The sequence below is a fragment of the Vibrio sp. Vb1980 genome (genome assembly GCF_033338615.1).
In the GTDB taxonomy this organism is placed as follows: Bacteria; Pseudomonadota; Gammaproteobacteria; order Enterobacterales; family Vibrionaceae; genus Vibrio; species Vibrio alginolyticus.
The window spans coordinates 1-56,145 of record NZ_JAWOSZ010000001.1 but is presented as its reverse complement, the minus strand read 5'-3'; the positions used below and the strand labels follow the sequence as shown (position 1 = coordinate 56,145).

The following is a 56,145-nucleotide window of genomic DNA, read 5'->3' as shown; positions in this document are numbered from 1 at the left end:
AAAAGCGACCCCAAAAAAGATCAGTAAAATGTAGGTGCCACTGAACAGCAGACCGACCTTAAACTCATTAATTAATACCAGAGTGGCGACAATAGGATATAGCCATAGCACCTTGCCTGACGGAGCGTCGTTATACAGAAGTAACAATAACCCTTCGAACATTAAGACAGCACTTAGCCATAAGTCGGCGTATTGATGGTGCCGCTGGACTTTTATTACATAACTGATTGCTAAGCATGCCAAGGCACACAAAGCATGGAAAAAGCTTAAACCCCAGTTATTCTCAAGTGATTGAGCAATGGAACCATAAGTTAAACAGGCAGCGGCGATACTGGAGCATAAAAAGACAATTTTCTTTTTTCTTGTTGAGCGGATGTCCGCCATTTCTTCTAAGCGCGCCCCAGCCAATGTCGACATTACGTATCCTTGCTTAATTAACGTGTACGCTTATTCTAGGCGGTATTTTCGCGATAAATAGAACAACAAAGTTTCCAAATGTGATATCAGTCATTTTTAGTGCAAAGCCATCAGTGTGATTTGGTGCGAGTGTTCAAAGAGGAATGGTGGCGCATGCAGGTTTTCATGACGCTTCTTCATGGCTCTATATGGTTGGACTGATAACTCAAAGTAATGTATCTAGTTGGAGATATTTCTATTGATTATCCTGATTCTGTTCGGTGCTCGTTGATTGAGAGTATTGTTCACCAATCTCTGCTCTACGTATCGTCAAGGCATATGTCGTTTCGAAAATGCATTAGAAATATTTTTCCGAAACAGGGCGAAATATTGTTGTCGTTATGACCAATATGCGACTAGAATCCGCGCTAAATCACAACCTCATATCGAGCTTCGTTCGAGTCACTATTTTTAAACTGCTTCACAAATATTGTGAGGCAGTTTTTAGTTGTAGGAAAGGTTACAAGCATGCCTAAAAGCCAAAACATCAACCAACGAATGTCCATCGTGGCATTAGCTTGGCCAATTCTTGTCGAAATTTTGCTACGGACGGCTTTAGGAACCAGTGACGTGTTCATGCTGAGTGGCTACTCAGACAAAGCCGTATCCGCTGTTGGTGTGATCACGCAGATTACCTTCTTTTTAATCATCGTTTCGACCTTTGTCAGTAGCGGTACGGGGATTTTGATTGCCCAATACAATGGCGCTGGACGCGAGCAAGAGTCAGTGAGCGTTGGTGTTGCGAGTATTGCGTTGTCTGTGCTCGTCGGTGTGCTATTGAGTGTGATTGCCGTGCTTGGTGCGATATATCTACTCCCGTATTACGGCTTGGAAGCGCAAGTCGAGCAGTACGCTCATGAATATCTGCTGATAAGCGGTGCGATGACGTTTAACGTTACGATTGGCGTTGTTTTTACAACTATTCTGCGTAGTCATGGTTATTCACGTTCCCCAATGGTGGTGAATTTGATCTCGGGTGTGTTCAACATCATTGGTAACTATATTGCGCTTTACCAGCCATTTGGTTTACCTGTGTATGGCGTGCAAGGCGTGGCAATAGCAACCGTCGTCAGCCAAGTCATCGGTACGTTAATGTTATGGTTTATTCTCGCGCGCAGCAGCATTGAGCTACCAATGTCGACCATGAAACAAGTGCCCGTAGAGATTTACAAAAAGATCTTAAAAATCGGCGGCATGAACGCGGGTGAGGTGCTGTCTTACAACGTGGCGCAAATCTGCATTGTGTATTTTGTGGTGCAAATGGGGACGGCATCGTTAGCGGCTTTCACTTATGCGCAAAACATTGCCCGTTTCTCGTTTGCTTTCGCGCTGGCAATTGGTCAGGCAGCGCAAATTCAGACTGGTTACTACATCGGTAAAGGTTGGGTGAGCAGCATTTTAAAACGCGTACAAATCTACTTCTTAGTAGGATTTGTGGCATCAACGGCGGCAACCACACTGATTTACCTGTTTAGAGAAGAGATTCTGCGCGTATTTACCGATCAACCAGAGATACTCGCATTGGCAGGTTCGTTAGTCATGGGCTCAATTTTGCTCGAGGCCGGACGTGTGTTTAACCTGATTTTTATCGCGGGGCTCAAAGGCGCGGGTGACATCAAGTTCCCAGTGCAAATGGGGATTTTGAGTATGTGGGGACTAGGCGTGCTTTTCTCTTACATCTTTGGCATCCACTTGGGTTATGGCGTTTTAGGGGCTTGGATGGCAATCGCTCTCGATGAATGGGTACGTGGTATCATCATGGCAAGACGTTGGCGCTCTCAGGTGTGGACCAAGTTTAAGGTGAGCTAACGGTTTTCGGTATCGCGCATCACGCTTATTCTGTTGTTAGAAAACAAAAAAAGGCACTGATAGTCAGTGCCTTTTTGTTATTTAAAATCGGGAAGACGTTAGAATTCGCACTCAGCTTGGAACACCATACGCTCTTTGCTGTATGGATGATCCAGCTCTAGCATCTCAGCATGCAGGTGTAAGCGATTCGATTTTTCGCCGTATAAACCATCACCAACCATCGGCATGTTTAACCCCATGTGATGAGCACTGTGTACACGTAGTTGGTGAGTTCGCCCGGTTTTCGGATACATATATACCTTGCTGCGTCCATCTTTGACGTCAATCAGTTGCCAGTAGGTTTCTGCATGTTTCCCGTGTTCAAAACACACCAGTTGACGTGGGCGGTCGTCGGGGTCACCACGCATTGGCAGTGAGATTTCCCCTTCAGGCTCGTTTAATACGCCTTCGAGCAGTGCCATATAACGTTTTTGTACGTCGCGAGCCATAAACTGTTTTTGCAGACTTTTGTTCGCGCGCTTGGTTAAGGCAAACACCAAAATGCCAGAGGTCGCCATGTCGAGGCGATGAATCACAAACGGCCCTTCCACATCAGGGTACATCGCTTGTAGGCGCGTATAAGCAGAGTCCTTGATAGTTTTACCAGGCACTGAAAGTAAGCCCGAGGGCTTGTTGACGACGACCATAGCGTCGTCTTGGTAGATTATCTCCAGCTCTTTGTCTTCTGCCCAATTCTCCGCTAATGGGTTGGGTTCGACGTCCAGCCCTTGCATCATATGGCCTAAAATCGGCTGACATTTGCTATTACACGATGGGTAGAACTTTTTGTGTTGGCGAACTTCAGACTTTGGCGACACACCCCACCAAAATTCTGCCAACGCCAGCGGTTTGAATCCGTATTTAAACGCGTATTGAAGCAGTTTTGGCGCAGCACATTCCCCTGCACCTGCTGGTGGTACTGGGTTTGTGGTGTCCGCAAAAATGTCCACCAAGTCGCGTGTTTCGCCATGGCTGTTTAGAAAGCGGTACTGTTTATGCAGTTTGTGCTGTAAAGCGTTGGAGAGTGTTTTGCGCTGCTCTTTCAGATGAGCAAGTTGCTGCTCTAACTCGGCCAAGCGCGCTTCTTTGATTGCAAGCTTTTCATCCCACGCTTGCTTTAAGTATTTGAGAACGTTTTTCTCGGTGACACTTTGCTTACCCAACTCATCCAACAAGATTTTGAGATCATCGGCATTGAGCGTTTGCTCGCCCTGTTGGCGCTGTCGTTTGCGAGCGGCGCGGCCGTCAATCATCACTTGGCGCTGTGTTTGCTCTTCTTGTTGATAAGCGGCTCGGTCGGCTTGTATTTGCGCTTTAAGATCCGCCAATTCCGGATTCGCGGCACAGGTTTTGTACTCCGCATTGGCGGCGTTGATGGCATCCGTTTCTGCGCGGAAGAAGCCTTCATCGGTCAGCATGTCGTACACAGGAGGGACAAATCCTGGAATCAAGTTTTGGTCAGCAATTTTGCCAGAAAACGCACTTAAAAAGCCGAGCTCGCCTTGAGGGCTTTTTACCAGCAATACGCCAAACATTTTGCCTCGCCCCGTTTCTTCATTAACCAAACCAAAATCGTGTTCGAAGTCGGTTTGCGCTAATAAGTGCTGTTGCAATTGCTTTGAGGCCACAACGCAAAGAGGATGCGGCGTGTAGTAGAACGGAAACGTAAACTGCGTTGGTAATTCATAATCAGAAGTATCAGCAGTAAAACGAGTAAAACAATGTTCAGGCGAGTGCATGGTGGGTATCCGCGCGAGTAAAAAATCGAGCGAGGATTGTACCTGTTTGAGTCAGGATTGCCATGTCGGTGTTGGCACTCGCTCTTGGATTAAGAACAAGAGCGAGTGGGGAAGAGCTTATTGCAGTTTTTGTAATGCAAGCTTCCACTGTGCCGGTTTGTCGTAGTAGGCCGAGTGCGGCAAGGTCAAGTACTCGCCAGTTACTTCTGCAATCAGGGTTGGATAACCACCAACGTGCAACTGGCGCATCAATTGTCGGCTAGTGCGAATTCTCTCACCTAGTTCGGCTTCGCTTAACGTCATGTTTTGCTCCCACGCATCACTTGCTAAACCTAGCGATTCTGCAATGGCTTTGAGCGTCGATGCTTCATTCACTTTTAACCCGAGCTGATAATGCGCAGATTGGATGGCCTTTAGCATGTGCCATGGATTCAGCCCCATTTTTTCCGCACTCAAGATCGCTTGTGTTGGTAGATAAGAATCAAGAACAAACGCATCTTCGCTTTTCACGCGTTGCAGATATGCTTTACCAAACGTCGCTCCGGTTTCGGTTGCAATACGAGCGTCACTGTTGATGATGTGCTGACGAAATTCAGGTTCAATCGCGCGTTTCTCAATCATACCGCCGGGATGAAGCTCTACCTTAAATTGAGAGGTGTCCATCAAGGCTTCGATGAGTGGTGATGCCCCGTAGCACCAACCACACATGGGATCGAAGAAGTAATGCACGGTTACCATGACATTTCACCAGTATGCACTTTCGCACCGATTTCTAGCGCGATTGGCAATTGAGCTCCTGGGTATTTAGCTGACATGGTGTCAATGAGTTGAACGCTGTTATTGCTGTGTTTTTTCGCTTGCTGAAAATCCTGCAAGTATTGTTGCGAGTAGCGAATGGTGTCTGCGTTCAGCTTTGTGCCTGCTTTCATGTGACCAGGAATGACCACTTGAGGTTTAAGCGCAAGCATCTCGCTAAGTTGCTGCTCCCAAGCATTGATGGCGGTTTGGTCAGCGGCATCTGCCATCCACAAATGTACGTTTGAGTACACGGCTACGTTACCTAGAATCGCTTTGTTATCTGGAATCCATAGGTAAGGGCGGTGTGCTGATGTGCCATGGTTACCACGAATTTCAATCTTATGACCTTCTAGGTCCAATGATGCTTTATCGTACGCGACAGGGATCACTGGTTTTACCGGTGCGTTTGCGCCAAGCTTTGGTCCCCAGTACGCTAGCTTTCCAGCCAATTTCTCTTTAATAATTTTTTGAACCGCAGGCGTTGTGATGATCTGCGCATCAGGGAACTGTTGGTGTAAGGCCTCTGCGCCAAAGTAGTAATCTGGGTCCGCTTGACTGATAAAAATGGTTTTAAGTGTTTTGCCTGAGTCCAGCACTTTAGCGGCAATGCGCATCGCGTCAGCTTTGGTGAAGCCAGTGTCGATAACCATGGCGTCAGTCTCACCGTATACCAAGGTTGAGTTTACGTGGAAGCTGTTACCGTCGGCGTTGTAAACCTCAAGAGTAAGGGGAGAGTGGTTTGCCGCTAGGACAGGGCTTGCCATTAAAACGGATGCAGCAATCAAAGTGAATTTTTTCATAATAAGCTCCTAAAGAATTTGGGGCCAAGCGACGATGGCTTGGGAACGGGAGCTATATTAGGAAATTGATACGCTCGGAAAAATACACAATAATGTGCATCACTATTTCTTATTTCGAGCAAATCTATGGATAGAGTAACGGCAGCAAAAGTATTTGTGGATGTGGTGTATTCTGGCAGTTTTACCGCGACCGCCGAGCGGTTAGACATGTCTCGGCCAATGGTAACTCGTTATGTAGAGGCGATGGAGAACTGGCTGCAAACTCGTTTGTTACACCGCACCACGCGCAAGGTGTCCCTCACCACCGCAGGGGAGCGCAGCTTGCCTCAGATTGAGCGCTGGTTAAAACAGGCCGATACATTGACGTCGAACATTGCCGTTGATGGTGAGCTGTCCGGAAAAGTCCGTCTCGCGTCTAGCACTTCATTTGGATTCTCACAGTTGATCCCAGCAGTAAACAGTTTTATGCAAAAGCACCCCAAAGTGCATATCGACATAGATCTGCAAGATTCAGTGAGTGATCTAACCGAGCAACGTATCGATCTGGCAATCCGAATTGCGTCAGATCCCGATCCTTCTTTGATTGGTAAGCCGATTGCTGTGTGCGAATCGGTGTTGGTGGCATCGCCGCAATACTTGCAAACTCACCACGCGATCACGCATCCGCGAGATTTATCTTCACACGACTGTTTGGGATACAAAAACTTTGAGCGTCACGTGTGGCATTTGTCTCAGGGCGACCAGTTCGAATCGGTGGGAATTGAGTGTCGCCTAACCAGCAATGAGGCCACGGCGTTATTGCATGGCGCTTTACAAGGCATGGGTGTTTCGATGTTGCCAACTTACTTGAGCAATATCTATCTCAAATCGGGTCAGCTTGAGTCGGTGTTGCCGGACTGGAAGCCCAATGATCTCAACATTTACGCGCTGTATTCATCACGTAAACACTTGTCTCCTGCGGTGAGAGCTTTCATCGATCACAGTGAAGATTACTTTAAGCAGCACCCTTGGTGAATGCGAAAAGCGTCGTCATCCCGACTTGAGATTCATACAAGATCCTGTACCTTACATGGATATATTTTCGCAGCATCATTTAGAGTTTTCGTTAATGTCACAAGTTTGCATCAAATTTATTGCTACCGATATGGATGGCACATTGCTTGACCAGTACGGTCGTTTGGATCCAGAGTTTTTCGATCTGTTTTTGCAACTGGAAGAGCAAGGCATTTTGTTCTCCGCTGCGTCTGGTCGTCAGTATTACAGCCTGCGAGACACGTTCGCGCCAATCAAAGACAGACTGTTGTATGTGGCTGAAAACGGCACCTTGGTGATGTACCAAGACAAAGAGCTCTACAGTTGTACCATTCCTAAAGCGGAAGTGTTGGAGATTGTGAAAGCGGCTCGTGAGATTGACGGGGCGAACATCGTATTGTGTGGCAAGCGCTCGGCGTACATCGAAACGCATGATCAGCAATCGCTGGAAGAATTTCAAAAGTACTACCACCGCTGTGAATATGTGCCGGATTTGCTTGAGGTCGAAGACGAGTTTATTAAGGTAGCAATTTGTCACTTTGACGGTTCGGAAGAGCTCCTGTTTCCGACCATGAACGCGAAGTTTGGCGCAACGCATAAAGTCGTGGTGAGTGCAAAAATCTGGCTGGATGTGATGAATGCCGAGGCCTCTAAAGGTGCGGCCATTCAGCATCTTCAAGAGACGATGAATTTTACTCCGGCAGAAACCATGACGTTTGGTGATTACCTCAATGACCTCGAAATGCTGCAAGTCAGTGAGCATTCGTACGCGGTTGCCAACGCGCACGAAGAGATTAAGAAAATTGCTCGTTATTCTGCGCCAAGCAACCAAGAGGCTGGGGTACTCAAAGTGATTAAAGAGAAAGTGTTAGCGAAGTAACGCTCATTTATTCGATGTTATTTTCTTCTTCACGTAAAAAGCCCCGCAGTGTATGCGGGGCTTTGTTTTTTTGTGTGTGTGGTGGGAGGGGGTAGTAATGTTCCCGTTTTAGCGTACGTACTTGGCGGTTGCGCTGACTAAAAAGTGTTGCAATTTCCCGTCTGATTTTGGCACCCACAAGTCGTTATGATAATGGTAAATACGACCATTGATGGTCACAGACAAGGTATTATCACCCGTTTGCTCCATGCGAATAAACTGATCCGAAGTGACCAAAAACGGCTCTTGCTCTTCAATGCTCTGGCCCGTTGCCAATACGAAGTAGCCGAATCGGTTGCCAGCATCCGGATCGGTTGAGTAGATTCGATGTCCAACGAGGCTGTAGTCGTCGTTGAGTGCCTGCTCAACCGTTTTTTGCCCGATGGTTTCGTGCGATGGAATAAATACCCAAGCCAGCACACCTGCCGCAATGACTGCCAGTAGAAGCAGTACTTGCATGAACTTTCTCATCATATATACCGTTTAACGTTGAAATTTCATTTTGTACATGCGCTTATCCGCTATGCTGATAAGAAAGTCAACATTGTCACTGTCTTTAGGGTATTGCGCTAAGCCCATGCTTGTTGAAAGTGTTGAGACTTTATCGGAGTTTAATATTTGTGCATCAAAGACGGTATTTATCTGCTCACGTACGTTCTCTTCATTGAGATGTTCACCTTCAAGGATAACCGCGAACTCATCTCCTCCCATGCGATAAACAGTAAAATCATTGAGTGCCATAGAATTAAGCCGCCTAGCGATTTCCCGCAGTACAGTGTCGCCAACTTGGTGTCCGTGTGTGTCGTTGACTTCTTTAAAACCATTTAAATCTAGAATCCAGAGAGAAAAGGGCCTTTTTTCTTGAGTAAATTTGTTTAGGGTTATGAATAGTGCATTGCGGTTCCCTAGGTTCGTCAAAGGGTCGCTGAGCGCCAATTTTCTATGAAAATGGGATTCACGATAAAAGAAATAAGTTAGAGAGATAATCGACAAAACGAACGTCGCAAACAACATATATTGTGCTTGCATTAAGCGCTGGGTTTGACCTTTTTGTGCTTCATAAGCTTTACTGCTTAGGCGGAAGTTTTGATTAACGAAGTCTATTAAGCCTAAATATAGTGTTTGAGTTGAACGATAAAATGCAGCAGCAGCTTGGCTGTCACCTGTTCTAGCTTCTACTAGTTGTTTTTCTAGCTCTTTGAACTCTTCAAAAAGATTAATGAAGTAAAGGTGCATGTTGTTCCGAGAAAAGAACTTATTGGCTTTCGTGCTACTGGTCAATAAGTCAAAGCGACTCCACGCTAACTCGTATTGAAGCTCTGCACCATCAATATTCAATACGTTTTCATCTAACCGTCTGGCCTCGCCGACAAGTTCTGATAGTTCTTTGGAGAGTTGGAATAAAAACCAAGTCGCTTGTTTTTGTTCGTTATTAAAATTTTGTGAGAGTGAACGTGTTTGCTGTAAAAGCACGACATTCGCGAGAAGCAAAGAAACGGCAAACACCACCAGCAGCATTTTGCTGGTGGTAGAATATTGCAATATTCTTTGTTTCTTAGAATAGGGTTCTGATAACTTCATTCTTATTATTTTTCTTTTATTTCATTTACTTGCCATACCATTTGCGCATGATATTTATTGTAGTTTAGCTCTGGATAGAGATTGAGTGGATATATCACCCAGAAAGGGCCTTTATTCCTGACTTTTATGTAATTCTGATCTTGTTGATAAGCCAGTATTGGTTGATATCGAAGAATATCTTGTCGGGACAATGTCGAGTGATAGTCGTTTAAGCTGCTGATATCAACCTGCTCTGGTACCTTTCCATAGACGTGTGTAAGAAGCGTGCTGAGTTTAACGCCTAAAAACTCTGACGAGGCAGGAAGCCAAGGCAATGTCATCGTGTAGCTAGTGGTAGGTAAAGCTTGGATCTCTTCCAGTTCCAGTATGACACTAGGCTGCTGGCTACTACTAAATACGATCGTATTTGCAGACAAGAATGGCGCAACAAAAAACAGACCTAGCGCGACTATCTTTTTCATCATATGCCCTTTTGAGTTTTATTCTTTTTTCTTAGCTAGGACAAAGGTGCTAGCGGTAATTTATTTATAATTATAGAGCCAACCGGATGAGATTTTATAATACGTTATGTTTCAAAAATAACTGTCGGTTTACGTCACGTCAAGGTTATTAAGTTGCTTCTTAATTAAAAGCTCAGAGTATTGGGATGATAGTAGAGTTTCGTAATGATTTCGCGGTATTTAATTGGTTTTTAGTGCAACTTTGTGTCATTTTTAATAAAGATACTGTGTCGGAAATGAGAATTTAATAAGGCGAGAAATGGATGTCGAATTTGTTCTTAAGTTACATTATTTTACATATTTAAATCATCGATATTCAGATATGTATTTGTTAGTACGTAAAGAAAATAAAGTCACCTAGTTTTGGTGACTTTATTTTTTATTTCATGAGCTTACTTAAATTAACTATGCAAACAAATATTTTGCATGGAAGTTGAGGTGCTCTTCAATAAAGCTTGAGATGAAGTAATAGCTATGGTCATAGCCTGGTTGCATTCTCAAGGTTAGGTTTGAATCGTGTATTTTTGCCGCAGCAATCAGCGCTTCCGGTCTAAGCTGCTCATTTAAGAAGCCATCAGCATCACCTTGATCAACCAAAATTGGTAATGGTGATTGTTGTTGTTTTAGAAGTTCACTTGCATCGTATTGCTTCCAGCTTTCAAGCTCCTTGCCTAAGTAAGCAGTAAAGGCTTTTTGTCCCCAAGGGCATTGCATTGGGTTACTGATTGGACTGAACGCTGAAATAGAACGGTACTGTTCTGAATTTTTCAGACCAATGGTGAGCGCTCCGTGGCCGCCCATACTGTGACCGGAAATTGACTTCACGTCAGAGACTGGGAAGTTACTTTCGATGATCGCAGGCAACTCCTCAGTCACATAGTCGTACATACAGTAATGCAGTGACCAAGGTGCTTGCGTCGCATTAAGGTAAAAGCCAGCTCCTTTTCCTAGGTCATAGCTTTCGTCGTCAGCGATACCTTCGCCTCTCGGACTTGTGTCTGGTGCAATGATCGCAATGCCAAGCTCGGCCGCCATACGAAATGCGCCCGCTTTCTGCATAAAGTTCTCATCGGTACACGTTAAACCAGAGAGCCAGTATAGCGCGGGTACGGGATTTGATTTCGTTGCGTTAGGTGGCAAGAATATCGCGAAGCGCATGGTGCAGTTTAGGGCATTGGATTCGTGTGTATATTGCTTGTGCCAACCGCCAAACACTTTGGCTTGGCTTACATTTTCAATGGTCATGAATAAACTCTCTAATTAGCAGAAGGAATTCAGGCTCCCCAAAAGGAGAGCCTGAGGCAGCATTATTGATCCATATGGATAACTGTTCGGATGCTCTTACCTTCATGCATCAGATCAAACGCTTTGTTGACGTTGGCTAATCCCATTGTGTGGGTAATGAACTCCTGTAAGCCGAATTCACCAGCCATGTAACGGTTTACGATTTCTGGAAGCTCAGAGCGACCTTTAACGCCACCGAAAGCGCTGCCACGCCATACACGACCAGTTACCAGTTGGAATGGACGAGTTGAGATCTCTTGACCTGCACCAGCAACACCAATGATGACTGACTCACCCCAACCTTTGTGACAGCACTCAAGTGCTTGGCGCATCACGTTTACGTTACCGATACATTCGAATGAGTAGTCAACACCACCGTCTGTCATTTCAACAATCACTTCTTGAATTGGCTTGTCGAATTTTTGTGGGTTTATGCAATCAGTTGCACCAAGTTGTTTCGCTAGGTCGAATTTGCTTTCGTTGATGTCTACACCGATGATGCGGCTGGCACCAGCCATGCGAGCACCGATGATTGCAGAAAGACCGATACCGCCGAGACCAAAGATTGCCACTGTGTCGCCTTTTTCAACTTTAGCTGTGTTTAATACCGCACCCATACCAGTGGTTACGCCACAACCTAGAAGACAAACTTCTTCAAGTGGTGCTTCTTTGTTTACTTTCGCTAGTGAGATTTCTGGAAGAACCGTGTACTCAGAGAAAGTAGAACAACCCATGTAGTGGAAGATAGTTTCGCCGTTGATAGAGAATCGGCTTGTGCCATCTGGCATTAGGCCTTTACCTTGCGTTTCACGAACGGCCTGACATAGGTTCGTTTTGCCAGATTTACAGAACTTACACTCACCACATTCAGCAGTGTAAAGTGGGATAACGTGGTCGCCAACTTCAACGCTTGTTACGCCTTCGCCAACCATTTCAACGATACCGCCACCTTCGTGACCAAGGATTGAAGGGAAGATACCTTCTGGATCGTCACCTGATAGTGTGAATGCGTCAGTGTGACAAACACCAGTTGCTACGATGCGTACTAGCACTTCGCCGGCTTTTGGAAGTTGTACATCAACTTCTTCCATTTTAAGCGGCTCCCCTGCAGCCCAAGCGACCATTGCTTTTGATTTTATGTGAGTTTGACCAGGTTTGATTTCAAGCGACATTGGATGTTTCCTTTATATTTTCAGTATATGGAGTGACGTAATAAGCGTAGTTAAGGTTTGCTTACCGCGCTTCGTCGTTTTGTTGGTGCTCATTTTAGGTGTTTCAGTAAAAATGATAATCCGTCCATTTTGAAAATGATTTTTACATATGCGTAATAATGATAAGGTGAGCGTGTAAAAAGAGTGCGATGCCTCCTTAAAGCGGAAGGGAAATGGAAAAGGTGATTGACCTGAAGTTAGATAGAGGGGCTAAAGTAGCAAACAGTCAAACCATCAGCTAAGTAAGAGTCATTATGAATAAGACGGATCTGAGTGCCTATTTAACCAAGCTAGGCTTGCCTAGTGAATTGCCCGCCGATTTGGAGTCATTGCACAGAATTCACGTGGCGCAGCATCGTTGCCTGCCGTTTGAGAATTTTGACATCGCATTGCAGCGAGGCGTCTCTGTTGAGATTGAAGATATTATTCAAAAAACCGTGTACCACTCTCGCGGTGGTTACTGCTTTGAATTAAATGGTTTAATGCTTGATGTGCTCAACACTCTTGGGTTTGAAGCGCGAAGTTTGCTAGGGCGTGTACATGTGTCTGGTACACCAACAGGTCGTAGTCATCAAATCACGTTAGTGACGTTAGAGGAACAAACATGGATTGTCGATGTGGGTTTTGGCTCCAATACCCCTCGAGCGCCATTGCCATTTATCCTTGACCAAGTGATTCAGACGGATTTACAAACCTTCCGTTTTGTCAAAGATGCTCAGTTTGGTTATTTCCTCCAAGTGCTTTCAACCGATGGAACGGACACGTGGAACAATCTATACAGCTTTGACCTAGAGTTTGTGTTTGCTGGTGACATTGCATGTAGCAACTTCTTTACCTCGACTTCGCCTAATTCACGTTTTACTAGCGCAAGAGTCGCTGCTAGAGCGACAGAAAGTGGGTTGGTGACGCTGCTTAACTACACACTCAGATGCACCAATCATGAAGAGCTAACAGAAATAGAGCTAGAGCCAGGTCAAACCTACCTGGATGCGTTGAAAGAATATTTTGGCATTGAGCTTGATGCGCAATACGACGATCTTCGTCCGTTACCTGACGCGTAAAGTTTTCCAGTTTTCAAAGCGTAGCGCGACGAGAACAATGTAATCACTATTTGTCTAGAAGAGGTCGACAGGAATACAGCATGGCGAATTGGGAAGGAGTCAGCGAGTTTGTTGCCGTAGCGGAAACTAACAGCTTTACAGCTGCCGCGGCTAAACTGAAAACGTCAGTGGCACAAATCAGTCGCCGCGTATCGGCACTTGAAGAGCGTCTTGCGGTTAAGTTACTGCATCGCACGACGCGAAAAGTTTCTCTGTCTGAAGCTGGACAGCTTTATTATCAGCAGTGCAAACACTTGGTCGAAGGGCTAGAACTAGCTGAGCTTGCTGTAACGCAAATGCAAACCGAACCGCGAGGTTTGCTGCGTGTGACAGCGCCTGTGACCTATGGGGAAATGAACCTCGCACCGCTCTTGCATCAGTTTTTGGAGAAGTACCCGCGTGTGGATCTCGATTTAGTTCTGACCAATCAAAAACTGGATTTGATAGAGCAAGGGGTAGACGTGGCGATTCGTCTTGGCCGCCTGCAAGATTCCAGCATGATCGCAAAGCGTCTTTCGTCGCGTCAAAATTACGTGTGTGCTAGCCCTATGTATTTGGAGCGATTTGGCGAGCCTCACACATTATCCGAACTGGCTCGACATCAGTGCCTAGTTGGTTCGGTCGATTATTGGCATTTTAAGGAAAATAAACGCGATAAGTCTTTGCGCGTATCGGGGAGAATTAAATGCAATAGTGGTTTTGCGCTAATGGGCGCCGCCAAACGTGGTTTGGGTTTAGTGCAGTTGCCGGACTATTACGTTCAAGAAGCTCTAGATAACGGTGAGCTAGTCGAGGTGCTGACCGATTACCGAGACGACCGTGAAGGCATTTGGGCACTGTATCCACAAAGCCGAAATTTATCGCCCAAAGTGAGGTTGTTGATCGACTTTTTAGCGCAGGAACTAGCGGATTAGAGTTTTCAATAACTTTAATACAACTGAAATCGCTAAAACGCCCGGTGATGCCGGGCGTTTTTATTAGGATGAGAGCTGGAATCGAAAAGACATGAACCACTATTGGTTGGATTCCGCGTCTTCACGTTTAATCACTTTGTGCCCATCTTCAGACACGCCTTGCTTCCAATAGCTGCTGATGTAGATATTCTCGCGATCGACTTCTTTCTCATTGCGGAAATATTGGCGCAGCGCACGCATTGAATCGAACTCACACGCACACCATACCGAAGCGTTACCATCTAACCACTCGAGTTCGCGAACGCTATCAGCCAAGGTTTGCTGTTCGGTTAGCCAAATCAACTCCATACCGGCTGGCGTGTTTAGGGGTTGAATGTCGGCTGGAGACATCACGCTGATCACAGCGTAGCCTTTGGCCTCTTCTGGCAGCGTACGAATTTTCGCAGAAAGTGCTGGAAGTGCTGTCATATCGGCAGCCATGAAGAACCAATCCGCCTCAGTATTTAAGTTGGAGATGCTACCTGGCCCAACAATGCTGATCGTGTCGCCTTTTTGCGCGGCCATTGCCCAACGTGCGGCAAATCCGCATTGCAGATCTTGCGTTACGTGTCGGACGAAATCCACTTCGATTGAACTGGTTTCTGGATGAAAGCGTCGAATTGTATAGGTGCGCATGATTGGTCGGTCGTCTTCTGACAGGATGCTCAGATCCGCGCCGCCCATATCGTTAAACAGTAATTTGATGTAACTGCCTTCGCAGTCACGAGGAAAGTGGCTCAGCGCCTCACCTTGCAAGGTAATGCGCTGCATGTTTGGAGTGATGGTTTCTGTGTCTGTGACAACAAGCGTTTTAGGTTGAGGCTTCTTTTTCATTGTTACTTTACTCGATAATTATTCTCTTTCTCATTTAAAGATTATCAAGTTCCCTAACAAGAGGGTAGCGTCTTTAAACAAATTTACACTGTGAATTAACGCCAAAGCCTCAAGCAAAATGCAGTATATGTCCTTTCCCAATTACGTAAAGTGAGTCGTTTTTTAACCCAAAATAGACTTATATCATTGGAATCGTAGACAAAAGCAACAGCGCAGCCATGCTGTAGTTGAACCCCTTAACGCGTTTATCGGTGGTCAACCAACGCTGCAATTGCATACCTGCCGCCGTCCAAAATGTTACCGATGGCAAGTTAGCTAAGCAGAAGATACCGGCGATAAAAGTCAGTTCGAGCCAAGAACCGCCACTGCTGTATACCGTAATGGCCGTCAACGCCATCGACCAACCTTTTGGGTTCACCCATTGGAATGCGACAGCCCCTAAAAAAGACATTGGGCGAAAATCGTGTTTTGCTTCGGTTTTGTCGCTGGTGGCGATTTTGTACGTCAAGTACAGCAAATAACTCAAGCTCAACACTTTCAAAATGGAGTGTGTAATTGGATATGCGTGGAACAGGCTCATCAAGCCAATACCCACCAAAATTAGCATGGCACCAAAGCCGAAGGTAATGCCCAACATGTGTGGGATAGTGCGTTTAAAGCCGACATTTGCCCCTGAGGTCATCAACATAATGTTATTGGGACCCGGCGTAAAAGTGGAGACAAAAGCGAACAACGCCAAAGCGCCCAGTTGATGATATTCCATAGATTGTTCCTTGAATCAGTTCTCGATAAGTTGAGAACAACTATAAGTAGAACTGAGGTCAATATTGTGCTTTTATTTGATGATTAGAAACTAAATAAGCAATGAAACATCATCATGGATAGATTTGACGAAAGAATATTGCAAGTGCTCAAACGAGATGGAAGAATCTCCAATGTGGAGCTGTCGGAACGCGTTGGTTTATCTCCGTCTGCAACCTTACGCCGAGTGCAAGATTTAGAGCGTAAAGGCGTGATCAAAGGCTACCGAGCAGTACTGGATAATCAGCAACTTGGCGTGGGCTTTGTCGCTTATGTGTCGATTGGTTTGGCCTCGCACTCTAAGCAGGCACAGCTGGGTTTCGAAGAGCATGTGCGTTTTGTAAACGAGGTGGTGGAATGTCACAACATTACGGGATCTAACGAATATCTCATACGCGTAGAGACGCAAAATCTCGCCGCTTATAAAGCGTTCCATGCTGATGTGTTGGGTGAGTGCGAACACGTCAAGTCGATCACAACGATGGTGGTGATGGACACACCAAAAGACGAGCGATAGCCAAACGAGAGTGACAGTTTTTGTGGCACATGAATTTGAAGTGACTCGAAAGAGTCAGTCGAGTATGAGAATGGTTCACAACAAATGCTGGAAAGCAGATGGCACTCTTACAATTTCCATATTTATTCTCACCTTCTAAATAATCCCATCCTGCTAGTTTTGCTTAAACCGCTTGTGTTTCAGAGCGGCGAGTCAGCAAAATTAAGGATGAACGATGAAATCACATGTAACACTTCCTCTTTTGAGCTTAAGCGCTGTTGCCGCATTGAGCTCATTTAACGTCAACGCCCACGGCTGGGTAGAGTTTCCAAGTGCTCGTCAAAATACGTGTTATTTAGACGGTGGCTTTTGGACCAACGAGATCCCTAACCAAGCGTGTAAAGCGGCTTTTGATGAATCTGGCGCGTATCCGTTTGTGCAGCGTAGCGAAATTGCAGCAAACGTACCAAATTACCGAGATATGGAGCATGTGAAAGCCGTGGTTCGCGACGGTGAGCTATGTTCTGCTGGCGATACAGCTAAGAAAGGCTTGAACATTCCTTCTCCAAACTGGCAGCGCACCAATGTTACGCCAGATGCAAATAACCAGATTGAATTGGTGTTTTACGGCAAAGCGCCGCACAACCCATCGTACTGGGAATTCTATCTCACCAAGCCAACTTATGATGATTCAAAACCTCTTACTTGGAGTGATTTAGAGCTGATCGACACCGCAGGTGATGTGTATGTTGATGCGGAAAAACGCTACCGTATTCAGGTGACTTTCCCTGCTGATCGTTCGGGCGATGCGGTACTTTACACTCGTTGGCAGCGTATTGATGTCGCTGGGGAAGGTTTCTACAACTGTAGTGACATTACGTTAAACGGAACAGGCACGACGCCACCGACTGACCCTGTTGATCCAACCGAACCGGGCAATAATCTGACATCTCTAGGCTACTTTGTTCAGCAAGGTTTCGGACCAGTAGAAGCGGGTGACACCATCCGTTTTCGTACGTTTAATGCGACAGGCAATGAAATTGTCGATATTTCACTACCAATCAGTGCGAACAATACGGCGACTTGGGCGGCAGAAATAGCAGATCAATTTAACGCGCAGCAAACGGGCGATTGGTATGTGGGCATTTGGCATCAAGAGATGAGCCACTACATGTTCGATAGTAACAACGTGAATGCGAACCAAGTATTAGCGCCAAGCGCAGACTTCAGTTATGCGTTGTCACTGATCAAAGCGGATGTACCGCCACCAGTTGAACCAACCAACTTGTGGGACAAGACGGCTGTTTACGACCAAGGTGATGTGGTGACGCACAACGGTAAAGAATGGACCGCTCAGTGGTGGACGTCTGGTGAGGAACCAGGCACAACGGGTCAATGGGGGGTATGGCGTTAAGCCAGTTATTCGGGCCCTGATCAATAAAACCCTTCTCATGTGAGAAGGGTTTGTTTTTTTAGCCTAAAACGATCACTTTGGTCGAGTGGTTGTCTTGAAAATCAGAGCACATATCGTTATTCGCTTGCTCTCCACTCGCTCCAGTTGAGCATCGCGTAGTCTGCCAGTTTGAGCATCGGAATGTCTTCGTGTGTATCACCGTAGGCATAAACAGACGCAAATTCGTCGAGCGAAAACGTGGCCCTAACGCGCGAGACTTTTTTTTCTAAACTACAATCACCTTGCTGGTAAAAGCCACTCAGTTTTGGCTGTTCTGAGATCAGTTCACTGCACAGCAAGTGGTAACCGTTCGCTTCACACCAAGGCTTGAGATACGCATTGAGTGATGCCGACACCACCACAATGGTATCGCCTCTGTGCTGATGCCACGCCAACCTTTCCATCGCTTCTGGCCGTAAGTACAGCGGGATCACTTCATGGGCAAACTGAGTGCCAATCGCTTCAATTTTCTGCGTTTCTTTCCCTGAAAATGCAATAAAACTGCTGAGAGGGCGCATAACACGAGCGGGTAACACTCCGAGTTTGTACAGCGCATAAAATGGCATGATAGCGACCTTTCCTATTCGTTTGCGCAGGCCATAAGCAGAATAGTGGAGGAAAAGGCTAAACATATCCTCTCGGGTGATGGTGCCATCAAAATCAAACAGTGCCAGTGACGGCTTAGTAGTATCGAGCAAATTCAGCGCCTATTTTTTGGTTTAAGATGGTTTTGTGTTTATTGATAAAACACCGCCAACCAGATGGTTTCTTGCGTTGGGTCAGTCCAGCTCACTTTGTGTTTGGTATGAGCTGGAATCGTAACGTGATCGCCTGCCTCAAGTCGTTGCACGACACCTGATTCAAAAGTCAGCTCTCCTGCTCCTTTAAGAACCAAGACCCATTCATGTTCTTCTTGATCGTACCAGCCACTTTCGGGCGAGGTTTGCCCCGTTGAGACAATGCGTTCTATACGCAGGTTTTTGTGGGTCAGCAGGTCTTCGAACACTTCCTCGTCGAGGTTATTCGGTAAGTCTTTAAACAGGTTCATGGCCTTTCCTTAGAGAATGATCAGTCCAAAAGGCGCAAGCAATTGCTCTTGTTGCCAATCACAAATTTTAACACCAAACAGAGAAACGCGGCGAACATCCAGCCCGTCTAGTTCGACATGAGTCAGATCACACTGCTCAACGTTAAAGGTTCCCCATTGTTCTGGCGAGAATTCGCAGCGAGATAAATCCGAGCCTTTGAGAGTTGCCCCTGCGAGGTTCGCACCGTTCCAACGGTTTTCAAAGAGGTCACATTTTTCTAGTAACACTCGCTCGAAGTTACAGTAGGTGAGGTTGCAGCCAGTAATAAAAGCAGAACAGAAAAACATGGTGTTACTGACGCGATTAGCAAAGTTCGCACCTTGGAAGTTTGCCCCTTTGAGATCGCACTTACGTAGCTCCAAGCCCATACAATTTGCGCCGTTAAACAGGCTCATCGCCAACATGCAGTTCGTAAAGCTAGCGTCTTTTAAGTTCGCGAAGCGAAAACTACACCCTTCTAGCGCTTTGGATTCGATAAAGCGACAGTCGATGAACTTAGCATCGCGCAGATCGGCATGGTCGAAACAGCACATATAAAAGTGGCAGTTTTTAAAGGTAGCATTCTGAAAATCGTGATGAGAAAAGTTTTCTCGTTCAAAAATGAGATCGGTTTTTAACATGTCTTCTCCTTAGCTGCGAGCAGACTAGCACTCCAAGTGACTGATTTTCCATAAAAATAACTTCTTGTATTTCAGTGCTTTACAAACCCCTCAAATCGCGATTTTAAGGGGGCAAACGAGCGTTTTAAGTGGGTTGTTTTTTGAAAATAGAAGACGTAGAGGACGAAAAAAGTTTTTGCTGGCTACGAGCCTTAACGAGAGGATTCGCATTTATGGGTATGCATGGCAACTCACACGCACAGTTTGCATTACAGAATTGTATCCTATTTGCATAATTTGTTGATCAATATGGCGTTTCTCCATACAAAAAACCTATATTTTTCACAAATTGATTTCCATCAAAATAGTAGGGTTTCTATGTGCTAGATTGCGCACAGCTCAAAAAGATATAGATACCCGTGTGCTTCAAGGCGCTGAGTTTACTTGAAATCTCAGATCAGTTAGTAGGCACCCCTTTGGGTACGACATAACGAAGCCCTACGAAAGGAAATAAAAATGAAAAAAACAATCTGCAGTCTAGCAGTGGTTGCTGCACTCGTGTCACCAAGTGTTTTCGCTCATAAACAAGGTGACTTCGTTCTTCGTGTTGGTGCGGCGTCTGTCGTTCCAAATGACAGCAGTGATAAGATTCTTGGTTCTCAAGAAGAGTTAGAAGTTGACTCAAATACGCAGCTTGGTTTGACGTTTGGCTACATGTTCACAGACAACATCAGTTTAGAGCTTCTAGCAGCAACACCATTCAGCCACGACATTTCGACAGATTTGGTTGGTAGTGATATCGCGAAAACCAAACATTTACCACCAACGCTAATGGTGCAGTACTATTTTGGCGAGTCTCAAAGTAAGTTCCGTCCATACGTTGGTGCAGGTCTGAACTACACCATATTCTTTGATGAAGATTTCAATAGTACGGGTAAAGGCGCTGACCTGTCAGATTTGAAATTAGATGATTCATTCGGTCTAGCAGCGAATATTGGTGTGGATTATATGATCAACGATCAATGGTTCCTCAACGCCGCTGCGTGGTACGCAAACATTGAGACAGAAGCAACTTATAAAGCAGGTGGAGTGAAGCAAAAAACCGACGTCAAAATTAACCCTTGGGTATTTATGATCAGCGGCGGTTACAAGTTCTAAGAAAAACCGTTAGTTACACGCACATTACTATTATTGGCATGACTTTGGGGGCGGTTACGGGGACTGCCCCTCTTTTTTATCCTCGTTTTGATTGCACATCATTTACTCCACTTAGCAACATGCAAAATTGGATCTTTACCTTGCAGATCATTTTATTGTCGGAAGATCGAAAAGTCCTACACTGATCACATAATTGAACAAGTGGACAATATAAATGAGCGACGACATCGCAAAGCATTCCTCCTCCAGATCTAATCTGGTAAAAACTCTTTTCTTTACTCTCTGTGTTATCGCATTTGGTGCGATGTATTGGTCTTGGCAGTATTCAGACAGTCACCCAAGCACGGAAGATGCCTACGTTAGGGCAAAAATTTTGTCGGTAGCGCCTCAGGTAAAAGGCCAAGTGGTTTCTGTGGATGTCAAAGACTTCCAATCTGTTAACAAAGGTGACCTACTGCTGAAGATAGATTCACGCCCATATTTGTTGGCAGTGAAGCAAGCAAAAGCGGCATACCAATTGGCGGTCCAGCAACATGACGTTGCCGATAAGCAGGTAACTGAAGCTGTTGCGGGCTTAGATGCGGCGCGCTCTAACCTGATAGAAGCGCAAGTAGAGTACAAACGTACGGATTCCCTAGTGAAACGCAAACTGGCGTCGGACCAAGATTTAGATACGGCGAAAAACAAACTCGCCAATGCCCAAGCGAGCCTAGAGCAAGCACGTGCGACGGTAGAAAAAGCCATTGCGAACCGTGGTGAAGAAGGCGCAGAGGCTGCGGTCGTTCAACAAGCGGCAGCACAGTTAGCGCAAGCGGAGCTGAACTTGAGCTACACCGACATTACGTCACCAGTGGATGGCATTGCCGGTGAAATCAATACGCACGTAGGCTCGGTCGTTAGCGTGGGTCAAACGTTGTTCCCTGTGATTTTAAAAGACAGCTATTGGGTACGCGCGAACTTTAAAGAAACCGATCTTACTCATATTAAACCTGGCATGCATGCGGATGTGGTGATTGATATGTACCCAGACGTGGTTTGGAAAGCAACGGTAGAGCAGCTGTCGCCTGCGAGTGGTACATCGTTCTCCTTGATGCCACCAGAAAACGCAACGGGTAACTGGGTTAAAATCAAACAGCGTTTCCCTGTCCGTTTGGCATTAGAAGTACCGGCCGATGCGCCGCAACTTCGCGTGGGTGCGAGCTCAGAAGTCACCATTGATTTGCAAAGTAGCGTGCAATGAGCCATCAAATTACGGCAGACAAACGGGGGATTGCCACCGTTGCCGTGATGCTTTCTGCCATCATGGTGTTAATCGATATGACCGTTGCGAACGTGTCGCTATCGCACATGATGGGCGCGTTGGGCGCAACGGCAGACCAAATTACTTGGGTGCTGACGGGTTACAGCATGGCGGAAGCGATCTTCATTCCGATGACCAGTTTCTGGGTGTCGCGCTTTGGTGAACGCAAAGTCATGCTGGTTGCCGTGGTCGGTTTTGTGATTGCCAGTGCGCTTTGTGGGCAAGCACAGTCTCTTGAAGAGATGGTGCTGTTTCGCATTATCCAAGGCGCTTTCGGCGCGTCGGTGATTCCATTGGCGCAGTCGACGTTAGTGCAGATTTATCCGTACGAACAAAAAGGCAAAGCGATGGCGATTTTCTCCATCGGCATTTTGCTTGGTCCTATTTTGGGCCCAGTCGTGGGTGGTGTGATCACCGACAACATTAACTGGCGCTGGATTTTTTACATCAACTTGCCATTCGGTTTGATCTGTACCTCTTTGATTTATCGTTATATCCACATCGACAACAAATCCAAACCTAACTTTGACTGGTGGATCATCGGTTACATGGCGTTAGGTGTGGGCGCGTTGCAGTTTGTGTTGGATAAAGGGAACGAAGAAGACTGGCTCAACTCACGCATGATCCAGACGGCGATATTGCTCGCAGTAATGGGATTGGTGATGTGGATCTATCGCAGTTGGAAAACCAAAAGTCCAATAGCGCCATTATGGCTACTGAAAGACCGAAACCTTATGGTCTCGTCATTGATGATTGCCGTGGTGTCGATGGCGATGTTTGGTCTGACGACTCAACAACCAATGCTGTTGGAAAGCTTGCTGGATTATCCGGTCTCAACCACTGGCTTATTAATGGCACCTCGTGGGTTGGCGTCAGCGGCGATGTTGATTTTGGTGATTAAGCTCAATCCGCAATTCGATCCCAGAATCAAAATAGTCTTTGGCTTGAGCTGCATCGGGATTGGTAGCTATTTGATGACGCAGTACTCACTGCAGATCGATACATTTTGGATTGTGATGCCGAGTATGATTCAGGGGATGGGGCTTGGTTTAACTTTCTCGACGCTATCCACCTTGGCGTATTTAACGATTCCGAAAGAGCAATCTGTTGCGGCGGCGAGTATTTACAATCTGTTCCGTACCATTGGTAGTTCGTTTGGTATCTCTATCGCAACCACGTTCCAATATCGTGATAGTCAGCAGCAATGGCATGCGCTGGGAGAGGGTATTAATCCTTATAATCCTAACTTGCATGACTGGGCGGCCAATCAGGGGCTTTCTATTACCGACTCGGTTGCGTTAGACCAATACCAACAGATGTTGCAGCAGCAATCGCAAATGGTCGCGTTTGTGCACACCTTCCAGCTTGTGGGAGTGATGTTCGTGATCATGATGCCGATGCTGGTTTTCATTCGGTCGCGTGAATAACATGAAGTTCCGGTGAATAGTGTAAGAGAACGCCTCTCAAGTTGTGTCAGCTTGAGAGGCGTTTTTTATTGGACAGTGCCAGTGAAAGAAGGACGTTTACTCAAATGTCACTTCGTCAAAATGCGGATTGGTTTTGAGCGCGCGCATTGCGACTAATTGTTCAGTCGGGAAGGCGGTGTGCTCACCATCCATATCTAAAAACAAGCACTCTTGTCGCTGCATGTCGTAGCCTGTGTCGAACGCGTTGCCCTGATGAGTTTCACCATTTTTTAGTGTGATCTCGATAGGGAGCTTAAACATACAGGCGATTTCAATAAAATCGTATTGGCTGCAAGTCACCATAGCTTTCTCCTTTCAAACCGACGCAGTATTCAGAAGGTTTGAGAACCGCTTCCTTAATATAGAAAACGTTTGATTGAAACTGAATCTTCATCTTACACCTCATTTTGGTCACGAAATAGACATACACGCACGTTTTAATAAACCTACTGTTGAGCGTTCGCAAGCGAGACAAAACTACGATATGTCTGAGACGATACTTAAGCGCACATACCTAACGAGTGAACAAAAGACACAAAAGCCAAGTTCACTGATTCCGCCTCAAACCTACCATGCGCAGTTGGCGCACCGTGTTCACCACTCGCCTCAATTTGAAAACGGCCGCGTTAAAAACGAGATGCCAAATGTCCCTAGTCCGCAATCATTCTGGCAGGTGTGTTGGAGTTATTTTGGTGGTAGAACGCCGTTGAGTCCTAACGAACATCTGCCACATTCCCCAATTCAACCTACGCAGTTTGCACAGCGAAGTGAATCGATGCGCGTTACTTGGCTGGGCCATTCCACCATGCTGGTGGAGGTCGATGGCATTCGAATTCTGACTGATCCGGTATTTGATTACGCTTCTCCGTTCGTCGCAAAAGCGTGGTTTGAACGCAATATTCCCAATACTTACGCCAGAGATTGTTTGCCGATTCCTGAAATTATCGTGATTTCGCACGATCATTACGACCATTTAGAAGCATCGACCATACGTTTCTACGCTGATAAATCCGTGACGTTTTATGTGCCCTTAGGGGTTGGCAAGCATCTGATAAAGTGGGGCGTTTGCGCAGACAACATCGTGGAATTCGATTGGTGGGATAGCGTGCACTATGCCGGAATCGAACTGATTTGTACGCCTGCTAACCATAATTCGGGTCGTACTTATTTCGATAAAAACGCGACCCTGTGGGCTTCTTGGGTCATCAAAGGCAAAGAAGAGACGCTCTATTTTAGTGGCGATTCAGCTTACGATTCGCACTTTTCCGAGATCGCACAGCGATGTGGACCAATCGACATTGCCTGTTTGGAAGTGGCTGCCGATGTGAAAGGCCAAGGTTATCCGGTCGAAAACTGGGGGCACATGCAGGCTCATCATACCGTGCAAGCGTTTCGCGATTTAAATGCGAAAAAACTGCTGCCAGTACATTGGGCTACATACGAGCTGTTTACTCACCGCTGGGACGAACCGATTTTAGATTTGCTTGCCCATTGTCAAAAAGAACTTATAACGCTGCTGACGCCAATGCCGGGGGAGAGTTTTTACGTTCATAAAAAACAGATAAATAAACAATGGTGGCGAGAAAAAGAAACAGGTGAGCCAGCTAGAATTTTGACTTAATAATATGTTCTTACTTCAATAATTATTTTAGAAGTTAACCTTGTTATTTTCAGAATATAACAAGGTTTTTTACTCGCTTACTCATCAATCACTTGAGGTTTTAACTCGACGACATTTCCTTCCGGATCATGAATATAGAGTGAGCGACCGAATCCTTGTGCGCCGTAGCGTTTCGCAAACTCTTCGGTTTCAATGCCGTTCGAACGCAGATATTCCAGTAATTCATCCTCGGAAAAAGGCGCCAATTGCAGGCAAAAATGGTCAATATTACGACCATTTTGAACTGGTGGCTTTCCGCCGAGTTGGCCCAATTCGCTGTCTACCGTCACTACATCAATCAATGCGTTACCTGCCCTAAGTTGAGTTAAACCAAGTTCCGTTACTTCGCGCTCGACAGGGCAGCCCAAAATGTCTCGATAGAAATGCAACATAGCATCGAGGTTACAGGTCCTTAAAACAACATGATCAAGCGCTTTGATGGCGATTGGATTTTTGGTGGGCATGCTTCACTCCTTTTTGCATTGTGTTGAGGTAAGTATAAAGTGACCTTAAAAGTGGTGAGAGAAATGATCAAATTCCAGATGTTTTTTTGCTAGAGCGAGTGCAGAAACACTGCAACTCAAAGCAAACAAAAAAGGCTAGCGTATTGCTAGCCTTTTGGGATATGGATGGGGCTATTACTCGTAATCAGAAGCGTAAGTTTCTTCGTAAGAGTGTGAGTAAAGCTCGAATAGGTTGCCGAATGGGTCTTCTAGGTAAACCATTTTCGCAGGCTTATTATCGTCTTCTGGGTGGTAACGCATGATGTCCATGCGAACTTTGCCACCTAGTGCTTCGGTGCGTTTGATAGCACCTTCAAAATCGTCTGTCTGTAAACAGAAATGGAAGATACCGATGCGAGAAAAATCCACTTCATGGCGCTCTTGACGTTCTTTCATTTCGAATAACTCAAGGCCGATGCCATCACTTGTCACAAGGTGCGCAATGTTGAAGCCTTTAAAGCCTTCCCCAAAGACCGCAATACACATTCTGCCAATTGCCGTTTCGCGTTCTTCAATCACTTTCGTGTTGCCCATAACGACTTTTAGACCTAGCGCTTGCGTGTAAAACTCAACCGCTTTGTCCATATCTCCGACCATAATACCGACATGATTCATTTTCATTTGTTTGCTCCCAACATGTGTGTTTGAACGTTGTCTTGTTTCGATGTGGGAGAGTATATGGCGTGATGTTGATTACATGAAATTATCATAAATTATAAAAATGATAATTTTATTTAATGATTTGCGCGTTGGGATTGAGTTAGTGAGCTAAGGCCTCAACAGCTTGCCTCACCGAGGTGAAATGAATCTTGATAATGCACCGTTGCGCGAGGCTGAATTCATGCGATTGGATTAATGACGTAACCTCTTCTACGGAAAGCGTTCGTTCTTTTAGATGTAAAAGAGTGGTGTTCGAACCATTGTTTTTCAATTCAAACGTGTTGCCATTTGAGTCGATAACGTAATCATCTTGCCCAAAAATGAGGGCTTCGCATTCAGAGTCTAAGTCGGACTGGGAATGCGTGTAGATCAGCTCATCGTCGCCGTCTAGTTTTAGCAAGCATGGCCAACATACTGCGTGGTCTCTCATGGTTAACTCATTATTCATTGTTATTTAGAAACTTGACCCAGGTTGTTGCAAAAACGCTAACTCTTCGGGAGTGCTCTTTCTTCCCAGTATCGCATTGCGATGAGGATAGCGCCCAAACTGGTCGATGATGGCTTTGTGTTTTAGCTCAAAATCGTAGTTATTTTCAAGCCCTGATGCGCGAAACAATTTTTCAGCTTGGACATGAATGAGGCGAGATTCGCTGTGCATAAACGGCATGTACAAAAAGCTTAGCTGCTCGGGCGCTAATTCTTTGTCGTGACCTAACCGAATTGCCTCTTGAGCCAATGCTAATGCGAGTGGGTCTTGTGCAAACGCTTTTGGGGTGTTGCGATACACATTACGTGAAAACTGGTCGAGGACGATGATTTCGGCCAATCGTCCTTGTGCGCTGTCACGCCAATTAAACAGTTCACAACGAGCCGCTTGTTCTAATACCGAGGCAAATCGCGATGTAATACGCTTGTCCAGTTCTGGGTTGTTTTCAAACCAATTTTTGGGCGATAGCTCCTCGAACCAAAATTTGATGACTTCTTGGTACATGGATCTTCCTTCCTATTGCATTAGCTAAAGAATAAAAAGCCAGAAGGCGAGCTCCTGGCTTTCTGCGTGTTATCGACCGTAAGTCTCTATGATGTAATGTTCAAAATCGTCACACATTTGTTCGTCAGAGATGGCGTTGCTTGCCAGCTCTTTACTGCCGTCGACGACTTTAATCGCGGCGTTCAGTGAAGCGACTGATGCTCGCTCTCGCGTCGCAAGTGAGTCGATTTTCTTCTGCTGCACTTCCCATGCCTGTTCTGGCGACAGGTTACACACGTCTGCAAGGTATTTGGCATTGAAGCCTTCGCCAGTCAGGCTGACAATGGTTTCGTTGTGCGACAAGTGATTGCCTGCGTGCCAGTAGTGTTTTGCCAGCAGTGGGCCAATTTCTGGGTTATCCGTCAGGTAACCAAACTTCTCAAGGAAGTATGCTCGGGTCTGATACACCGCCATGTGCGCGAGTAGATAACCTTGATACGCACAAGCTGCTTCGTCGGATAGCAAATGTGGAATCGCCATCAGTGGGCGAGGGCTGCATTCCAAACCAAGGATCTGTTTTTCACAGTCGCGAGCCAGCTTAGTGATGCGTTCTGGCGTTAACTCGTCATCGCTCAGTTGATATAACGCGCGTTCAAAGTACGGCACAACCAAGATGCTACGTTCTTCATAAGCTTTGAATGGCTGACGACTGTTGATCATCGCTTGAATGATCTCATCAGGAACCGGATTCCCTTCATCATCCAGTGCGTATTGTTTTAGCCAATCGGCATCGGTTAACAGGCTGTCACAGAACATCGACTGAGTTTCAGCATAAGCCATTGACGTCGGCGCAAACTCCTGCGAGAAACAAGGTGCGTTCATTTTTACGTTCGCAAAGTGTGCTGCGTGGCCACCTTCGTGGAACAGCGTGTTAATGCCATCGTAGCCGCTGCCCACTTGGTCTGGTTTGGCATTACTGGTGAAGTTCACCTGCGCTGCGACCCATTCGCCTTGGTTATAGAAAGAAGGGATAGGGCCGTGGCAGAACCCATTCGGGTACTTACCTTTGCGATCTAGTAAATCCAGCGTTAGCGTCGCGCCAGAGTAATCAATATTTAGGCGACCAAATGATTCTACCCAGCGTCTCAGAGATTTTGAGAACGGCACATATGGGTCAAGGTCACGCATAACGTCACCCGCGAATGAGTAAACAAAGTTGTAGCTTGCTAGTGCGCTTGCGCCTTTCTCTTTCGCCAAGTTTTCTAAGCTGTTTAGATGCGCATCTCGCGTGCGTTGTTCGAAATCTTCCAAAATTTCGAATAGCTGTTCAGAGCTCATCTTTTCCGTTTTTTGCACGGAGTAATCAAAGAAAGTCGCATAACCCAGTGAGCGAGCGAACTGGTTGCGCAGTTTGATCAGCTCTATAAAACCGTTTTGCAGTAGCCATTGTTCAAGGTTCAGCAACGCTTGATGAGCCGATTGGCGAACTTCTTCATGATTGCTGGTGCGAATGGTTGAGCTTAATACGGGCAGTGAACCTTCTACTTGCTCGTCGTTCTCATCGGTAAATGTTTGTACGTGGTTCTGTTTTTTCTCGAAGAGCTCAGCTTCAAAGGCAATGAGCTGATTTTTCAACGCTTGTGCTTTTTCGCCCTCGATAGCGTGAGATTCAAACATCGCCAGCCAACCAGATAGACCCGTAATGGTTTGTTGTTTCTCTTGTGGGTCGGTAATTGAGTCCGCGGCTTCAAGCTGTTGTTTGATGGCAGTAATTTGCTCGGCGTTGCTTAAAAAGCTTGTCCATGCCGTTTGTGCTTGCGTCGAGCCATCATGGTCATCGCTGATCCCCATGTAAGTTTCCCAAAAGAAATCTTCTTTGGTGCGGTGAATCGCAAGGTAACGTTGATTGAGGTCGTTGAGATAATCCGTTGCGGTCATTTTGATCCTTCAAATGGTTTCGTTATGTAGACAGTTGATTATTGCACGCTTGGTCGCGAGAAAGGAACGCTAATCTCATTTGTCGATTTTGCATCGCGTAAAGGTGATTTTACTATTTGTTTACATTTGGGTGGGTTAATAGGAGTTCTGAGCTTGCAGTGTTAAGACTGGTATGGAGTTTACAGTTTATTAAGTAATTAATCTGCGGTGCGCTATCGATGATCCTTATCAGGTGTAATAAGATTTCCATATCGTTGCGATACAGTTGGAAACGATATGATAAATAAGACAAAAGTTACGTTATTGGCGGTAGGTACGATTTTAGTTGGATGTTCCACAGTCGCGCCACCAAGAAATGATGCGGTTGAAAGCATTCAACAAAAGTGTTCTGTGATTTTAAGCAATGATGTTGCGGGCGACCAGCGCTGGCAGACGTACAACGGCTTGCTTGTAGAATATGCCGTGCATGGCGTTAAGAGTCAGGCGCAACTGGAACGTTTTGAAGCGTTTGTGCAGAGAGTGCAAGATGATGAGTCTGGACAGTTAGTTACAGAGTTGATTGAGGTCACCGACTGGGGATGCTCAAACGGCAATTATCTAGAAGAGATGAGCTTGTTTATTCAAGAAGTTCAGAAGTAAAAAACCGAGCGTTAAGTCGCTCGGCTTTTCTGTTTGTGGAACGCTTTTTTGCGCTGGTTCGTCAGGACGTTTACTCCTCTGGATACTCGCCCATACCTTGCGTTTTACCTTCCGCTTTCCAATGCTCTCCAGGGGCAAATGCTTCATCGCATAAATCTACGGTGTAGCCCATTTCTGTGATTTCCTTCAAAGTGAGGTTATCTGCAATTTTTGCGACTTCACCCGATTTATTCCGTAACTCCATGTTGATCTCTCCTCTGTAGGTAGACGAGTGGCATCAATGCACAGTGAAGAATGCATTGGTAACCTTTGTTCTAAGTATATAACCCGCTGCTAAAAATGAAGGTTTAATCCGCTTTTTAAACATGGTTAATTGGATAATGCTTTGAGCTGCTTCCGTTATTTAGAACCGCAGCATCGCGATAGTTTGCCATTTGTGATTTATTGAGTGATTAAACGGTCAATTTGGAAACTCGAAATGGTGATTCTCGACCACGCTTTAGCACAACAAATTGTTGATCGAACCATGTCCATCATTGGTCACAATGTGAATGTGATGAACTCAGCAGGCATCATTATTGGCAGTGGCGATCCCAAACGCGTTGGGCTAGTGCATGATGGCGCGGTATTGGCGTTGAATCATGGCGATTCACTAGAGCTGAATGAGCAGCAATGTTTGACGTTGCAGGGTGTCAAACCCGGAATCAATATGCTGTTGAAATTGCATGGTGACGTGGTCGGTATTGTTGGTGTGACAGGCGAGCCAGAGAAAATCCGAGATTTCGCCAAACTGGTCAAAATGACCGCTGAATTGACAATCGAGCAAGCTGCACTGGTGGAAAAATTTCAGTGGGACAGACGTCATCGCGAAGAGTTTATTCTGGCTTGGATCAATGGCAAATTGACCGATGAAGAGCTGAAAGATTGGGCGATGCGTCTTTCTATCGATGTGACTCAACCACGGGTGGCAACGGTGATTGAAGTCTCGACGCCGTCGGCCTCAAAAAGCATGAAGAGTGTGCGCAATATTGTTGAACTGCTTGAATACCCAGAGCGTAACAACCTAGTTGCGATTGTCTCGGTGAATGAAATTGTGGTGTTGAAACCGTGTCATTCCGCCAAGCAGTGGGATAGCCAAGTTGAAAGTGAGCGCATTGATAAGTTGATGTCGCGTTTAAGCGATCACGATTCGCATACATTTCACATTGCGCTAGGGCAGCTGTTTAATGAGCCTAAAGATGTCGCGTTGTCATACCAAAGCGCGAAGCAGGTATTAGCCATTGGCAAGCAGTTCTACCCAGAGAAACGTAAGTACCTGTTCGATGAACTTCGTTTGCCTGTTTTGTTAGCGCCGTTGGCGGATATTTGGCAAGGTGAACAAATTATTGATGGTGTGAAACGGTTGAAAGAGAAAGACAAATCTGGGCAATTATTGAAAACCCTAGATGCACTGTTTGAATGCAATGGCAATGTAACAGAATGCTCTAAAATGCTGTTTATTCACCGGAACACTCTGCGCTATCGGTTAGAGAAAATCACCGAGATAACAGGGCTACCAACTACCAATTTTGTGGGGTTAGCGGAGCTTTATATTGCGACTCGGCTCTCAAAAATGTCGTGATGTTGTGCATTTGCACAATACGCGTTATTTTTTGACCACATCATTTGTCACTCCGCCTAAAGGAATTCGAAAGCAAACGATTAATAATTCATGCGTCCCTACATGTTGAGTGAGCCAACACGGACTCGCTCAGCAAAATAAGAATAAATGGAGTTATCATGAACCTTATATTAATCCTGCTTGGGGTGATCGCATTTATTGTGCTCACGACCACCAAATTCAAATTACATCCCTTTTTAGCGCTGATCATCGCAGCGTTTCTTGCGGCATTTGCTTACGGATTACCGGCAGATAGCATTGCCAAAACCATTGCTTCTGGCTTTGGCGGTATCCTTGGTTACATTGGTTTGGTTATCGTTTTAGGTACCATCATTGGTGTTATTTTGGAAAAAAGTGGTGCGGCGATCACCATGGCCGATACGGTCATCAAAGTGTTGGGTGAGCGTTTCCCAACATTGACCATGAGCATCATCGGTTACATCGTTTCTGTTCCAGTATTTTGTGATTCAGGCTTTGTCATTCTGAACTCGCTCAAAGAATCACTCGCTAAGCGTTTAAAAACCTCAAGCGTTGCGATGAGTGTGGCGTTGGCAACTGGCCTATACGCAACGCACACGTTTGTGCCGCCAACTCCTGGCCCGATTGCCGCTGCGGGTAACTTAGGCCTGGAATCTAACCTTGGTTTAGTGATTGGTGTGGGTGTGTTTGTTGCAGCGGTTGCGGCGTTAGCGGGGATGTTGTGGGCGAACCGATTCCAACATGTTGAACCAGATGGCATTGAAGCCGCAGAAGAAATTCAGCAAGACTGGCAAGCACTCAAAGCGTCTTACGGCAAATTGCCAACGGCGAGCCAAGCATTCGCTCCTATTTTTGTTCCTATCTTATTGATCTGTTTTGGCTCTATCGCGAAATTCCCAAGCCTACCGCTGGGCGAAGGTTTTGTGTTTGATGTTCTGACTTTCTTAGGGCAGCCACTAACGGCATTGGTGATTGGCCTGTTCCTTTCTGTTCGCCTACTCAAATCAGACAACAAGATTGAAGAATTTGGCGAGCGAATCAGCCAAGGTATTACGGCTGCTGCGCCTATTCTTTTGATTACCGGTGCGGGTGGTGCATTTGGCGCGGTATTAAAAGCCACGCCGCTAGGTGAATACTTAGGTACGACGCTATCGGCGCTGGGCGTGGGTATTTTCATGCCATTTATCGTTGCGGCTGCGCTAAAGTCGGCGCAAGGATCATCAACGGTTGCATTGGTGACCACATCGGCTTTGGTTGCGCCTATGCTTACGCAATTGGGGCTCGATTCAGAAATGGGCCGCGTATTAACGGTGATGGCGATCGGTGCAGGTGCGATGACGGTTTCTCATGCAAACGACAGTTTCTTCTGGGTAGTTTCGCAGTTTAGCCGCATGTCGGTGGGCTTAGCGTACCGCGCGCAAACCATGGCTACGCTCGTTCAAGGTGTCACGGCAATGGCATTGGTGTACATTTTGAGCCTCGTTCTCTTATAAGTCTCTGGAAGTACGTATGAAAGTGGTAATTGCACCTGATTCATTTAAAGAAAGCTTAACCGCCAAACAAGTGAGCGAGGCGATCAAAACGGGTCTTGCTCGCGTATGGCATGATGCTGAGTTTGTTACGGTTCCGGTCGCAGACGGTGGCGAAGGCACGGTTCAATCTTTGATAGATGCAACTCAAGGCGAACAAGTCTTCACAACAGTGACCGCGCCATTAGGGAATGATGTTGAAGCGTTTTATGGCATCCTCGGCGACGGCGAAACCGCAGTTATTGAAATGGCGGAGGCCAGTGGGCTGCACCTTGTGCCGAGTGACGCTCGCGACCCAAAACTGACCAGCAGCATTGGTACTGGACAGCTGATCAAACACGCGCTAGATAGAGGTATTCAACGCTTAATCATTGGTTTGGGCGGCAGCGCTACCAATGATGGTGGCGTGGGCATGTTGACCGCGTTGGGGGTGGCGTTTCTTGATGAGTCTGGTCATGCAATTACCCCAAATGGAGGCGGGTTAGCGGCGCTTGCGTCCATCGATATTTCTGGTCTTGACCCTCGTTTAGCAACTTGTGAAGTGTTGGTAGCGTGCGATGTTGATAACCCACTCTGTGGTGACAAAGGCGCGTCGGCTATCTTTGGCCCGCAAAAGGGAGCGACCGTATCAGACGTCACTCTGCTCGATAACGCATTGCGCAAGTTTGGCGAGTTGACGGAACAAGCGACGGGTAAGCATGTACTGACTCGTGAAGGGGCGGGTGCTGCTGGTGGTATGGGCGCGGCCTTGCTCGGGTACACGCCAGCACGTTTGCAACCGGGAATTGAGATTGTGCTTGAAACGGTCAAACTTGCTCAGCATGTTGCGGATGCGGATATCGTATTTACAGGCGAGGGTCGAATCGATCATCAAACCGCACATGGCAAAACGCCGATGGGCGTTGCTCAGGTCGCCAAGCAGTGTAATTTACCAGTCATTGCATTAGCAGGCTGTGTGGGCGACAACTATCAGGCGGTTTATGAGTGCGGCATTGATGCGGTGTTTGCTTGTGTACCAAGGGCGATGAGCTTACCTGAGGCCATGAAAGAGGCCGACGTCAACGTTGCTAACTTAGCCGAAAACGTCGCGAGAATGTGGCAAATTAAGTCGCACTGAAGGCGATGACGATATGAAAAACTCCACCTTTGCGTGGAGTTTTTTGTTGTTACGTGTTTGCGTGTGTAGGCATAAGTTCATTTAGCAAGAGCGAGTTAACAGGCATGCTTTGCTATCAATTTTGCCAGTGTTTGCATCGCTTGACTCCAATCGGTTTCATGACCAAAGTTTGCCACGCTGAGGCGTACGCAATGCCGATATTGCCCTTGAGTGCCAAATACGGTGCCGGGAAGTAGGCTGATTCTGTGCTTATTGCATGCTTGATACAACGCATAGCTGTCCGTGTCTTCGGGCAGTCGCAACCAAAGTAAGAACGAGCCTTGTACGGCGTTGATCTGGTATCGATTTTTTAGAGGTTCGTATTCATCCAAGTATTGATGAAGCATCTGGATAAATCGTCGCATGTTGTTTTGATAAACCCGCCCCATTCGCGCAGTATGCGTTCGATACTTGCCTGACGTTAGAAACGTTGCCACGGCGGATTGCATCAGGTTCAAACTGCCCATGTTCTCACACAGTAGATATTGTTCAATTTGGTCTCGATATCGCCCCGCCAACATCCAACCAATTCTCAAACGCGAATCGAGCGTTTTGGATAACGAATTCACGTAAATTACGCGTTGCTTGTCATCGAGCAATCTCAAGCTTGGCAATGGCTTATCATAACTTAACCCGCCAAACACATCGTCTTCGATAATAGGAATATTGCCGGACGCCAATAGTAATTGTTGACGCTTTTCTAGCGGCATCATGGCACCAGTTGGATTGGTGAAGTTTGGCGTTACGATGATCGCTTTTATGTCCCATGTCGCCATTGCTTTTGCTAAGGCTTCGGGGCACATACCGTCGCGTGGGCAACTCGGAATTTCCACCACTTTGAGGCCGAGTGATTCTAGCATCAATAAGTTGCCAAAATAGCAAGGGGACTCCACCGCGACGATATCGCCTTTTTGTGTCGTTGCGCGCAGCGCTAGGCTAATGGCTTGTTGCGCGCCGTGCGTCACCATGATCTCATCCAACTTGGCTGGCGTGCCCAAATCTTGTGTGATTTTCGCTAGTTGTTTGATTAAGAGGTGATCACCGGGTGGTAATTGGTAATGGCTCGGTACATGCGTTTGCTGCCGGCTGTGGCGGCCGATCTCGGCGTACAAGCTTTTGATCGCGGGGGAGTCAATGTTTGGGTGGGCAGAACCGGTAGGCAAACGCTCTTGGTATTCAGGATAAGTAAGGATTTCTTTGCAGATCGAGAGCAAATCCACGCGAGTAGGATCCGGAATTGAGCGAGAGGTCGGCAAGGCGACTTTAACTCGATAACCCGATTTGGGAACCGAGTAAACCAAGTTTTGTGCTTCCAGCTCTTGATACGCACGAATCACGGTATTTTTACTGACGTTTAATTCTTGGCTCAACGAGCGAATGGAGGGCAGTCGATCATCCGCCTGATAAACGCCACCATTGATGGCTTGTTTGAGGTGTTTTTCCACCACGAGGTACTTATTCCCTTCACCGCTTCCCAATAAATCTGTACCCATAAAAACACTTCCATCTGTCACTTTTTGAAAACACTGTACCTAATTACATTAGCAGTATCTCAAAACATAAAACAAGCGTGAGTGAGGCGATCATGTTAATCCGAGCCATCCCTTTTGTATTTGTCATCCTTTGGGCTTCTGGATTCGTTGGTGCGCGTTTTGGTTTGCAATATGCCGAGCCAGCGACACTACTTTCTATCCGTATGGCATTCAATGTCTTACTGTTTTTGGTTCTTGTGGCGGTATTGCGTAGAAGGTTGCCGACAGGAAAAGATTTTTGGCACAGCTGTGTAGTTGGTGCGTTGATCCACGGTTTCTATCTGGGCGGTACTTATTTCGCTATCGCCTTGGGTATGCCTGCTGGGTTGAGTTCGTTGTTGGTGGGTATTCAACCGATTTTAACCGCGGCTTTGCTGGTGGCGTTTGTTCGTGAGGAGTTTAAGCCCTCGCAATGGCTGGGTTTGGCTCTTGGTTTTGTCGGTATCGCTATGGTGTTGATGGGCAAAATGGAGTGGCAATCCGAGCAGCATAAAGTGCTGGCTATTGGTTTGTGTTTATTGGCTTTGGTTGGTATCACGCTAGGGACGCTTTATCAGAAAAAACATTGCCAACAAGTGGATATGGTCGGTGGTGCGACGGTGCAATATTTGGCCGCGCTCATCATGTTTCTGCCCGTTGCGATGCAGTTTGAAACCATGCAAGTGCAGTGGGAACTGGAGTTTATTTTGACTGTGTTGTGGTTGGTCGTCGTGCTCTCTTGTGTAGCTATTCTACTGCTGTTGTACATGGTTAAGAACGGTGCAGCATCGAGCGTAGCTTCTGTATTCTACCTGGTGCCGCCAACGACGGCGATTCAGGCTTGGCTCGCGTTTGGAGAGTCATTTGATTGGATGGGGATTTCTGGTTTCGTACTGGCAGCTACGGCGGTGTATTTGGTGGTTAAAAAGCCGGATCTGACGATAAAGAAATCGATTCAAACAGAATATACCTAAATTGGGTAGGGACATTTGCGTACCAGTGGGTACAATCTGCTTCATCTTAATCCGTGGAGCAGAATGATGAAGGTAAAGCCAGATCGAATGACCGCCATGCGTAGCATCATCGAGCAAGTAAAAGCGGAACTACCAATTTATGAACCAGAAACGTTTGTATGTGGACCAGAAGGGCAGTGCATTGGCTGTCCGAAGAAATTGTTGGAAATGGTCGATTCAGAAGTCACTTATTGGGAGTCAGCCATGGAGCGCGGCATTGTTCCGCAGTTCGATGAGATTCGTCGTTTTGGCAAAATGTGCACGAATGTTCGTCGTGGTCTGGTGCGAAATAATGTGCCTTTACTCAGTAACTAGAGAGTAAAAGTCGTCTAATATCTGACACATAGCGTCGTTTTGTTACACTGCTCTTTGGCTGCTGTTCTCAAGTTTGCGTGGTGTTTGTCTCTTCTTACCCTTTGGGTCTTTAATCGTAAAAAATTGGCGATATATTGGCTCGGTCTCACATGGATGTGGGGCTATTGTCTTGGGCTAGTTGAGATAAGAAACGTGAAATCAAAGGGATTTACGCTGATGGAAATCACCATAGTGCTTACCACTTTGGCTTTCATCGCATTAGCTGCTTTACCAGTACTACTCGATATTCATCGCCAAGCATACGCTGCGATGCTGCACAGTTCTCAGTCTTCTTTGGGTACGGCTCTCAAATTCTTTCATGCTCAAGCTGTGATTGATAACGCTTACGGCCAAGAGCACGTTCACTACATTGACCGACATGTCAAAACACGCAAAGGCATGCCAGAAGCGAGTGCCGATAGTATTCGAGCTTTGTTAGAAATCGATCTACCAGCCAGAGGTTATTCGAAAATTGACGTGCCGTGCAAAGGCAGTGATTTTTGCATCATCGGTCAGCAGCACCCAAACAGTGCTCATTTTGTCGCTATTCCTGATTATCAGTTCTTAGATAAATCGGGTGTTGATCGCGTGGTGTACATTTGGCCGCAAGGTTACACACTGGCAGAAGAAGCATGCTATTTCTACTACGTGAATCAAGCCTCTAACGATTCAATTGTTCGAGGGCATGTGACGCAAGGGTGTTAACCCCGAATAAGTGTTGCGAACAACGGTTATCGTGACTCTACAAATCTGGGCTTTTCGAACGGCTTTGCGCTTTATACAATATCATTTTTTGACTCATCAAGACTTTACCATTTGGCAAGGTCACTTCCCCAAGTTCTCCCTGATGTTCAAATCCAAACCGTTCATACAAAGCAATCGCTGGTGTGTTGGTTGTGTATACGTAGAGTGCGATTTGGTCGTAACCAAATTCCCAACCACGTGCGATCGCGACTGCCAATAGTTTCCGCCCCAATCCTTTGCCTCGGTAGTTTTTGTCGATGTGAATACCAAGAATACCGACGCGAAGGCGTTGCCCTCTTTCGTAACCGCACATCTCAGCTGGGTAGATTTCAACACTACCGATAAGTTTTTGGCGGTCAAACGCGACAAACTGAGGGATGGACTCGTTTTCCACACGTTGCAGGATTCTGTGAAGCGTTGCGTTATCGGGTGCCGGAGAAATCAAAAATTCCCCTTCGGAGTACACTCGATTCCACAGCGCGGTGAAGCGCGCGATATCGCTCACCTTGATGGATCTGATTTGCATTCATCTTCCTTGATTAGTGCAGGTTAGTAACGGTTAGGGGATAAGCTCAGATAAACAACGAATTTGGTTAGGAATGGCTTCGGCTGGTGCATCAGCGCCCGTTGGGTTAAACCAAATTGTGTTTACGCCCGCTTTCATCGCAGGGTAAATATCTTTGTGAGGTAAATCGCCAACCATGGTTATTCCACTTACGTTAACCCCTAACTGTTTTGCGATGGCGAGATAAAACTCAGGTTGGTTTTTAGCGATACCGAGGTTGGCAAAACAAAAATAGCCATTTAAGTATTGGTCTAAGTCGACGCGAACAAATGCACGCTGAATCTCTTCCATGTTGGAATCAGATGCACTGGTCGCAATGTAGATGGGATGATTTTGGGAAAGTATTGCCAGTGTTTCTCTGGCTTGAGGAACTGCTTCTACGTGTTCCCAATCGCACATTTTTCCTTGTGCGTGAGGGAAATCTACCATCAAGGTGTTCCCCCAATCGAAAAGATAAATCATGTTCGAATCTCCTTATCCGCACATCATATCGTCTTTTTCTAAAATCAGGGGGTAAATTGCATCGATAAATGCGATTTAGGTGGGTTTAGTCGTGAAAAGCGCTTAATTGTCGTTATCGTTACAAATGTTTCAGCATAATGCGTGAGTTAGTTTTAAAACCTTGATTATCGTAAAAGCGCTGTGCTGGCTGATTGAATTCCATCACTTCCAATCGAACTTGTGTGGCATTGGCATCGCGCGCCCATTGCTCACAGGCTTGGAGCAGTTGGCGGCCGATTCCTTGCTGCTTTTGCGCTTCATCGACAACAATTGTTCCCACGCGACAAATTGGGTCTTTGATCAGAAAACTGATGGTGTCGTTTTGGGTGATCATCGCGGTTAAGAAGCCGAGAATTTGCTGTTCGCGTTCGGCAATCAAAAAGAGTCGCTCTTTGTTCTCTAGTGCTTGTGCAAGAAATTCACGGTCAGCTTCTGAAGGCGCAACAAAGGCTTCTGGCGCATTCGCAAAATGCAGTGAATTAATTTGAAAATTAAGCTGAAAAATTCCGTCTAAATCATCGGGAATCGCTTGTCGGATATGGACTTGCATTCTATCTGCCCCCTGCAATATCGATAAATGATCCTGTGACATAAGAGGCTTCGTCACTTAATAGCCAAGCGATCGCATTTGCCACTTCTTCTACCGTGCCACCGCGTTTAAGAGGAATTTGAGGGCTGAGTCTATCTACTCGGTTTGGTTCTCCGCCGTCGGCATGCATATCAGTGTAAATGAAACCAGGTCGAACGCCATTGACGCGAATATTGCGCTCTGCCAACTCTAGCGAGAGCCCTTTAGTTAAGGTATCCATCGCGCCTTTTGATGTGGCGTAATCGACATACTCAAATGGCGCGCCTGAGCGCGACGCTCCAGAGGAGACATTCACAATTGCACCGCCTGCACTGAATCGCTTCGCCGCTTCTCGACAGCAGAGAAAACAGCTATTCACATTGGTGTTCATTACTTTCTGAAAGCGTTCCAAGCTGATTTCTGACAAAGGCGATTGAGTAAATAGGATGCCAACGTTGTTGACCAAGTGCGTCACTGCACCAAATTCACGTTCTGTTTCATCAAACAAGGAGAGCACTTGCTTCTCATCGGCTACGTCTGCGGCGATGGCAATCGCTTTGCCACCGTTTGCTTGTATTTCTGCCACAACTTGGTCGGCGGCCTCTTGCTGAGTGCGGTAATTAACGCAAACGCGATAGCCTTGCTCGGCCAGCTTTTTCGCCGCTGCGGCTCCAATGCCTCGGCTTGCGCCGGTAATGATGACTACTTTATTCAAAATACGTCCTTATTTTTGTAGTGAGTAGATTTTATCGGCGTAGGGTTTGCCACCAATTTGGTATGCGTCTGGAATGACCTCAATGAGTTCGAAACCACATTTTATCAGGACACGCTCTGACGCAATATTGCCTTCAGTGACCGTCGCGGAAAAGTGGTTGATGTTATGTGTCGAGGTTGCCCAGTATAGAAGCGCTTGAAGAGTTTCTGTTCCAAACTGTTGGCCATGAAATTCCGGCAAAAGTAAGTAACCTACCTCTGCCTTACCGTTTTCAATAGCAAAGCCAGTGATGCCGATGGGTTGTTCTGATTGCTTATTGAGTATTACAAGGCAAAGCCAATGCTGGCTATTTGGGGTCCATGGTAATAATCGCGAAGCAAATTTTTCTCTTATTTCTGTTTCGCTGGGACGATCGAAACAGAGCGCAATAACCTCTTGTTCGGAAAGTAATCGTTGAAAGAGTTCCCAGTCACTGGCTTTGATGGGTCTTAATTGGCTTCTGTGCGTCTCGATATAAACTGACATGCGTGTCCTTACTGCATCAATGTGGAGATTCAGTCTCTCATCCTCTTATCTGTTTAATCAAATAGTTGCATTTATAAAAGTGATTTATGTGGTGAATAGTTGGCTAGGCAATGGATTATTGCCATATATTCATCTTTGAGATGTAAATAACAAAATTTCATACTTGAGGCATACAGAGCAACACGGAAATGATGTGGATCAAGAGAGGACTACCCATAAAGTAGTAATTTGCGACCTATAATTACATTTTATTTGGAAGTGTTGCTAATTATGTCAATAAAAAAACGATATGTTGCACTGCTGGTTGCTGCCGGCATTGGTGTGGGCTGGTTAACTTTGGGGGGGAGTGCGGCAGTAATGCATTACACCTCAGATACTGAATTTTGTCTCTCGTGCCACTCTATGGAAACCCCTTACAAAGAGTACCAAGGCTCAGTGCACTTCAGTAATGCGAAAGGCATTCGCGCGGAATGTTCTGACTGTCATATTCCTCAAGAACCAATGGATTACCTGATCACCAAAATTCGCGCGTCGAAAGACATCTACCATGAATTTGTGACAGGTAAGATCGACACGCCAGAGAAATATGAAGCACATCGTAAAGATATGGCTGAAACGGTATGGGCTCAGTTCCGTGAAAATGATTCAGCGACGTGTCGTTCGTGTCATGATTTCGATGCAATGGAAGAGTTTGAGCAATCACGTGATGCGGCGAAGATGCACGAGTACGCAAAAGCGAACGATCAAACGTGTATCGATTGTCACAAAGGTGTGGCGCACTTTGCACCAGAAGCAGAGCTAGACAGCAAGGCATTTGAAACGTTGATGAGCTTCACCACAAAAACATCACCTAATGCCAAGGTTGTTTACCCTGTGACTGAAATCGCAATGGGTGAGATGGGTAAAATTAACCCAACGACGAAGTTGGAAGTAATCAGCTCTGAAGGCGACAACCGCACTGTTAAGTTGAACGCATTCCAAATGAAAGGCGCAGAGCAAGTGCTTTACATGGGAGAAGGTCAACGTGCCATCGTAGCAACGCTAACCGAGCAAGGCCAACAAGCGCTTGAAACTGGTGAATTTGAGGCAGATGTTTACGGCAACGAATGGCGCGCGGTTTCTCTAACAGGTGCTATTGATTCTCCAGTTGTTGACACGCTTGAACCAGTATGGTCATACGCAGAAGAGTTGGACAACGTTTACTGTGCAACTTGTCACGCGAAAATTCCTTCAAATCACTTCACAGTGAATGCATGGGGACCGGTAGCGAAAAGTATGGGTGATCGAACTGATATTTCAGCCGAGAACCTAGAAATTCTAACCAAGTTCTTCCAGCACCACGCGAAAGATGTGGTTGGTCACTAACGATAAATAGAAGGATAAGATTATGACTAATATGACCCGTCGCGGATTTCTAAAAGGCACTGGTATGGCGGCTGGTGCAATGGCATTCACTTCATTTGCACCTATGTCTGTTGCGTCTTCTAATGCTCGCGGCAAAGGCATTCTAACGGCGGGCCGCATGGGCCCAATGTTGTGTGAAGTACAAGATGGTAAGTTGGTTTCGACCACCAATGCTCTGCCTCAAACTGTACCAAATAGCCTACAAAGCACCGGTCCTGACCAAGTGCACACTAAAGCGCGTGTTAAGTACCCAATGGTTCGTAAAGGTTACTTGGCAAACCCATCAGCTCCCGAAGGTGTTCGCGGCAGCGATGAATTTGTACGCGTGTCTTGGGATGAAGCTTACAAGCTGATCCACGAACAGCACATGCGCATTCGTAAAGAATATGGCCCGGCTTCTGTGTTTGCTGGTTCTTACGGCTGGCGTTCAAGTGGCGTGCTGCACAAAGCACAAACCTTGCTGCAACGTTACATGAGCATGGCAGGCGGCTACTCAGGCCACTTGGGTGACTACTCAACGGGTGCTGCGCAGATCATCATGCCGCACGTTGTGGGCTCTATCGAAGTGTACGAGCAACAAACCACGTACCCAGTGGTGCTAGAGCACAGTGATGTGGTTGTGCTTTGGGGCTTAAACCCAATCAACACCTTAAAAATCGCGTGGAGCTCAACAGACTGTGCTGGTCTTGAGTTCTTCCATCAATTGAAAAAATCAGGCAAGACGGTCATTGCGATTGACCCTATTCGTTCTGAAACCATCGAGTTCTTTGGTGAGAATGCGGAGTGGATTGCTCCTCACCCAATGACCGACGTGGCAATGATGATGGGCATCGCACACACCTTAGTGAAACAAGGTAAGCACGATAAAGCCTTCCTCGATAAATACACCGCAGGTTACGACAAGTTTGAAGCGTACCTGATGGGCGAAGAAGACGGCGTAGAAAAATCAGCAGAATGGGCATCAAAAATCTGTGGCGTACCTGCGAAGCAACTTGAGTTACTGGCTGATATCTTCAGTAAAAACCGCACCATGCTGATGGCGGGTTGGGGCATGCAGCGCCAACAATACGGTGAGCAGCGTCACTGGATGCTGGTTACACTGGCAACGATGTTGGGTCAAATCGGTTTACCGGGCGGTGGTTTTGGTTTCTCTTATCACTACTCAAACGGTGGTAACCCTGCTCGTGATGCTGGCGTACTTCCTGCGATTTCGGCATCACTGGGTGGTGGCTCTTCTGCGGGTAACGACTGGGCGGTGTCTGGCGCGGTGCAAAGCTTCCCTGTGGCGCGTATTGTCGAGGCGTTGGAAAACCCAGGTCAATCCTACCATCATAACGGTCATGAACTGACGTTCCCGGACATCAAGATGATTTGGTGGGCAGGTGGTGCGAACTTTACTCACCACCAAGACACCAACCGTCTGATCAAAGCGTGGCAAAAGCCTGAGCTGATCGTGATTTCAGAGCCTTACTGGACGGCGGCTGCGAAGCACGCGGACATTGTTCTGCCAATCACCACATCGTTCGAGCGTAACGACTTAACGATGACGGGTGACTACAGTAACCAACACTTGGTGCCAATGAAGCAAGTGGTTGAGCCGCAAGGTGAAGCGCGTAATGACTTCGATGTATTCGCGGACATGGCCGAGATGCTAGCTCCGGGTGGCCGTGACGTATACACCGAAGGCAAAACTGAAATGGAATGGCTGTACGGCTTCTACAAGGCGGCGCAACAAGGTGGCCGTGGCTCTCGCGTAGCAATGCCGAACTTCAGCAAGTTCTGGGAAGATAACCAACTGATCGAGATGAAGTGGAACGAGAAGAACGCACAGTTTGTTCGTTACGCAGATTTCCGTGAAGACCCGATCATGAATCCACTCGGTACACCAAGTGGTAAGATCGAAATCTTCTCGAAAACCATTGAAGGTTATCAGTTGGAAGACTGTCCTCCACACCCAACGTGGATGGCACCAACCGAGTACACTGGCAATGCAAAAGACGGCGAGTTGCAGCTAATGACCGCGCACGCAGCGCATCGTCTACACAGCCAGTTTAACTACGCGAAGATTCGCGAAGAGTACGCAATTGCAAACCGTGAACCTATTTGGATTCACCCTGAAGATGCGAAAGCGCGTGGTATTAAAATGGGCGATTTAGTTCGTGCGTTTAACAACCGTGGCCAAGTATTGGTTGGCGCAGAAGTGACTGACCGAATCAAGCAAGGTTCAGTGTGTATTCATGAAGGCGGCTGGCCGGATCTGGATCCGAAAACCGGCATTTGTAAGAACGGCGGTTGTAACGTGTTAACGTTGGATATTCCGACCTCTCGACTTGCAAACGGCTGTGCGGCGAACTCGGCACTGGTTCGTATTGAAAAATACACTGGCCCAGAATTAGAACTAACAGCGTTTGAACCACCAAGAAATGGTTAGAAAAAAGTAGCGTTTTATAGCAAGAAGCCAGCGAATCGCTGGCTTCTTTTTTATCTAGTAATCGTTCACATTAGCGCGAAGCGAGAGAAACAAATGGCATCTGTTTCTTAATCTGAAATGTCGGGAGTAAAGTAAATACAATCGCGACAAACAAGACTGAGCCTATTAAATCTTCAGGGCGATGCATCCCCAGCCATAAGCGGCTATATGCGACGCTCATTCCCCACATCCATAATGACAGTGCAGAGATATAGCACTTGTTCTGTAAGAACAACCCGCCAAAGAAAGCCAAACAAATCGAAACGAAAATCGTATGGCCGGATGGGAAAGAATAGTCTTTCTCGCCTTGCCAATGGCGCGTTCGCCAATCACTGACGTGTTCAGAAATCTGGTTAATTACGTTGGCTTGCTGCTTTGTATCCAACTGATAAAACGCTTCTGGGTGCTCAATCAATTGCTCTGCAGCAAGCAGTTCGGCGTAGGGACGCGGGCTTTCTGTCATCAGTTTTAGCCCCGTTTTGCTGGCAAAACCAATCACAAGTAACAACCCTAACATTGAGAGTCTTTGTATCCACTCAATGCGACTTGGTTTAAAGCGAAATAAAGAAAGCAGTAGCAGTGTTAACGTAATTAAAAAGCCTTTGCTGCCAGCAGAATCTGTGAGCAAAGTAAAAGTAATACCCAGACTTTCAGGCACCTGTGAAGTGAGATTGTGATAAGAGCCAAACAGCGACATTGGGATGATGCCAAGAACAAACAAGGCGAGCATCATCAATCCATATTTTTTGGTTTTCATTGAGAGCGTTTTGTTTTTATTGAGGGTTATTCAACCACGTGAAAATAAGGGGCTTATCTTACGTTATCTGGCGTGAAAAACTTATCAACGCTCTGTCAATTTGACGAGAGAATGAAGGTTGAGTGATGAATTGATGACATTTATCCGGAGGGTAAAGGCGCTCATCCTTAAGCGTTGGGGTCTTAATCCATCAGAGAAAGTAAGTACTCTGCTGCTTTGGTTGGGTTTTCTGCATGACAAATGGCAGAAACCAAAGCCAAACCATGCACACCTGTCGCACTCAGGGCAGGAATGTTGGTTTCGTTGATGCCACCAATCGCGACGATTGGTAAGGGCGTGGTGTTCAGCGCCATCTTCAAACCTTCAATACCCCAGTGTTTTTTGGTGTTGGTTTTGGTAGGTGTAGCGAATATCGCACTCAAACCGATGTAATCAATGGGCAGATAACCCGCCTCTGCAAGCTGCTCTTCATTTTCGATGGATAAGCCGAGGATTTTGTTTGGTCCAATCAACTCACGAGCGATATTTGCTGGCATGTCTGATTGCCCGAGGTGAACCCCATCTGCATCAACTGCCAGTGCGACATCAACACGGTCATTGATGATTAAAGGCACATCGGTATCTTTAAGGATGTCTTTCACGGCTTGAGCACGTTCGATAAACGCACGCACATCGCCGTGTTTTTCGCGGACTTGTACCATGGTCACGCCACCTTCCACGGCTTTTCTCACAACACGCTTTAGTGTGGCTAAATCTTGTTGGTCATCGGTGACCAAATATAAACGATAGGCGTTCATTTTGTTTCCTTTGGGCCTCTCATCTAGATGAGAGGCCGGTATTTGTTAGAGAAAAGCTTAGCTCACTTGGAGTTTTAGGCGTTTTGCCAGCGTTTCTTCGTCCAACTGGTAAAGCTCATCCAACAGGTTCATTTGCAGGCTACCTGGGCCGCGAGCTTGTTCCGCTGCAATCTCGCCAACAACGCCTAGTACCGCCGCAGCAGCAAGCCCGGTGTTATCACCAACTGCAGCAAAAGCACCCGTCAGTGCCGTTAGTGTACAGCCCATTCCGGTTACGTATGGCATCATCTCGTGACCATTGTTTAGCTGCACAGTTTGCTCTTTCGTGACGATGTAATCAGTCTCGCCAGAAATCACTACACTCGCGCCATACTCTGAGACTAAGAAGTTCGCTGCGCCAAGTGCTGCGTCGCTGCTGTCTAGTGCATCGACGCCTTTACTTTGTGCTTGCTCGCCAGCGAGAGCAATGATTTCTGAAGCGTTACCTCGGATGATGAGTTTATTTGCAAGGCGTGCGATTTCACGTGATGTCTCGGTACGCAGTGAACTTGCTCCACAACCGACGGGGTCGAGTACAACGATTTTACCGTTGGCATTGGCTTGCTCTACGGCATCGCTCATACGTGGTGTCCAAACGCTGTCTAGGGTACCGATGTTGATAACCAGTGCGCCAGCGAACGACATCATCTCTGCCATCTCTTGTTTGGAGTGCGCCATGATTGGAGAAGCGCCGATCGCTAATAGTGCGTTTGCTGTGTTATTCATCACCACGTAGTTAGTGATGTTGACGACTAACGGCTTTTGCTGGCGTACTGCGGTTAATGCTTGGGTGATTTGTTCAATTAACATGAGACTCTCCGATTAATCTTGCTGAGCGTTTAGACCTTGTTGCCAGAATGCCACTTCCATACGCGTTGCAGTTTTGAATACCTGAATCAGGTTTTGACCACGCTGACTATTGATATCGATTTCCGCCAATAACTGATTAAAGTGTTCTGCACCTTTTGCGACACCAGATTGGAATTCCTCACCACCGTAGAGGTTGATCCAACTTGCGTATGGGTTACCTTCGAGCACAGTGCTTTCGTCTTCAATCAGCATCTTACCGATTACGGCATAACCGATAGAGCATGGTGCTAGTGCCGCGTATAGATCAACAAGATCGCCCGTCATGCCAGCATCTAATACGTAACGGGTGTAAGCCACAGTGCCGAAATCTTCTGGCTCGTTTTCTAAGTCGGATTCTGTCAGTCCCCATTGCTCACAGTAAGTCACGTGGTGGGCGATTTCAGAATCGAGCAATGCGTGTACGCTTGGTAGGGCACGGCGCATGTCATCCAAAGTACGTGCTTTGTAGATCGCTAATGCGTAAGCTCGTGCGTACTGCTTTAGGAAAAGAAAATCCTGCTTTAGGTAATGCAGAAAACAAGGCTGAGCCAGAGTGCCTTGCGCCAATTGCTGCACGAAAGCATGCTCAGTGTATTCTTGCCAATCTTGGCGGCAAGCGTCGATCAAATCTTGGTATTTCATTATGAGTATCTCGTTATCAAAAGACCCTAGGCTTAGGTCCTAAGGTCAGTAGAATTAGTCAAAGCTCGGTACGTAATCTTTCGCTTTTGGCAGTGTTTCGATGATGTTTTGTGAATACATGAACTGCGCATAATCATCGTAGCGTTTCAGATCTACTGCGGATGGACGAAGAGCGAAACGAGTTAGCGTGTCGTTCCAAGCGCGTTGGTTAAGCTCGTTGTTGAGCGTGTCTGGTGAATAAGCCACGAACTCTTTCCACGACTCTTTTGGATGGTTAACGATGTAAGTGGTCGCTTGCTCTAGTGCTTTGTTGAATGCCTTGATGGCTTCTTTGTCGTAGTTTTTTGCATTGGCTACGAAGACTAACTCGTCATACGCTGGCACGCCGTGTTCTTCAGGGAAGAAGGCCTTAGCTTTATAACCTTCTAGTGCCAGTTGGTTGGTTTCGAAGTTACGTAGACCGCCCCAAATCGCATCCACCTTGCCAGACGCAAGAGACGAAGACAGCGCCCAACCTACGTTGATGATTTGTACGTCAGAAAACTTCACGTTTTCTTGCGCTAGCATGGTGCCGATTGTCGCTTCTTCGTTGCCTGCGATCGCAATACCGATCTTCTTGCCTTTCAAGTCGCCAAGGTTTTCATTCTTACCGTTATCCAGCACCATCAACGTGTTGAGTGGCGTAGCAATCAAAGTCGCAGAGCGGATTAGTGGCAAACCCGCCGCGACATCGATAGTTAGGCTTGGTTGGTAAGAAATCGCCATGTCGACTTTACCCGCCGCGACCAACTTAGGTGGCGTGCTTGGATCTGCCGGCTCTTGAATGTTGACCTTCAAACCTTGTTCTTTGAAGTAACCACGCTCTTTGGCAATCACGATAGGACCATGATTTGGGTTGACGAACCAATCCAACATCAGTGTCATCTCTTTTTCTGCTGCAAGCACATTGGTTGATACCACTGAAGCGAGTAGAGCAGCAGCGCTCATAAGTTTGTTTTTATTCACGGGGTTCTTCCTTTTCTTTCCCAATTTTCTTTGGTTATTTTCTGTAATTATTTGCTTTCCCAAGGGATGGCTTTTTTCAATAATTTATCGGTGATGAAGTAGAGTGAGATAGACAGCACGGCTAGGATAAACAGCGCCGCAAACATCTCATCAATGATCATGCGAGCGTTGGCTTGGAGCATCAGATAACCCAAGCCTTCACTTGAACCTACCCACTCACCGACCACTGCTCCAATTGGCGCAATAACGACGGCAACACGAATACCTGAGGCTAAAGTTGGTAGGGCGGCTGGCAATTGAATATGACGAAGTAGCTGCCATTTAGACGCGCCCATGGTCTTGGCAAGATCGAGGTAACCTGTTGGTGTATTGCGTAAGCCGTCATAGCAACATGTCGTGATGGGGAAAAAGATGATGATCGCTGCCATGACGACTTTCGATGCAATACCGTAACCCAGCCAAAGCATGAGCACTGGCGCGATGGCGAACACAGGGATCGCTTGGCTAGCAATCAGAATAGGCAATAACCAACGCTTCAGCGGCTCGAACATCAGCATTTGCAATGCGAACAGCAAACCCATCGATAATCCAAGCGCCAAGCCAAGTAAGATCTCTTGCGCGGTAACCCAAGTATGTTTGAGCAAGACATCGTAACGAGTGACCAATCTATCCAGCACTTCAATTGGTGAAGGTAAGATGAAGCCTGGCATGTCGAATACCACCACAACCAACTGCCACAATCCCAAGATCACCGCAGTGCTGATTACCAAGCGCAGAGCTGGATGGGTCACGGGTTCTTTTTTACCAATACGTGCCGAAACGGAGTTGTACTGAGTCATATCACTCATAGTCTTTCTCCAATTGATCCAAAATCGCTTGTTGAAGCGCGGCGCACTCTCCATCGAGAACTCGTGGTGGCTTGGAATCCGGAACAACCAAGTGCTGAGCTTGCGCAGGCGTGCCTTGCAGTACATAGAGTTGGTGAGCTAATCGCACCGCTTCTTGTGGGTCGTGGGTAATAAGAACAACGGTTTTATCTTTCAGTAACTCGGCAGACAAGGTTTGCAACTTATGGCGAGTAACCGCGTCCAACGCAGAGAAAGGCTCATCCATCAGAACCAGAGGCTTGTCTTGCATCAGAGTGCGAGCAAGGGCAACACGTTGTCTCATGCCGCCAGAGAGCTGAGCTGGCTTAGCATCCGGGTAATCGGCGAGTCCCACTTGGCTGAGTAAAGTCAGTGCACGTTGTTTATTTTGTTCTGGTGCTTGCTCTTGAGAAAATCGAGAACTGAGGCAGACGTTGTCTAACACATTCAACCACGGCAGCAACAAGTCTTGCTGCGCCATGTAGGCAATACGCTTGTGTAAGGTGATGCCATCCGTGGTCGTTAACTCGCCATGCCATTCGACTTTGTCGTCTAACAAACCCGCTAGATAACGAAGGATCGTCGTTTTTCCGCAGCCACTGCGACCAAGTAACACTGTCCATTGATTAGCAGGAATAGTCATACTCAACCCTGCTAGCGTTGGTGTTTGGCTGTCTTTGTATCGCAGACTAGCATCGGAAAGCTGAATGCCAATCGCGTTAGCGAACATAAGTATGACCCGCAAAAAAGTGGTTCACAGGGCCATGGCCTTTACCTACATCCAATTCATCAGCGTGCGCGATAGCTTGGCTGATGTACTGCTTACCCAGGTGCACCGCTTTGTGTAGGTTGTTGCCTTGGCCAAGATAAGACGCAATGGCGGAAGAAAGTGTACAGCCTGTGCCATGGGTGTTTTTGGTTGGAAATCGCTTGGCGCTAATTAACTCGGCACTGTCTTGCATGATAAGCAGATCGTTGCTGTTTTCATTTTCTTCAAGGTGACCGCCTTTGAGCAGAATAGCTTTGGCGCCAAGCGCACGAAGGTCGGTAATCATATCGTTCATTTCAGATTCTGATTGAGGCATTGGCTTACCCGTCAATGCTGCGCCTTCGGGTAGGTTAGGGGTAATGATGTCTGCGAGCGGAATCAATTCTTCTTTTAAAGTGCTGATTGCCGACTGTTCCAGTAATAGATCGCCGCTGGTGGCCACCATTACAGGGTCAATCACGAGGTGTTTTGGCTGGTATTGTTTAATTTTGTCAGCAACGACTTTGATGATGTTGGAATCGGCCAGCATGCCCACTTTTACTGCAACGATGTTGAGGTCGGTGAATACCGCATCGAGTTGACTCTCTACATGGTCGAGAGGAATTGGGAAAATCGCAGAGACGCCTTGAGTGTTTTGTGAGGTGATGGCGGTAATCACTGAGCAGGCAAAGCTACCAGTTGCGGACATCGCTTTGATGTCAGCTTGAATACCTGCACCGCCACCACTGTCTGAGCCCGCGATGGTCAATACGATAGGGGTAGGCAAGGCTGGCGTTTGATGTGAATGAGGTTGTGATTGCTGCGTCATGGTCGCTCCTACTACAAGACGTATAGGAACTGACTTTGACCATTGCAGATAGATCGATTTTTCGATCGCTATCGCTTACCTAAGAGGGGCGACGAAAGGCAAAGTGTGCATAGTTCCCTACGTCAGTGCTAACTGAATCAGGTTCAACGGGTCTCGAATTTCGATCTCAGCCAACACTTGTCGTGTGGCCCCCCGACTATTTCGTTCGGATGATAGCAGGACCATTGCGGAAGGGATACGTTTTTTGAGCGTAATTATAATGAGTATTCAATTATGCGAGGTGAGTGATAAAGTAAGCACCTAAATGGTTTGCTGGGTGGAATTTACTAGTGCAACGCTCTGGTGAATGAGCAGAACCTGGAATATTTAATAAATAATCGTGGTCTCGTTAAGCAAGGATTAGCACAAAACAAGGTTAAAAAACTGTTAAAATTTAACGTGTTGCCAATTTAACTTTGTTGAACTTTTTCACAGTTAATTAGGAAGGCTAAGACGATCATCGAGCAAGGAGACTTCATGCTTAATTCTGTAACAGCGAAGTCAGTGATCGATCATGCGCTCTTTTTGGGGGCTGATTTCGCTGAACTATTCGTTGAACATCACCAAACCAACACTGTCCAGATCGCATCTGGTGAGGTGGACAAGGTTAACTCGGGTATCGATTTTGGTATCGGTATTCGTCTCTTCTTCGGTCATAAAGTGCTTTACGGTTACACCAACAGCACAGATGAAACTGAACTTAAACGCGTAACCTCACTGCTTGCTGCAAAAGATAAGCGTGAGCAAATCGCGTCAGCAGGTTCTCTCAATCTGAACCGCTACCCAATACAACATGGTTGCCGCATGCCGCTAGGTAAGGATGCTAACCTAGATTCAAAAATCGCGTTTCTATTGAAAGTTGACCAAGCAGCACGTGCAGAGAGTGAACATATCAGCCAGTTTATTGGCAGCGTGCTTCAGCGCGAACAGCAAGTGTCTATCTTCAACTCAGAAGGCCTACACGTTGACGATACTCGCCACTACATTCGTGTTGCTGGTAACACTGTCGCGCAAAAAGGTAATGAGCAGTCTTCTGGTATGGAAGGTCCTGGCGCTCTTGCTGGTTGGGAATTCAGTGAACAGCTTGATGCCAAAGAGCTAGGTCAAACTATCGCGCAGCAAGCGTTAGTAAAACTTGGCGCGGATGCTTGTCCATCGGGTGAAATGCCGGTGGTGATTGGTAACGGCTTTGGCGGCGTTATCTTCCATGAAGCATGTGGTCACTTGCTAGAAACCACTTCAGTTGCGAAGAAAGCATCAGTCTTCCACGACAAGATGGGCGAAATGGTTGCTCACACCGCAGTGAATGCAGTCGATGATGGCACCATGACCAACGAATGGGGCTCGATTCACATTGATGATGAAGGTATGAAGACTCAGCGCACTCAACTGATCAAAGACGGTAAGCTAACCAGCTTCATGGTCGATAAAATGGGTGGCATGAAGACAGGTTATGAGCCTACGGGTTCTGGTCGTCGTCAAAACTACAAGTTCGCACCAACCTCGCGCATGCGTAACACCTTTATCGAAGAGGGCGAGCATTCACTTAATGACATGCTGGCAGGCATCGAACGTGGTATCTATGCGAAGAAGATGGGCGGTGGCTCTGTTCAACCGGGTACGGGGGAGTTTAACTTTGCTGTTCGTGAAGCCTACCTCATTGAAAATGGCAAAATCACCAAGCCTCTGAAAACAGCAACGCTGATCAGCACGGGTCCAAAAGTGTTGAAAGAAATCAGCATGGTCGGCAAAGACATGGCGCTTGCGCCGGGCATGTGTGGTTCCGTGAGTGGTTCAGTACCAACAACTGTCGGTCAGCCAACGCTGAAAGTAGATAACATTCTGGTAGGAGGCGGTAACTAATGAGCCAAGAACAACAACTTCTTAATGCGGTTGATTACGTCCTATCAGAAGCAAAATGCCAAGGTGCAGAAGCGGACGTCATTGTAAACCGTAACAGTAGCTTTTCTTTGAAAGCGAACCAAGGAAAGCTGGATGAGTACAAAGTAAGCTCAAGCCAAGTTCTGGGTGTTCGTGTTGTGAAAGATGCGCGTGTTGCAACAAGCTATTCTGAGTCGTTAGAGCAACCAAGCTTGGATTTGATGCTGACCAACGCACTGCAAAGCGCTCGCTTTTCCAAGCAAGATGAACATCAGACGATTAGTTGCGTGAACAGTCAAATCGCGACTGATGTTGCTGAGATTGCGCAAGAAGATACAACTTCTGTTGACGAAAAAATCGAACTGTCTCTCGCTCTTGAGCAAGGCGTAGTGGCTCTGCCTCACGCCTCTAGCGCACCTTACAATGGTTACAGCGATGGCGAAACACAACTGATCATTGCCAATACTCAAGGCACATTGTGTCAACACTTCGAGCGCTCGTTCACTTGTTACGCGTATACCTTGTTTGAAAAAGACGGCAAACAGTCAATGGTGGGTAGAATGTCACTGGGTCGCCGTTTTGATGAGTTGAATCCAGCTTACTGTATCGAGGGTGGCTACAACCTTGCTCGCGATCTTCTTGAAGGCGCACCGGTTGCGACGGGTAACTACCCTGCTATCTTCCACATCAATGCGCTAGCAAGTTTATTCGGTGCTTTCGGCAGTGCTTTCTCTGGCGTAAGCGCGATGAAAGGCATTACGCCACTGGGTGACAAGCTTGGTCAACGTGTTGCGAGTGATTTAATTACCTTTACTGATACGGCTTACATGCCAAATGGTATGGCAATCGCGAGTTTTGATAGTGAAGGCTTCGCTACTCAAGATAATGTCATGATTGCTAATGGTGAGTTGAAAACCTTGCTACACAACAGCCAGACCGCAAGTTACTTGGGCGCAGTCTCGACAGCAAGTGCCGCTCGCGGTGCAAAATCGAGCCTAGACGTATCAGCGAATCACAAAGTGATTGCGACGGGTAACAGCAGTGCGTCAGAAGTAAAAGCGGGTGAGTACCTAGAGTTAGTCGAACTTCAAGGTGTCCATTCTGGTGCGGATGCAGTGAGTGGTGATTTCTCATTTGGCGCGAGTGGTTTCTTGTGCCGTGATGGTAAGCGCATTCAACCAGTTCGTGGGATCACGGTAGCGGGTAACTTCTACAATATGCTGCAAGAAGTTGAGGCAGTAGGTGATACTCAGCTAATTAACGATAGCCGAACTTTCTTCTCGCCAGACGTTCGTTTTGCTCGTTTGAGCATTGGTGGTAAGTAAACTTAGCATTACTATAGAAACAAAAAGAGGACTCAATAGAGTCCTCTTTCATTATCTAGCAACGTGTGCGCGAATAACTAGAATTCGCGTATGTCCAACTCATTGTGGATCAATACTACACACTGAGAAGCGAAAAGCATCTTAGGACCTAAGCTGATCTTCTCTGTGCCAAGGCGCTTTAAGCTGTTAAAAGACTTTTTCGGCATCGGTATATGGTCAGTTAGCAAGAAACATGGATTTTCACCAATTTCTGCATCACGAACAAATTCGCCTTTCTTATCCAGCATATATAGTTGGTGATCTTCTGCCAGTTCTTGTACTAGGCGTTCAAAGCTCACTGTACGAACGGTAATACCAGGTTCGACTTCACGAAGTTGCTCTTTACCCATACCAACCGAAGCATCCAAAGCGCGAGCCACTGCTGCAATCAAGGTTGACTCATGGAAGCCGCCAATGTTGGTGATGTCGTTGGAGCGAATAGTAATGGTGCGTGAGAAATCTTTTGTGCTTTCTAAAACCAAGTGAACAACCACATCTTCACGGTGTGATTGAGCAACGAACATCGTGTTCATCATGGTATGAGCAAGAATCTCTGTATGCGCTTCATTACCAACACCTTCTAACAGTGCTTTGCTGGTGGTTGGCGCCGCGCGAGCTCGTAAAACAAAAGAGCGCATGAATTTAGCCTCTATATAGGAAGAGTGAATGCGCGGAAGTATATACCCAAGCAGGGAAGGGATGCGAGTTTAATAGCAAATGTGAACTTACTTACAAAGCTTCGATTGTGGAGCTGGGTGTGCTGGCTAGAATAGGAGGCAACCCTGTTAGGAGTGGTATATGGAAATCAAACAGATAAATAAAGACATTTATAAAAAGAAAGTAAACCTTGTGATTGGCGGTTTTGTTGCGTTGCTCGCCATCTCCTCTCTTGCCTTTAGTACCTTGTTGATTGTTTTGTTTGGCAACACTGAAGTCGTACCAGAACAATCAACGGGCAATTTCCATTGGAATTTGATTGGTGTCGTTCTCGCAGTTGCAACTTCCCTCTCTTTATTGAATCAAATTAAAACTCGACCATACATGGAAGAAGTGCTGTACGTTTGGAAACTCAAGCAGCTGCACAACAAGATCTTTCGTAAACTAAAAAGCATTAAAGCAGCCGCGAACAATGGCGATGTAAAAGCGCTGACGATCCTTAAGTTCTACTATACGACTCAAAGTCAGGTGTTTGAGCTAGACAACAACACACTGACGATGAGCAGTGTAAATAAAGAATTGGAGGCTATCGAGCAAATCGAAGCGGCGCAATCAATGAGTCTCGATATCACAGGCTTTGAAGAGTCTTGGCTAGACACATATTGATTGCCTATTTGCTACTTGAAGTTAACAACTGAGTGCTAAAAATAAGCGTTTGAGTGATATTTAATCATTCGACGCTTTTTTTTGATTTTTTTTCTGAAAAGGGGTTGCCAAGAAAAATCATCTCCCTATAATGCGCCTCCGTTGTCAGGGCAAAGCGGAAACGCAAAAGCGGTTGGCAAGAAGGCGAAAGAAAACTTCTAAAAATTAATTTAAAAAAGTGTTTGACACTGAAAATTAATTCCTTAGAATACGCCTCCGCTTCGATAGCAAAGCTTACGAAGCAAGCTCTTTAACAATATAGACCTATCAATCTGTGTGGGCACTCGTTGATGATAATCCAATTAGATATTTCTTTCTTAACGGAAAGCGGTATCAAATTAGGTTTCAATGAAACGAAGTGACCATTGAATCGAAAGATTCAGCACAGTCAATTCAAACATTACTTATGTAATGTTCAGTATTCATTGAGCCGAACAAAATCTTAAATTGAAGAGTTTGATCATGGCTCAGATTGAACGCTGGCGGC

General features: G+C 46.4%; 58 protein-coding genes, 1 pseudogene and 1 riboswitch (1 of these 60 only partly in view). Of the genes and pseudogenes, 23 read left to right on the top strand and 36 right to left on the bottom strand.

The features are described from left to right. Positions 1-417, bottom strand: the 5' end (the start) of a protein-coding gene (locus tag R7F64_RS00295; RefSeq protein ID WP_017821033.1) for a GGDEF domain-containing protein. It extends 732 nt beyond the left edge of the window; 417 of the gene's 1,149 nt are visible here — the first part of the coding sequence; it begins with the start codon at positions 415-417; its stop codon lies beyond the left edge, outside the window. A 507-nt stretch (positions 418-924) separates the two neighbouring features. Here R7F64_RS00295 and R7F64_RS00290 point away from each other — a divergent pair. Next, positions 925-2,265: an MATE family efflux transporter gene (locus R7F64_RS00290; RefSeq protein ID WP_136976766.1), complete on the top strand. Its 1,341-nt coding sequence runs from the start codon at positions 925-927 to the stop codon at positions 2,263-2,265. A gap of 98 nt (positions 2,266-2,363) precedes the next feature. Here the strand turns inward: R7F64_RS00290 and R7F64_RS00285 are convergent, their stop codons facing one another. From R7F64_RS00285 to R7F64_RS00275, 3 genes are all read right to left on the bottom strand, one after another. Beyond that, positions 2,364-4,043 carry an RluA family pseudouridine synthase gene (locus R7F64_RS00285; protein ID WP_318071353.1) on the bottom strand — a complete coding sequence of 560 codons (1,680 nt, stop codon included), beginning with the start codon at positions 4,041-4,043 and terminating at the stop codon, positions 2,364-2,366. 117 nt (positions 4,044-4,160) lie between these two features. Then, positions 4,161-4,781, bottom strand: coding sequence for a DsbA family protein (locus R7F64_RS00280; RefSeq protein WP_318071352.1), 621 nt, complete (start codon positions 4,779-4,781; stop codon positions 4,161-4,163). Next, entirely contained in the window at positions 4,775-5,641 is an 867-nt protein-coding gene (locus R7F64_RS00275) for an MBL fold metallo-hydrolase (RefSeq protein ID WP_318071351.1), read from the bottom strand. Before R7F64_RS00275 ends, R7F64_RS00280 begins: the two co-directional genes overlap by 7 nt. Before the next feature lie 126 nt (positions 5,642-5,767). Between R7F64_RS00275 and R7F64_RS00270 the strand changes: the two genes are divergently transcribed. Together R7F64_RS00270 and R7F64_RS00265 are read left to right on the top strand one after the other, a co-directional pair. Next, entirely contained in the window at positions 5,768-6,655 is an 888-nt protein-coding gene (locus R7F64_RS00270) for a LysR family transcriptional regulator (protein ID WP_318071350.1), read from the top strand. Positions 6,656-6,749: 94 nt separating this feature from the next. Continuing rightward, positions 6,750-7,553: a Cof-type HAD-IIB family hydrolase gene (locus R7F64_RS00265; RefSeq protein ID WP_054575260.1), complete on the top strand. Its 804-nt coding sequence runs from the start codon at positions 6,750-6,752 to the stop codon at positions 7,551-7,553. A gap of 108 nt (positions 7,554-7,661) precedes the next feature. Here the strand turns inward: R7F64_RS00265 and R7F64_RS00260 are convergent, their stop codons facing one another. The 5 genes from R7F64_RS00260 to R7F64_RS00240 all read right to left on the bottom strand — a co-directional run bounded on the left by R7F64_RS00260 (position 7,662) and on the right by R7F64_RS00240 (position 12,129). Beyond that, complete coding sequence (locus R7F64_RS00260) at positions 7,662-8,051, bottom strand: hypothetical protein (protein ID WP_242013632.1); 390 nt, start codon at positions 8,049-8,051, stop codon at positions 7,662-7,664. Positions 8,052-8,075: 24 nt separating this feature from the next. Then, positions 8,076-9,173, bottom strand: a complete 1,098-nt coding sequence (locus R7F64_RS00255; RefSeq protein WP_005383270.1) for a GGDEF domain-containing protein — start codon at positions 9,171-9,173, stop codon at positions 8,076-8,078. A 5-nt stretch (positions 9,174-9,178) separates the two neighbouring features. After that, positions 9,179-9,634, bottom strand: coding sequence for a hypothetical protein (locus tag R7F64_RS00250; RefSeq protein WP_005374384.1), 456 nt, complete (start codon positions 9,632-9,634; stop codon positions 9,179-9,181). Between the two features lie 444 nt (positions 9,635-10,078). Then, on the bottom strand, positions 10,079-10,918 hold the full coding sequence (gene fghA, locus R7F64_RS00245; RefSeq protein ID WP_005374382.1) for an S-formylglutathione hydrolase: 840 nt from the start codon (positions 10,916-10,918) through the stop codon (positions 10,079-10,081). Positions 10,919-10,980: 62 nt separating this feature from the next. Then, a complete protein-coding gene (locus tag R7F64_RS00240) occupies positions 10,981-12,129 on the bottom strand; it encodes an S-(hydroxymethyl)glutathione dehydrogenase/class III alcohol dehydrogenase (protein WP_047102498.1) in 1,149 nt (382 codons plus the stop codon). Between the two features lie 293 nt (positions 12,130-12,422). Between R7F64_RS00240 and R7F64_RS00235 the strand changes: the two genes are divergently transcribed. After that, complete coding sequence (locus R7F64_RS00235) at positions 12,423-13,229, top strand: arylamine N-acetyltransferase family protein (protein ID WP_017633835.1); 807 nt, start codon at positions 12,423-12,425, stop codon at positions 13,227-13,229. Positions 13,230-13,309: 80 nt separating this feature from the next. Beyond that, positions 13,310-14,182: a LysR family transcriptional regulator gene (locus R7F64_RS00230; protein ID WP_017633836.1), complete on the top strand. Its 873-nt coding sequence runs from the start codon at positions 13,310-13,312 to the stop codon at positions 14,180-14,182. Positions 14,183-14,281: 99 nt separating this feature from the next. Here R7F64_RS00230 and R7F64_RS00225 read toward each other — a convergent pair whose 3' ends face one another. Beyond that, positions 14,282-15,055, bottom strand: coding sequence for a siderophore-interacting protein (locus tag R7F64_RS00225; protein ID WP_053303996.1), 774 nt, complete (start codon positions 15,053-15,055; stop codon positions 14,282-14,284). Between the two features lie 178 nt (positions 15,056-15,233). Continuing rightward, complete coding sequence (locus R7F64_RS00220; protein ID WP_064369529.1) at positions 15,234-15,818, bottom strand: LysE family translocator; 585 nt, start codon at positions 15,816-15,818, stop codon at positions 15,234-15,236. 114 nt (positions 15,819-15,932) lie between these two features. Between R7F64_RS00220 and R7F64_RS00215 the strand changes: the two genes are divergently transcribed. Together R7F64_RS00215 and R7F64_RS00210 are read left to right on the top strand one after the other, a co-directional pair. Beyond that, on the top strand, positions 15,933-16,373 hold the full coding sequence (locus tag R7F64_RS00215; protein WP_031780811.1) for an Lrp/AsnC family transcriptional regulator: 441 nt from the start codon (positions 15,933-15,935) through the stop codon (positions 16,371-16,373). A gap of 214 nt (positions 16,374-16,587) precedes the next feature. Beyond that, complete coding sequence (locus R7F64_RS00210; RefSeq protein WP_149191659.1) at positions 16,588-17,766, top strand: lytic polysaccharide monooxygenase; 1,179 nt, start codon at positions 16,588-16,590, stop codon at positions 17,764-17,766. Positions 17,767-17,882: 116 nt separating this feature from the next. On the opposite strand, the gene R7F64_RS00205 is transcribed toward R7F64_RS00210, so the two are convergent. From R7F64_RS00205 to R7F64_RS00195, 3 genes are read right to left on the bottom strand one after another with little or no spacing between them, the layout of a single operon-like run. Next, complete coding sequence (locus R7F64_RS00205) at positions 17,883-18,503, bottom strand: HAD-IB family hydrolase (RefSeq protein ID WP_215810140.1); 621 nt, start codon at positions 18,501-18,503, stop codon at positions 17,883-17,885. A 38-nt stretch (positions 18,504-18,541) separates the two neighbouring features. Beyond that, positions 18,542-18,853 carry a cupin domain-containing protein gene (locus R7F64_RS00200; protein WP_005383281.1) on the bottom strand — a complete coding sequence of 104 codons (312 nt, stop codon included), beginning with the start codon at positions 18,851-18,853 and terminating at the stop codon, positions 18,542-18,544. Between the two features lie 9 nt (positions 18,854-18,862). Further along, entirely contained in the window at positions 18,863-19,513 is a 651-nt protein-coding gene (locus R7F64_RS00195; RefSeq protein WP_005374358.1) for a Qnr family pentapeptide repeat protein, read from the bottom strand. A gap of 495 nt (positions 19,514-20,008) precedes the next feature. On the opposite strand from R7F64_RS00195, the gene ompW reads away from it, so the two are divergent. The 3 genes from ompW (at position 20,009) to R7F64_RS00180 (ending at position 23,377) form a co-directional block, all read left to right on the top strand. Continuing rightward, a complete protein-coding gene (gene ompW / locus R7F64_RS00190) occupies positions 20,009-20,650 on the top strand; it encodes an outer membrane protein OmpW (RefSeq protein ID WP_017634373.1) in 642 nt (213 codons plus the stop codon). 214 nt (positions 20,651-20,864) lie between these two features. Continuing rightward, positions 20,865-21,890: an HlyD family secretion protein gene (locus R7F64_RS00185; protein ID WP_149191658.1), complete on the top strand. Its 1,026-nt coding sequence runs from the start codon at positions 20,865-20,867 to the stop codon at positions 21,888-21,890. After that, positions 21,887-23,377, top strand: a complete 1,491-nt coding sequence (locus R7F64_RS00180; protein ID WP_215810141.1) for an MDR family MFS transporter — start codon at positions 21,887-21,889, stop codon at positions 23,375-23,377. The genes R7F64_RS00185 and R7F64_RS00180 overlap by 4 nt, the downstream gene beginning before the upstream one ends. Positions 23,378-23,473: 96 nt before the next feature. On the opposite strand, the gene R7F64_RS00175 is transcribed toward R7F64_RS00180, so the two are convergent. Further along, positions 23,474-23,719 (bottom strand): Rho-binding antiterminator, encoded by a 246-nt coding sequence (locus tag R7F64_RS00175; RefSeq protein WP_005374351.1) that lies wholly within the window; start codon positions 23,717-23,719, stop codon positions 23,474-23,476. Between the two features lie 181 nt (positions 23,720-23,900). Between R7F64_RS00175 and R7F64_RS00170 the strand changes: the two genes are divergently transcribed. After that, the gene (locus R7F64_RS00170; RefSeq protein WP_053308096.1) at positions 23,901-25,037 is read left to right on the top strand and encodes an MBL fold metallo-hydrolase; all 1,137 of its coding nucleotides are present in this window, start codon (positions 23,901-23,903) and stop codon (positions 25,035-25,037) included. Positions 25,038-25,114: 77 nt separating this feature from the next. Here the strand turns inward: R7F64_RS00170 and R7F64_RS00165 are convergent, their stop codons facing one another. From R7F64_RS00165 to R7F64_RS00145, 5 genes are all read right to left on the bottom strand, one after another. Continuing rightward, on the bottom strand, positions 25,115-25,540 hold the full coding sequence (locus R7F64_RS00165) for a VOC family protein (protein ID WP_017821017.1): 426 nt from the start codon (positions 25,538-25,540) through the stop codon (positions 25,115-25,117). Positions 25,541-25,714: 174 nt separating this feature from the next. Continuing rightward, positions 25,715-26,200, bottom strand: coding sequence for a VOC family protein (locus tag R7F64_RS00160; protein WP_025768760.1), 486 nt, complete (start codon positions 26,198-26,200; stop codon positions 25,715-25,717). A 139-nt stretch (positions 26,201-26,339) separates the two neighbouring features. After that, positions 26,340-26,669 carry a DUF4144 domain-containing protein gene (locus R7F64_RS00155; protein WP_017634368.1) on the bottom strand — a complete coding sequence of 110 codons (330 nt, stop codon included), beginning with the start codon at positions 26,667-26,669 and terminating at the stop codon, positions 26,340-26,342. Positions 26,670-26,693: 24 nt separating this feature from the next. Further along, positions 26,694-27,230 (bottom strand): DUF924 family protein, encoded by a 537-nt coding sequence (locus R7F64_RS00150; protein ID WP_033907197.1) that lies wholly within the window; start codon positions 27,228-27,230, stop codon positions 26,694-26,696. A 69-nt stretch (positions 27,231-27,299) separates the two neighbouring features. Next, positions 27,300-29,147 carry a M3 family metallopeptidase gene (locus R7F64_RS00145; RefSeq protein WP_318071349.1) on the bottom strand — a complete coding sequence of 616 codons (1,848 nt, stop codon included), beginning with the start codon at positions 29,145-29,147 and terminating at the stop codon, positions 27,300-27,302. 276 nt (positions 29,148-29,423) lie between these two features. On the opposite strand from R7F64_RS00145, the gene R7F64_RS00140 reads away from it, so the two are divergent. Beyond that, positions 29,424-29,786, top strand: coding sequence for a hypothetical protein (locus tag R7F64_RS00140; RefSeq protein WP_017634365.1), 363 nt, complete (start codon positions 29,424-29,426; stop codon positions 29,784-29,786). A 70-nt stretch (positions 29,787-29,856) separates the two neighbouring features. Here R7F64_RS00140 and R7F64_RS00135 read toward each other — a convergent pair whose 3' ends face one another. Further along, on the bottom strand, positions 29,857-30,030 hold the full coding sequence (locus R7F64_RS00135; RefSeq protein WP_202600834.1) for a hypothetical protein: 174 nt from the start codon (positions 30,028-30,030) through the stop codon (positions 29,857-29,859). A 234-nt stretch (positions 30,031-30,264) separates the two neighbouring features. On the opposite strand from R7F64_RS00135, the gene R7F64_RS00130 reads away from it, so the two are divergent. The 3 genes from R7F64_RS00130 to R7F64_RS00120 all read left to right on the top strand — a co-directional run bounded on the left by R7F64_RS00130 (position 30,265) and on the right by R7F64_RS00120 (position 34,071). Next, entirely contained in the window at positions 30,265-31,407 is a 1,143-nt protein-coding gene (locus R7F64_RS00130) for a sugar diacid recognition domain-containing protein (RefSeq protein WP_213880277.1), read from the top strand. Between the two features lie 158 nt (positions 31,408-31,565). Beyond that, entirely contained in the window at positions 31,566-32,918 is a 1,353-nt protein-coding gene (locus R7F64_RS00125; protein ID WP_017634362.1) for a GntP family permease, read from the top strand. A 16-nt stretch (positions 32,919-32,934) separates the two neighbouring features. Then, positions 32,935-34,071, top strand: a complete 1,137-nt coding sequence (locus tag R7F64_RS00120; protein ID WP_042522351.1) for a glycerate kinase — start codon at positions 32,935-32,937, stop codon at positions 34,069-34,071. Between the two features lie 95 nt (positions 34,072-34,166). Here the strand turns inward: R7F64_RS00120 and R7F64_RS00115 are convergent, their stop codons facing one another. Further along, a complete protein-coding gene (locus R7F64_RS00115; protein WP_005383306.1) occupies positions 34,167-35,603 on the bottom strand; it encodes a PLP-dependent aminotransferase family protein in 1,437 nt (478 codons plus the stop codon). Between the two features lie 92 nt (positions 35,604-35,695). Here R7F64_RS00115 and R7F64_RS00110 point away from each other — a divergent pair, with 92 nt between their 5' ends. From R7F64_RS00110 to R7F64_RS00100, 3 genes are all read left to right on the top strand, one after another. After that, positions 35,696-36,595, top strand: coding sequence for a DMT family transporter (locus R7F64_RS00110; RefSeq protein ID WP_047102508.1), 900 nt, complete (start codon positions 35,696-35,698; stop codon positions 36,593-36,595). A gap of 66 nt (positions 36,596-36,661) precedes the next feature. Next, entirely contained in the window at positions 36,662-36,949 is a 288-nt protein-coding gene (locus tag R7F64_RS00105) for a hypothetical protein (protein ID WP_005374318.1), read from the top strand. 153 nt (positions 36,950-37,102) lie between these two features. Then, a complete protein-coding gene (locus tag R7F64_RS00100; RefSeq protein WP_254901939.1) occupies positions 37,103-37,693 on the top strand; it encodes a type II secretion system protein in 591 nt (196 codons plus the stop codon). Between the two features lie 37 nt (positions 37,694-37,730). On the opposite strand, the gene R7F64_RS00095 is transcribed toward R7F64_RS00100, so the two are convergent. The 5 genes from R7F64_RS00095 to R7F64_RS00075 form a co-directional block, all read right to left on the bottom strand. Beyond that, positions 37,731-38,258 (bottom strand): GNAT family N-acetyltransferase, encoded by a 528-nt coding sequence (locus tag R7F64_RS00095; RefSeq protein WP_318071348.1) that lies wholly within the window; start codon positions 38,256-38,258, stop codon positions 37,731-37,733. Between the two features lie 33 nt (positions 38,259-38,291). Then, the gene (locus tag R7F64_RS00090; RefSeq protein WP_047102511.1) at positions 38,292-38,759 is read right to left on the bottom strand and encodes an HAD family hydrolase; all 468 of its coding nucleotides are present in this window, start codon (positions 38,757-38,759) and stop codon (positions 38,292-38,294) included. A 118-nt stretch (positions 38,760-38,877) separates the two neighbouring features. After that, positions 38,878-39,348 (bottom strand): GNAT family N-acetyltransferase, encoded by a 471-nt coding sequence (locus tag R7F64_RS00085; RefSeq protein WP_047102512.1) that lies wholly within the window; start codon positions 39,346-39,348, stop codon positions 38,878-38,880. Between the two features lies 1 nt (position 39,349). Next, complete coding sequence (locus R7F64_RS00080; protein ID WP_005383319.1) at positions 39,350-40,081, bottom strand: glucose 1-dehydrogenase; 732 nt, start codon at positions 40,079-40,081, stop codon at positions 39,350-39,352. A 9-nt stretch (positions 40,082-40,090) separates the two neighbouring features. Then, a complete protein-coding gene (locus R7F64_RS00075; RefSeq protein ID WP_047102513.1) occupies positions 40,091-40,606 on the bottom strand; it encodes a GNAT family N-acetyltransferase in 516 nt (171 codons plus the stop codon). Between the two features lie 270 nt (positions 40,607-40,876). Here R7F64_RS00075 and R7F64_RS00070 point away from each other — a divergent pair, with 270 nt between their 5' ends. Beyond that, positions 40,877-41,971, top strand: coding sequence for a NapC/NirT family cytochrome c (locus tag R7F64_RS00070; RefSeq protein WP_047102514.1), 1,095 nt, complete (start codon positions 40,877-40,879; stop codon positions 41,969-41,971). A gap of 22 nt (positions 41,972-41,993) precedes the next feature. Next, a complete protein-coding gene (locus R7F64_RS00065) occupies positions 41,994-44,441 on the top strand; it encodes a trimethylamine-N-oxide reductase 2 (RefSeq protein ID WP_318071347.1) in 2,448 nt (815 codons plus the stop codon). Between the two features lie 70 nt (positions 44,442-44,511). Here the strand turns inward: R7F64_RS00065 and R7F64_RS00060 are convergent, their stop codons facing one another. From R7F64_RS00060 to thiD, 8 genes and pseudogenes are all read right to left on the bottom strand, one after another. Continuing rightward, on the bottom strand, positions 44,512-45,237 hold the full coding sequence (locus tag R7F64_RS00060) for a phosphatase PAP2 family protein (protein WP_206949219.1): 726 nt from the start codon (positions 45,235-45,237) through the stop codon (positions 44,512-44,514). A gap of 182 nt (positions 45,238-45,419) precedes the next feature. After that, the gene (gene thiE / locus R7F64_RS00055; protein ID WP_137282890.1) at positions 45,420-46,034 is read right to left on the bottom strand and encodes a thiamine phosphate synthase; all 615 of its coding nucleotides are present in this window, start codon (positions 46,032-46,034) and stop codon (positions 45,420-45,422) included. 57 nt (positions 46,035-46,091) lie between these two features. Beyond that, on the bottom strand, positions 46,092-46,883 hold the full coding sequence (gene thiM / locus R7F64_RS00050; RefSeq protein ID WP_318071346.1) for a hydroxyethylthiazole kinase: 792 nt from the start codon (positions 46,881-46,883) through the stop codon (positions 46,092-46,094). 12 nt (positions 46,884-46,895) lie between these two features. Continuing rightward, entirely contained in the window at positions 46,896-47,564 is a 669-nt protein-coding gene (tenA, locus tag R7F64_RS00045; RefSeq protein ID WP_053304011.1) for a thiaminase II, read from the bottom strand. 54 nt (positions 47,565-47,618) lie between these two features. After that, positions 47,619-48,569, bottom strand: a complete 951-nt coding sequence (locus tag R7F64_RS00040; protein ID WP_005374293.1) for an ABC transporter substrate-binding protein — start codon at positions 48,567-48,569, stop codon at positions 47,619-47,621. Positions 48,570-48,616: 47 nt separating this feature from the next. Next, positions 48,617-49,351 (bottom strand): annotated as a pseudogene (locus R7F64_RS00035) (ABC transporter permease); the annotation flags it as partial. Between the two features lie 58 nt (positions 49,352-49,409). Then, a complete protein-coding gene (locus tag R7F64_RS00030) occupies positions 49,410-50,165 on the bottom strand; it encodes an ABC transporter ATP-binding protein (RefSeq protein ID WP_017634350.1) in 756 nt (251 codons plus the stop codon). After that, positions 50,155-51,012 carry a bifunctional hydroxymethylpyrimidine kinase/phosphomethylpyrimidine kinase gene (gene thiD, locus R7F64_RS00025; RefSeq protein ID WP_047102518.1) on the bottom strand — a complete coding sequence of 286 codons (858 nt, stop codon included), beginning with the start codon at positions 51,010-51,012 and terminating at the stop codon, positions 50,155-50,157. Before thiD ends, R7F64_RS00030 begins: the two co-directional genes overlap by 11 nt. 97 nt (positions 51,013-51,109) lie before the next feature. Beyond that, positions 51,110-51,217: riboswitch (TPP riboswitch) on the bottom strand. A gap of 311 nt (positions 51,218-51,528) precedes the next feature. On the opposite strand from thiD, the gene R7F64_RS00020 reads away from it, so the two are divergent. Next, entirely contained in the window at positions 51,529-52,914 is a 1,386-nt protein-coding gene (locus R7F64_RS00020; RefSeq protein ID WP_054702131.1) for a TldD/PmbA family protein, read from the top strand. Continuing rightward, positions 52,914-54,257, top strand: a complete 1,344-nt coding sequence (locus tag R7F64_RS00015) for a TldD/PmbA family protein (protein WP_318071344.1) — start codon at positions 52,914-52,916, stop codon at positions 54,255-54,257. The genes R7F64_RS00020 and R7F64_RS00015 overlap by 1 nt, the downstream gene beginning before the upstream one ends. Positions 54,258-54,334: 77 nt before the next feature. On the opposite strand, the gene trmY is transcribed toward R7F64_RS00015, so the two are convergent. Beyond that, positions 54,335-54,934 (bottom strand): tRNA (pseudouridine(54)-N(1))-methyltransferase TrmY, encoded by a 600-nt coding sequence (trmY, locus tag R7F64_RS00010; RefSeq protein WP_017634347.1) that lies wholly within the window; start codon positions 54,932-54,934, stop codon positions 54,335-54,337. Between the two features lie 160 nt (positions 54,935-55,094). Here trmY and R7F64_RS00005 point away from each other — a divergent pair, with 160 nt between their 5' ends. Continuing rightward, positions 55,095-55,619, top strand: coding sequence for a DUF3087 domain-containing protein (locus tag R7F64_RS00005; RefSeq protein ID WP_033907183.1), 525 nt, complete (start codon positions 55,095-55,097; stop codon positions 55,617-55,619). Positions 55,620-56,145: the final 526 nt, after the last annotated feature.

Excerpts from the sequence above, each read along its gene's own strand:
- R7F64_RS00290 (WP_136976766.1), top strand. The coding sequence starts at position 925 with ATGCCTAAAAGCCAAAACATCAACCAACGAATGTCCATCGTGGCATTA.
- R7F64_RS00285 (WP_318071353.1), bottom strand. The coding sequence starts at position 4,043 with ATGCACTCGCCTGAACATTGTTTTACTCGTTTTACTGCTGATACTTCT.
- R7F64_RS00280 (WP_318071352.1), bottom strand. The coding sequence starts at position 4,781 with ATGGTAACCGTGCATTACTTCTTCGATCCCATGTGTGGTTGGTGCTAC.
- R7F64_RS00275 (WP_318071351.1), bottom strand. The coding sequence starts at position 5,641 with ATGAAAAAATTCACTTTGATTGCTGCATCCGTTTTAATGGCAAGCCCT.
- R7F64_RS00270 (WP_318071350.1), top strand. The coding sequence starts at position 5,768 with ATGGATAGAGTAACGGCAGCAAAAGTATTTGTGGATGTGGTGTATTCT.
- R7F64_RS00265 (WP_054575260.1), top strand. The coding sequence starts at position 6,750 with ATGTCACAAGTTTGCATCAAATTTATTGCTACCGATATGGATGGCACA.
- R7F64_RS00260 (WP_242013632.1), bottom strand. The coding sequence starts at position 8,051 with ATGCAAGTACTGCTTCTACTGGCAGTCATTGCGGCAGGTGTGCTGGCT.
- R7F64_RS00255 (WP_005383270.1), bottom strand. The coding sequence starts at position 9,173 with ATGAAGTTATCAGAACCCTATTCTAAGAAACAAAGAATATTGCAATAT.
- R7F64_RS00250 (WP_005374384.1), bottom strand. The coding sequence starts at position 9,634 with ATGAAAAAGATAGTCGCGCTAGGTCTGTTTTTTGTTGCGCCATTCTTG.
- fghA (WP_005374382.1), bottom strand. The coding sequence starts at position 10,918 with ATGACCATTGAAAATGTAAGCCAAGCCAAAGTGTTTGGCGGTTGGCAC.
- R7F64_RS00240 (WP_047102498.1), bottom strand. The coding sequence starts at position 12,129 with ATGTCGCTTGAAATCAAACCTGGTCAAACTCACATAAAATCAAAAGCA.
- R7F64_RS00235 (WP_017633835.1), top strand. The coding sequence starts at position 12,423 with ATGAATAAGACGGATCTGAGTGCCTATTTAACCAAGCTAGGCTTGCCT.
- R7F64_RS00230 (WP_017633836.1), top strand. The coding sequence starts at position 13,310 with ATGGCGAATTGGGAAGGAGTCAGCGAGTTTGTTGCCGTAGCGGAAACT.
- R7F64_RS00225 (WP_053303996.1), bottom strand. The coding sequence starts at position 15,055 with ATGAAAAAGAAGCCTCAACCTAAAACGCTTGTTGTCACAGACACAGAA.
- R7F64_RS00220 (WP_064369529.1), bottom strand. The coding sequence starts at position 15,818 with ATGGAATATCATCAACTGGGCGCTTTGGCGTTGTTCGCTTTTGTCTCC.
- R7F64_RS00215 (WP_031780811.1), top strand. The coding sequence starts at position 15,933 with ATGGATAGATTTGACGAAAGAATATTGCAAGTGCTCAAACGAGATGGA.
- R7F64_RS00210 (WP_149191659.1), top strand. The coding sequence starts at position 16,588 with ATGAAATCACATGTAACACTTCCTCTTTTGAGCTTAAGCGCTGTTGCC.
- R7F64_RS00200 (WP_005383281.1), bottom strand. The coding sequence starts at position 18,853 with ATGAACCTGTTTAAAGACTTACCGAATAACCTCGACGAGGAAGTGTTC.
- R7F64_RS00195 (WP_005374358.1), bottom strand. The coding sequence starts at position 19,513 with ATGTTAAAAACCGATCTCATTTTTGAACGAGAAAACTTTTCTCATCAC.
- ompW (WP_017634373.1), top strand. The coding sequence starts at position 20,009 with ATGAAAAAAACAATCTGCAGTCTAGCAGTGGTTGCTGCACTCGTGTCA.
- R7F64_RS00185 (WP_149191658.1), top strand. The coding sequence starts at position 20,865 with ATGAGCGACGACATCGCAAAGCATTCCTCCTCCAGATCTAATCTGGTA.
- R7F64_RS00180 (WP_215810141.1), top strand. The coding sequence starts at position 21,887 with ATGAGCCATCAAATTACGGCAGACAAACGGGGGATTGCCACCGTTGCC.
- R7F64_RS00175 (WP_005374351.1), bottom strand. The coding sequence starts at position 23,719 with ATGGTGACTTGCAGCCAATACGATTTTATTGAAATCGCCTGTATGTTT.
- R7F64_RS00170 (WP_053308096.1), top strand. The coding sequence starts at position 23,901 with ATGTCTGAGACGATACTTAAGCGCACATACCTAACGAGTGAACAAAAG.
- R7F64_RS00165 (WP_017821017.1), bottom strand. The coding sequence starts at position 25,540 with ATGCCCACCAAAAATCCAATCGCCATCAAAGCGCTTGATCATGTTGTT.
- R7F64_RS00160 (WP_025768760.1), bottom strand. The coding sequence starts at position 26,200 with ATGAAAATGAATCATGTCGGTATTATGGTCGGAGATATGGACAAAGCG.
- R7F64_RS00155 (WP_017634368.1), bottom strand. The coding sequence starts at position 26,669 with ATGAGAGACCACGCAGTATGTTGGCCATGCTTGCTAAAACTAGACGGC.
- R7F64_RS00150 (WP_033907197.1), bottom strand. The coding sequence starts at position 27,230 with ATGTACCAAGAAGTCATCAAATTTTGGTTCGAGGAGCTATCGCCCAAA.
- R7F64_RS00145 (WP_318071349.1), bottom strand. The coding sequence starts at position 29,147 with ATGACCGCAACGGATTATCTCAACGACCTCAATCAACGTTACCTTGCG.
- R7F64_RS00140 (WP_017634365.1), top strand. The coding sequence starts at position 29,424 with ATGATAAATAAGACAAAAGTTACGTTATTGGCGGTAGGTACGATTTTA.
- R7F64_RS00135 (WP_202600834.1), bottom strand. The coding sequence starts at position 30,030 with ATGGAGTTACGGAATAAATCGGGTGAAGTCGCAAAAATTGCAGATAAC.
- R7F64_RS00130 (WP_213880277.1), top strand. The coding sequence starts at position 30,265 with ATGGTGATTCTCGACCACGCTTTAGCACAACAAATTGTTGATCGAACC.
- R7F64_RS00125 (WP_017634362.1), top strand. The coding sequence starts at position 31,566 with ATGAACCTTATATTAATCCTGCTTGGGGTGATCGCATTTATTGTGCTC.
- R7F64_RS00120 (WP_042522351.1), top strand. The coding sequence starts at position 32,935 with ATGAAAGTGGTAATTGCACCTGATTCATTTAAAGAAAGCTTAACCGCC.
- R7F64_RS00115 (WP_005383306.1), bottom strand. The coding sequence starts at position 35,603 with ATGGGTACAGATTTATTGGGAAGCGGTGAAGGGAATAAGTACCTCGTG.
- R7F64_RS00110 (WP_047102508.1), top strand. The coding sequence starts at position 35,696 with ATGTTAATCCGAGCCATCCCTTTTGTATTTGTCATCCTTTGGGCTTCT.
- R7F64_RS00105 (WP_005374318.1), top strand. The coding sequence starts at position 36,662 with ATGAAGGTAAAGCCAGATCGAATGACCGCCATGCGTAGCATCATCGAG.
- R7F64_RS00100 (WP_254901939.1), top strand. The coding sequence starts at position 37,103 with ATGTGGGGCTATTGTCTTGGGCTAGTTGAGATAAGAAACGTGAAATCA.
- R7F64_RS00095 (WP_318071348.1), bottom strand. The coding sequence starts at position 38,258 with ATGCAAATCAGATCCATCAAGGTGAGCGATATCGCGCGCTTCACCGCG.
- R7F64_RS00090 (WP_047102511.1), bottom strand. The coding sequence starts at position 38,759 with ATGATTTATCTTTTCGATTGGGGGAACACCTTGATGGTAGATTTCCCT.
- R7F64_RS00085 (WP_047102512.1), bottom strand. The coding sequence starts at position 39,348 with ATGCAAGTCCATATCCGACAAGCGATTCCCGATGATTTAGACGGAATT.
- R7F64_RS00075 (WP_047102513.1), bottom strand. The coding sequence starts at position 40,606 with ATGTCAGTTTATATCGAGACGCACAGAAGCCAATTAAGACCCATCAAA.
- R7F64_RS00070 (WP_047102514.1), top strand. The coding sequence starts at position 40,877 with ATGTCAATAAAAAAACGATATGTTGCACTGCTGGTTGCTGCCGGCATT.
- R7F64_RS00065 (WP_318071347.1), top strand. The coding sequence starts at position 41,994 with ATGACTAATATGACCCGTCGCGGATTTCTAAAAGGCACTGGTATGGCG.
- R7F64_RS00060 (WP_206949219.1), bottom strand. The coding sequence starts at position 45,237 with ATGAAAACCAAAAAATATGGATTGATGATGCTCGCCTTGTTTGTTCTT.
- thiE (WP_137282890.1), bottom strand. The coding sequence starts at position 46,034 with ATGAACGCCTATCGTTTATATTTGGTCACCGATGACCAACAAGATTTA.
- thiM (WP_318071346.1), bottom strand. The coding sequence starts at position 46,883 with ATGTTAATTGAACAAATCACCCAAGCATTAACCGCAGTACGCCAGCAA.
- tenA (WP_053304011.1), bottom strand. The coding sequence starts at position 47,564 with ATGAAATACCAAGATTTGATCGACGCTTGCCGCCAAGATTGGCAAGAA.
- R7F64_RS00030 (WP_017634350.1), bottom strand. The coding sequence starts at position 50,165 with ATGTTCGCTAACGCGATTGGCATTCAGCTTTCCGATGCTAGTCTGCGA.
- thiD (WP_047102518.1), bottom strand. The coding sequence starts at position 51,012 with ATGACGCAGCAATCACAACCTCATTCACATCAAACGCCAGCCTTGCCT.
- R7F64_RS00020 (WP_054702131.1), top strand. The coding sequence starts at position 51,529 with ATGCTTAATTCTGTAACAGCGAAGTCAGTGATCGATCATGCGCTCTTT.
- R7F64_RS00015 (WP_318071344.1), top strand. The coding sequence starts at position 52,914 with ATGAGCCAAGAACAACAACTTCTTAATGCGGTTGATTACGTCCTATCA.
- trmY (WP_017634347.1), bottom strand. The coding sequence starts at position 54,934 with ATGCGCTCTTTTGTTTTACGAGCTCGCGCGGCGCCAACCACCAGCAAA.
- R7F64_RS00005 (WP_033907183.1), top strand. The coding sequence starts at position 55,095 with ATGGAAATCAAACAGATAAATAAAGACATTTATAAAAAGAAAGTAAAC.